The 57,027-nt window shown below is 72.3% G+C and carries 50 protein-coding genes (2 of these 50 running past the window's edge); 21 read left to right on the forward strand and 29 right to left on the reverse strand.

The genetic code is table 11. From position 1 onward, the window contains the following. On the forward strand, positions 1-724 hold the 3' portion of the coding sequence (locus tag DEI93_RS06750) for a M20/M25/M40 family metallo-hydrolase (RefSeq protein WP_111119139.1). Its footprint begins 731 nt before the window's first position; 724 of the gene's 1,455 nt are visible here — the last part of the coding sequence; the start codon falls outside the window, past its left edge; it ends in the stop codon at positions 722-724. Positions 725-733: 9 nt separating this feature from the next. Here the strand turns inward: DEI93_RS06750 and DEI93_RS06755 are convergent, their stop codons facing one another. The 4 genes from DEI93_RS06755 to DEI93_RS06770 all read right to left on the reverse strand — a co-directional run bounded on the left by DEI93_RS06755 (position 734) and on the right by DEI93_RS06770 (position 5,385). Beyond that, on the reverse strand, positions 734-2,521 hold the full coding sequence (locus DEI93_RS06755; RefSeq protein WP_111008727.1) for a DEAD/DEAH box helicase: 1,788 nt from the start codon (positions 2,519-2,521) through the stop codon (positions 734-736). Positions 2,522-2,588: 67 nt separating this feature from the next. Then, the gene (locus DEI93_RS06760) at positions 2,589-3,233 is read right to left on the reverse strand and encodes a DUF1345 domain-containing protein (RefSeq protein WP_111008948.1); all 645 of its coding nucleotides are present in this window, start codon (positions 3,231-3,233) and stop codon (positions 2,589-2,591) included. A 72-nt stretch (positions 3,234-3,305) separates the two neighbouring features. Continuing rightward, positions 3,306-3,581: a hypothetical protein gene (locus DEI93_RS06765; protein WP_111119138.1), complete on the reverse strand. Its 276-nt coding sequence runs from the start codon at positions 3,579-3,581 to the stop codon at positions 3,306-3,308. Between the two features lie 112 nt (positions 3,582-3,693). Next, positions 3,694-5,385, reverse strand: a complete 1,692-nt coding sequence (locus DEI93_RS06770; protein ID WP_111119200.1) for a cation:proton antiporter — start codon at positions 5,383-5,385, stop codon at positions 3,694-3,696. Positions 5,386-5,512: 127 nt separating this feature from the next. Between DEI93_RS06770 and DEI93_RS06775 the strand changes: the two genes are divergently transcribed. After that, complete coding sequence (locus tag DEI93_RS06775; RefSeq protein WP_258372160.1) at positions 5,513-6,481, forward strand: LysM peptidoglycan-binding domain-containing protein; 969 nt, start codon at positions 5,513-5,515, stop codon at positions 6,479-6,481. A gap of 18 nt (positions 6,482-6,499) precedes the next feature. Here DEI93_RS06775 and yczR read toward each other — a convergent pair whose 3' ends face one another. Next, entirely contained in the window at positions 6,500-7,939 is a 1,440-nt protein-coding gene (gene yczR / locus DEI93_RS06780; protein WP_258372159.1) for a MocR-like transcription factor YczR, read from the reverse strand. Positions 7,940-8,000: 61 nt separating this feature from the next. On the opposite strand from yczR, the gene yczE reads away from it, so the two are divergent. Further along, the gene (gene yczE, locus DEI93_RS06785; protein ID WP_111036349.1) at positions 8,001-8,648 is read left to right on the forward strand and encodes a membrane protein YczE; all 648 of its coding nucleotides are present in this window, start codon (positions 8,001-8,003) and stop codon (positions 8,646-8,648) included. Positions 8,649-8,699: 51 nt separating this feature from the next. Here yczE and DEI93_RS06790 read toward each other — a convergent pair whose 3' ends face one another. Next, positions 8,700-12,053: a GH92 family glycosyl hydrolase gene (locus DEI93_RS06790; RefSeq protein WP_220037844.1), complete on the reverse strand. Its 3,354-nt coding sequence runs from the start codon at positions 12,051-12,053 to the stop codon at positions 8,700-8,702. Positions 12,054-12,262: 209 nt separating this feature from the next. On the opposite strand from DEI93_RS06790, the gene DEI93_RS06795 reads away from it, so the two are divergent. From DEI93_RS06795 to DEI93_RS06805, 3 genes are read left to right on the forward strand one after another with little or no spacing between them, the layout of a single operon-like run. Then, complete coding sequence (locus DEI93_RS06795) at positions 12,263-13,570, forward strand: MFS transporter (protein ID WP_111119136.1); 1,308 nt, start codon at positions 12,263-12,265, stop codon at positions 13,568-13,570. A gap of 51 nt (positions 13,571-13,621) precedes the next feature. Continuing rightward, the gene (locus tag DEI93_RS06800; protein WP_111119135.1) at positions 13,622-14,086 is read left to right on the forward strand and encodes a dihydrofolate reductase family protein; all 465 of its coding nucleotides are present in this window, start codon (positions 13,622-13,624) and stop codon (positions 14,084-14,086) included. Then, complete coding sequence (locus tag DEI93_RS06805) at positions 14,083-14,931, forward strand: PHP domain-containing protein (protein WP_111119134.1); 849 nt, start codon at positions 14,083-14,085, stop codon at positions 14,929-14,931. The genes DEI93_RS06800 and DEI93_RS06805 overlap by 4 nt, the downstream gene beginning before the upstream one ends. A 52-nt stretch (positions 14,932-14,983) precedes the next feature. Here the strand turns inward: DEI93_RS06805 and DEI93_RS06810 are convergent, their stop codons facing one another. The 7 genes from DEI93_RS06810 to DEI93_RS06840 form a co-directional block, all read right to left on the reverse strand. Next, positions 14,984-16,006 (reverse strand): sugar phosphate isomerase/epimerase family protein, encoded by a 1,023-nt coding sequence (locus DEI93_RS06810; RefSeq protein ID WP_111072153.1) that lies wholly within the window; start codon positions 16,004-16,006, stop codon positions 14,984-14,986. Further along, positions 16,003-17,145, reverse strand: coding sequence for a Gfo/Idh/MocA family protein (locus DEI93_RS06815; RefSeq protein WP_111119133.1), 1,143 nt, complete (start codon positions 17,143-17,145; stop codon positions 16,003-16,005). The genes DEI93_RS06810 and DEI93_RS06815 overlap by 4 nt, the downstream gene beginning before the upstream one ends. Next, on the reverse strand, positions 17,142-17,918 hold the full coding sequence (locus DEI93_RS06820; protein ID WP_111036353.1) for a ThuA domain-containing protein: 777 nt from the start codon (positions 17,916-17,918) through the stop codon (positions 17,142-17,144). Before DEI93_RS06820 ends, DEI93_RS06815 begins: the two co-directional genes overlap by 4 nt. Before the next feature lie 46 nt (positions 17,919-17,964). Beyond that, entirely contained in the window at positions 17,965-18,882 is a 918-nt protein-coding gene (locus DEI93_RS06825; protein WP_111036354.1) for a carbohydrate ABC transporter permease, read from the reverse strand. Next, the gene (locus DEI93_RS06830) at positions 18,875-19,861 is read right to left on the reverse strand and encodes a carbohydrate ABC transporter permease (protein WP_111008737.1); all 987 of its coding nucleotides are present in this window, start codon (positions 19,859-19,861) and stop codon (positions 18,875-18,877) included. Before DEI93_RS06830 ends, DEI93_RS06825 begins: the two co-directional genes overlap by 8 nt. Beyond that, the gene (locus tag DEI93_RS06835) at positions 19,861-21,114 is read right to left on the reverse strand and encodes a sugar ABC transporter substrate-binding protein (protein WP_111008738.1); all 1,254 of its coding nucleotides are present in this window, start codon (positions 21,112-21,114) and stop codon (positions 19,861-19,863) included. The genes DEI93_RS06830 and DEI93_RS06835 overlap by 1 nt, the downstream gene beginning before the upstream one ends. 152 nt (positions 21,115-21,266) lie before the next feature. Further along, entirely contained in the window at positions 21,267-22,475 is a 1,209-nt protein-coding gene (locus DEI93_RS06840; protein ID WP_258372158.1) for a Gfo/Idh/MocA family protein, read from the reverse strand. 190 nt (positions 22,476-22,665) lie between these two features. On the opposite strand from DEI93_RS06840, the gene DEI93_RS06845 reads away from it, so the two are divergent. The 5 genes from DEI93_RS06845 to DEI93_RS06865 all read left to right on the forward strand — a co-directional run bounded on the left by DEI93_RS06845 (position 22,666) and on the right by DEI93_RS06865 (position 26,881). Next, on the forward strand, positions 22,666-23,676 hold the full coding sequence (locus DEI93_RS06845; RefSeq protein WP_111008739.1) for a LacI family DNA-binding transcriptional regulator: 1,011 nt from the start codon (positions 22,666-22,668) through the stop codon (positions 23,674-23,676). A 40-nt stretch (positions 23,677-23,716) separates the two neighbouring features. After that, on the forward strand, positions 23,717-24,241 hold the full coding sequence (locus DEI93_RS06850; protein WP_111048576.1) for an AAA family ATPase: 525 nt from the start codon (positions 23,717-23,719) through the stop codon (positions 24,239-24,241). A 56-nt stretch (positions 24,242-24,297) separates the two neighbouring features. After that, the gene (locus DEI93_RS06855) at positions 24,298-25,608 is read left to right on the forward strand and encodes a cytochrome P450 (RefSeq protein WP_111119132.1); all 1,311 of its coding nucleotides are present in this window, start codon (positions 24,298-24,300) and stop codon (positions 25,606-25,608) included. Between the two features lie 167 nt (positions 25,609-25,775). Next, positions 25,776-26,114 carry a hypothetical protein gene (locus DEI93_RS06860; protein ID WP_146244346.1) on the forward strand — a complete coding sequence of 113 codons (339 nt, stop codon included), beginning with the start codon at positions 25,776-25,778 and terminating at the stop codon, positions 26,112-26,114. A gap of 59 nt (positions 26,115-26,173) precedes the next feature. Next, positions 26,174-26,881, forward strand: coding sequence for an alpha/beta hydrolase (locus tag DEI93_RS06865; protein WP_111072064.1), 708 nt, complete (start codon positions 26,174-26,176; stop codon positions 26,879-26,881). Positions 26,882-26,927: 46 nt separating this feature from the next. Here the strand turns inward: DEI93_RS06865 and DEI93_RS06870 are convergent, their stop codons facing one another. The 9 genes from DEI93_RS06870 to DEI93_RS06910 all read right to left on the reverse strand — a co-directional run bounded on the left by DEI93_RS06870 (position 26,928) and on the right by DEI93_RS06910 (position 38,982). Further along, a complete protein-coding gene (locus tag DEI93_RS06870) occupies positions 26,928-28,133 on the reverse strand; it encodes an MFS transporter (RefSeq protein WP_181435969.1) in 1,206 nt (401 codons plus the stop codon). 109 nt (positions 28,134-28,242) lie between these two features. Next, entirely contained in the window at positions 28,243-29,430 is a 1,188-nt protein-coding gene (locus DEI93_RS06875) for an SGNH/GDSL hydrolase family protein (protein WP_181435968.1), read from the reverse strand. Between the two features lie 128 nt (positions 29,431-29,558). Then, a complete protein-coding gene (locus DEI93_RS06880; protein WP_111119129.1) occupies positions 29,559-31,535 on the reverse strand; it encodes a beta-galactosidase in 1,977 nt (658 codons plus the stop codon). A gap of 2 nt (positions 31,536-31,537) precedes the next feature. After that, entirely contained in the window at positions 31,538-32,473 is a 936-nt protein-coding gene (locus DEI93_RS06885; RefSeq protein WP_111008747.1) for a carbohydrate ABC transporter permease, read from the reverse strand. Then, positions 32,470-33,453, reverse strand: a complete 984-nt coding sequence (locus tag DEI93_RS06890; RefSeq protein WP_111119128.1) for a carbohydrate ABC transporter permease — start codon at positions 33,451-33,453, stop codon at positions 32,470-32,472. The genes DEI93_RS06885 and DEI93_RS06890 overlap by 4 nt, the downstream gene beginning before the upstream one ends. Before the next feature lie 52 nt (positions 33,454-33,505). Then, on the reverse strand, positions 33,506-34,852 hold the full coding sequence (locus DEI93_RS06895) for an ABC transporter substrate-binding protein (protein WP_258372157.1): 1,347 nt from the start codon (positions 34,850-34,852) through the stop codon (positions 33,506-33,508). Between the two features lie 25 nt (positions 34,853-34,877). Then, positions 34,878-36,983, reverse strand: a complete 2,106-nt coding sequence (locus DEI93_RS06900) for a beta-galactosidase (RefSeq protein ID WP_111025972.1) — start codon at positions 36,981-36,983, stop codon at positions 34,878-34,880. A 135-nt stretch (positions 36,984-37,118) separates the two neighbouring features. Continuing rightward, positions 37,119-38,114 (reverse strand): LacI family DNA-binding transcriptional regulator, encoded by a 996-nt coding sequence (locus tag DEI93_RS06905; protein ID WP_111008750.1) that lies wholly within the window; start codon positions 38,112-38,114, stop codon positions 37,119-37,121. A gap of 211 nt (positions 38,115-38,325) precedes the next feature. After that, positions 38,326-38,982 carry an FMN-dependent NADH-azoreductase gene (locus tag DEI93_RS06910; protein ID WP_111012535.1) on the reverse strand — a complete coding sequence of 219 codons (657 nt, stop codon included), beginning with the start codon at positions 38,980-38,982 and terminating at the stop codon, positions 38,326-38,328. A gap of 199 nt (positions 38,983-39,181) precedes the next feature. On the opposite strand from DEI93_RS06910, the gene DEI93_RS06915 reads away from it, so the two are divergent. Both DEI93_RS06915 and DEI93_RS06920 read left to right on the forward strand, forming a co-directional pair. Beyond that, a complete protein-coding gene (locus DEI93_RS06915) occupies positions 39,182-39,613 on the forward strand; it encodes a winged helix-turn-helix transcriptional regulator (RefSeq protein WP_309146660.1) in 432 nt (143 codons plus the stop codon). Positions 39,614-39,727: 114 nt separating this feature from the next. After that, complete coding sequence (locus DEI93_RS06920) at positions 39,728-40,183, forward strand: SRPBCC family protein (protein WP_111012534.1); 456 nt, start codon at positions 39,728-39,730, stop codon at positions 40,181-40,183. An 87-nt stretch (positions 40,184-40,270) separates the two neighbouring features. Here DEI93_RS06920 and DEI93_RS06925 read toward each other — a convergent pair whose 3' ends face one another. Continuing rightward, positions 40,271-41,131, reverse strand: a complete 861-nt coding sequence (locus DEI93_RS06925; RefSeq protein ID WP_111008753.1) for a helix-turn-helix transcriptional regulator — start codon at positions 41,129-41,131, stop codon at positions 40,271-40,273. 102 nt (positions 41,132-41,233) lie between these two features. Here DEI93_RS06925 and hxlB point away from each other — a divergent pair, with 102 nt between their 5' ends. Together hxlB and hxlA are read left to right on the forward strand one after the other, a co-directional pair. Continuing rightward, positions 41,234-41,827 (forward strand): 6-phospho-3-hexuloisomerase, encoded by a 594-nt coding sequence (hxlB, locus tag DEI93_RS06930; RefSeq protein WP_111119194.1) that lies wholly within the window; start codon positions 41,234-41,236, stop codon positions 41,825-41,827. 56 nt (positions 41,828-41,883) lie between these two features. Further along, on the forward strand, positions 41,884-42,507 hold the full coding sequence (gene hxlA, locus DEI93_RS06935) for a 3-hexulose-6-phosphate synthase (RefSeq protein ID WP_111008755.1): 624 nt from the start codon (positions 41,884-41,886) through the stop codon (positions 42,505-42,507). Between the two features lie 140 nt (positions 42,508-42,647). On the opposite strand, the gene DEI93_RS06940 is transcribed toward hxlA, so the two are convergent. Beyond that, positions 42,648-44,600 (reverse strand): potassium transporter Kup, encoded by a 1,953-nt coding sequence (locus tag DEI93_RS06940; RefSeq protein ID WP_111008756.1) that lies wholly within the window; start codon positions 44,598-44,600, stop codon positions 42,648-42,650. A gap of 250 nt (positions 44,601-44,850) precedes the next feature. Here DEI93_RS06940 and DEI93_RS06945 point away from each other — a divergent pair, with 250 nt between their 5' ends. The 3 genes from DEI93_RS06945 to DEI93_RS06955 all read left to right on the forward strand — a co-directional run bounded on the left by DEI93_RS06945 (position 44,851) and on the right by DEI93_RS06955 (position 47,714). After that, positions 44,851-45,684, forward strand: coding sequence for an undecaprenyl-diphosphate phosphatase (locus DEI93_RS06945; RefSeq protein ID WP_111012533.1), 834 nt, complete (start codon positions 44,851-44,853; stop codon positions 45,682-45,684). 86 nt (positions 45,685-45,770) lie between these two features. Continuing rightward, entirely contained in the window at positions 45,771-46,730 is a 960-nt protein-coding gene (locus DEI93_RS06950) for a helix-turn-helix domain-containing protein (RefSeq protein WP_111119127.1), read from the forward strand. A gap of 21 nt (positions 46,731-46,751) precedes the next feature. After that, positions 46,752-47,714, forward strand: a complete 963-nt coding sequence (locus DEI93_RS06955) for a helix-turn-helix domain-containing protein (protein ID WP_111012531.1) — start codon at positions 46,752-46,754, stop codon at positions 47,712-47,714. A 48-nt stretch (positions 47,715-47,762) separates the two neighbouring features. On the opposite strand, the gene DEI93_RS06960 is transcribed toward DEI93_RS06955, so the two are convergent. Continuing rightward, positions 47,763-48,629, reverse strand: coding sequence for an oxidoreductase (locus tag DEI93_RS06960; protein WP_220037843.1), 867 nt, complete (start codon positions 48,627-48,629; stop codon positions 47,763-47,765). Positions 48,630-48,794: 165 nt separating this feature from the next. On the opposite strand from DEI93_RS06960, the gene DEI93_RS06965 reads away from it, so the two are divergent. Next, positions 48,795-49,685 (forward strand): helix-turn-helix domain-containing protein, encoded by an 891-nt coding sequence (locus DEI93_RS06965; protein WP_111008761.1) that lies wholly within the window; start codon positions 48,795-48,797, stop codon positions 49,683-49,685. Here DEI93_RS06965 and DEI93_RS06970 read toward each other — a convergent pair. Further along, positions 49,672-51,144, reverse strand: coding sequence for an aminotransferase class I/II-fold pyridoxal phosphate-dependent enzyme (locus tag DEI93_RS06970; protein ID WP_111119125.1), 1,473 nt, complete (start codon positions 51,142-51,144; stop codon positions 49,672-49,674). The two genes, DEI93_RS06965 and DEI93_RS06970, sit on opposite strands and share 14 nt — an antisense overlap. Before the next feature lie 192 nt (positions 51,145-51,336). Here DEI93_RS06970 and DEI93_RS06975 point away from each other — a divergent pair, with 192 nt between their 5' ends. Next, positions 51,337-52,419, forward strand: a complete 1,083-nt coding sequence (locus DEI93_RS06975) for a glycerate kinase family protein (RefSeq protein ID WP_258372156.1) — start codon at positions 51,337-51,339, stop codon at positions 52,417-52,419. Between the two features lie 25 nt (positions 52,420-52,444). Here the strand turns inward: DEI93_RS06975 and DEI93_RS06980 are convergent, their stop codons facing one another. Together DEI93_RS06980 and DEI93_RS06985 are read right to left on the reverse strand one after the other, a co-directional pair. Continuing rightward, a complete protein-coding gene (locus DEI93_RS06980) occupies positions 52,445-52,744 on the reverse strand; it encodes a glutaredoxin family protein (protein WP_181435967.1) in 300 nt (99 codons plus the stop codon). Between the two features lie 10 nt (positions 52,745-52,754). After that, positions 52,755-54,737, reverse strand: a complete 1,983-nt coding sequence (locus DEI93_RS06985) for a sugar phosphate isomerase/epimerase and 4-hydroxyphenylpyruvate domain-containing protein (protein WP_220037842.1) — start codon at positions 54,735-54,737, stop codon at positions 52,755-52,757. A 320-nt stretch (positions 54,738-55,057) separates the two neighbouring features. Here DEI93_RS06985 and DEI93_RS06990 point away from each other — a divergent pair, with 320 nt between their 5' ends. Continuing rightward, the gene (locus DEI93_RS06990) at positions 55,058-56,314 is read left to right on the forward strand and encodes an FAD-dependent oxidoreductase (protein WP_111119124.1); all 1,257 of its coding nucleotides are present in this window, start codon (positions 55,058-55,060) and stop codon (positions 56,312-56,314) included. A gap of 19 nt (positions 56,315-56,333) precedes the next feature. On the opposite strand, the gene DEI93_RS06995 is transcribed toward DEI93_RS06990, so the two are convergent. Beyond that, positions 56,334-57,027, reverse strand: the 3' portion of a protein-coding gene (locus DEI93_RS06995) for a UbiA family prenyltransferase (RefSeq protein WP_111119123.1). 182 nt of this gene lie beyond the right edge of the window; only the last 694 of its 876 coding nucleotides appear in the window; its start codon lies off the right edge, out of view — the gene reads right to left on this strand; it ends in the stop codon at positions 56,334-56,336.

Genomic DNA, 57,027 nt, shown 5'->3' on the forward strand with positions numbered 1-57,027 from the left:
GAACCCCGTCCACGTGCTCGTCGACGTCCTCGGGCGGCTGCACGACGACGACGGCCGCATCGCCCTGCCCGGCTTCTACGACGACGTCGAGGAGCTGACCGACGAGCGGCGGCGCGAGCTCGAGGACCTGTCCTTCGACACCGACGTCTGGCTCGGGCGCACCGAGACGCGGAGCGTCACGGGCGAGCGCGGGTTCACGGTCGAGGAGCGCCTGTGGGCACGGCCGTCACTCGAGATCCTCTCGGTCCTCGCGGGCGACCCGACCGGCGTCTCGCGTGCGGTCATCCCGTCCCAGGCGACCGCCGAACTCAGCATCCGCACCGTCCCGGGGCAGCACGTGCACACCGTCGCGGAGCAGGTGCGCGCGTTCTTCGACGAGCACATCCCGGACAGCGTGGTCTACGAACTGTCCATCCCGGAGGAGTCGGGGCAGGACCCGTACGTCACACCGTCCGGGCCCGCGCTCGACGCCCTCGACCGAGCCATGGCGCGCGGACACGGGACCCCCACCGCCGGCCGCATGGGCAACGCGGGCGGCGGGCCCGCCGAGCTGCTCGGACGCGAGCTCGACGTCCCGGTGCTGTTCGTGGGCACGGGGCTCCCCGAGGACCACTGGCACTCGAGCGACGAGAGCATCGACCTCGAGATGCTCGTCGCCGGCGCGGCCTCGATCGCGCACCTGTGGACCGAACTCGGCGCGTCGATCGAGCCCGAGCGCTCCTGACGCTCCCGCTCAGCGGTACCGGGGCTTGCGCGGCGGCCGGTCGTCGCGGTCGTCGCGCCCGCCTCGGTCGTCGCGGTCGCGGCGCGGACCGCCACGACGGTCCGGGCGGATCTCGATGAGCTTGCCGCTGATCCGGGTGTCCCGCAGGCGGTCGAGGACGTCCTCGGACAGGTCCGCCGGGAGCTCGACGATCGAGAAGTCCGGACGGATCTGGATCTGACCGAAGTCGTCGCGGCCGAGGCCACCCTCGTTCGCGAGCGCGCCCACGATCTGGCGCGGCTCGACGCGCTGCCGACGACCGACCTCGATCCGGTAGGGCGCCATCGGCTGCGTCGACCGGGCCCGCCGCTCGGGCCGTTCGCCGCGTCCGCCGGTCTGGTCGTCGCGGTCGTACACGCGCGGTCCGCGGTCCTCGGTGGCGCGGCGCTGCCGCTCCTCCTGCGGGTCGAGCAGCAGCGGCTCCTCACCCTGGGCGACGACGGCGAGGGCCGCCGCGACGTCTGCTTCGGGCACGTCGTGGTGCTCGACGTAGTGCCCGATGATGTCGCGGAACGCCGAGATCCGGTCCTGCTGCTCGAGCGCCGCGGTGATCGCGTCGTCGAACCGCGCCAGACGCGTGACGTTGACGTCCTCGACCGTGGGCAGCTGCATCTGCGTGAGCGGCTGACGCGTCGCCTTCTCGATGGCGCCGAGCAGGCGGCGCTCACGGGGCGTGACGAAGCTGATGGCCGCACCACTCCGGCCGGCGCGGCCGGTGCGTCCGATGCGGTGCACGTAGGACTCGGTGTCGATCGGGATGTCGTAGTTCACGACGTGCGTGATGCGGTCGACGTCCAGGCCCCGTGCCGCGACGTCGGTGGCGACGAGGATGTCGAGCTTGCCGGACTTGAGCTGGTTGACCGTGCGCTCGCGCTGCGCCTGTGCGACGTCCCCGCTGATGGCGGCGGCGGCGTACCCCCGGGCCCGGAGCTTCTCGGCGAGCGTCTCGGTCTCGCTCTTCGTGCGGACGAACACGATCATCCCCTCGAAGTTCTCGACCTCGAGGATGCGGGTCAGGGCGTCGACCTTCTGCGGGTAGGACACGAGCAGGTAGCGCTGGGTCGTGTTCGCCGAGGTCGTCGTCTTCTGCTTGACGGTGATCTCGGCCGGGTCGTCCAGGTACTGCTTCGAGATCCGACGGATCTGCGCCGGCATGGTCGCCGAGAACAACGCGACCTGCTTGTCGTCCGGCGTCTCGGCGAGGATCGTCTCGACGTCCTCCGCGAACCCCATCTTGAGCATCTCGTCGGCCTCGTCGAGCACGAGGTACTTGAGCTCGGACAGGTCGAGGGTGCCCTTGGCGATGTGGTCCATGATGCGCCCCGGCGTGCCGACGACGACGTCGACACCGCGGCGGAGCGCCGACAGCTGGACGCCGTACGCCTGCCCGCCGTACACCGGCAGGACGTGCACACCGCGCATGTGCGCGGCGTACTGCTCGAACGCCTCGCACACCTGGAGTGCGAGTTCACGGGTGGGGGAGAGCACGAGGGCCTGCGGCAGTTTCTGCGAGGACGCGAGCCGCGACAGGATCGGCAGCGCGAACGCGGCGGTCTTGCCCGTGCCCGTCTGTGCGAGGCCGACGACGTCGCGCCCCTCGAGGAGCGTGGGGATCGTGGCGGCCTGGATCGCGGACGGCACCTCGTACCCGATGTCGCGCACGGCCTTGAGGACCGGCTCGCTCAACCCGAGGTCGGCGAACGTCGGCGAAGCCCCGTCGGTGTCGGCGGCGGTCGGCGTGTCCGTGTCGGTGCTCATACAGGAACGGTATCCGGTCGAGGGTGTCCCGCGTGGCGGATCGCGGGCCCGCGCCTCCCGTCCGGCGTCAGCCGAGTCCGGCGACGAGGTTGACGAGCGTCGCGAGGATGACCGATCCGAACACGTACGCCAGCAGGCAGTGGCGGAGCACGACGCGACGGATCGCCGTGGACGTGACGGCCGTGTCGCTGACCTGGAACGTCATCCCGAGGTTGAAGGCGAAGTACGCGAAGTCGCCGTACGCGGGGGGCGTCCGCTGGTTGAAGTCGATGCCGCCCTCGGCGTCGCCGCCGTAGTACTGCACGGCGTACCGCAGCATGAACAGCGTGTGGATGAGGATCCACGACAGGGCGACACTGAGCACGGCGAGGGCCGCCAGGAGGTCCGCTCGGAGCCCGCCGCTCTCCTTCGACCCGATGAGCGTCATGCCGACGATGAAGAGGCTCCCGACCGCTGCGAGCACGAGGAGGACGTGGCTCACGCGGCGCGTCGGGTCCTCGCGGAGCGCGTGGACGCGGGTGGCGACGCCGTCGAGGCCGTGGACGGCGGTCCAGACCCGCACGAGGTAGGTCAGGCAGGCGGCCGTCCAGCCGATCGCCCAGGCCGCGAGCCCGGCGTGCACGACGAAGGCGACGACGCCGGCGGCCACGCCGACGACGACCATCGCGATGAGGCGAGCACGGGAGCGGCCGCGGTGCGCGCCGACCTGCATGGAGTCCACCGCATGATCGTCGCCGCCGGTGACTCCGCGCGGGCTGCGACACGCGCTCGCGGCGTCGCCGACCTACTCGTCGTCCGGGTGCTTGCGGTGGTCCCGCGCCGTGCGCAGGCCGACGACGAGCGCCGCGATGCCGGCGATGAAGCCGCCGAACGTGCTGATGACATTCGAATCATCCGGGCCGGGCACGCCGCGCACCAGGTTGACCAGCGCGCTGATCCCGTCGACGACGAACACGACGCCGAGCGCGTACCAGACGAGGTCCGCGTGCCGCTGGAGCCACCCGGAGATCCGCGGCTCGTCCTCGTCGGCGTCCGTCCGCGGGGTGGTCTCGTCGTCCATGGTCGGGATGCTAGCCGCTGGGCACTCGGTGGCCGCTGGCCGTGCGACCGTCCCCTGCGGTCGGGTGCACGTCGTTCGGCACGGTCGCGTCCCGGTGATCGTGCCCGGCGTGTCAGGTGGCGGCCGTGCCGCGCAGCTCGATGGCGATCTGGGTGGCGTCGAGGTTGGCGAGCGCGTCCTCCAGGACGTCGGCGTCGAACGTGCCGTTGTCGCGGGCGTCGAGCAGCGCGGACCGTTGCGCCGCGATGACGGCGAGGCGGTGCTCCTTGGCGATGCCGAACTGCTCCTGGGTCGGGTCGCCCCCGAGCTGCGGCGGCTCGGGCACGGACTCGCCGCTCGACCGCATGAGCTCGAAGAGCCGCGTGCGTTCGGCGTCCGTCTGCTGTTCGAGCGCCGCGGTGTCCCGTGGTGGCGTGATCCGCCGCAGCAGGGGCCCGATCGTGCCGCCCTGGACGAGGAGCGACAGGGCCGCGACCGCGAACGCGATGAGCACGAGAGCCGAGCGCTGTGGCGTGTCGTGCGGGAGGCTCTGGGCGGCGGCGACCGTGACGGCACCGCGCATGCCCGCCCAGACGACCGCGGTGCCCTCGCGCCATCCGAGCGGCTCTCGCCGGAAGTACGCGATGTCGGCGAGCACCTGCGTCACGCGTCGGGCGAACCGCTCGAGGTCCCGCGCGGACCGCGGGCGGCCACCGGAGCCCGGACCGCGCTGCCGCGCGTTCACCTCGACGAACGCCTGCCGTTGGCCCTCGGGCGTGTCGAGCTTCGCCTGCACGCCCTGCAGTCGGTCCTCCAGCCGGACTCCGCGGCCCGCCCGGGCACGGAGGACCCGGAGCAGCGGCGCGACGTACGCGGCCCGGACCATCACCGTGAGCACGAACGCGCCGACGGCGACCAGGACGGCGATCCCGACACCGGCGTGGTCGTGGTGCACGGCCCCGACGATCGACGTGATCTGCAGGCCCATGGTCAGGAACACGATGCCCTCGAGCACGAGCTCCACCGTCCGCCAGTTCTGCGAGTCCGACAACCGGTGCTGCGGCGACAGGTCCCGCGGCGCGAAGACGCCCGTGATGAGGCCCGCGACGACGGCGGCCACGAGTCCGGACGCGCCGAGGGACTCCGCCGGGACCGCCGCCGCGAACGGCACCGCGAACGAGATCACCGTGTTCACCGTGGGGTCGGTCACGCGCTTGCGCACCACGAGGTCCAGCCAGCCCACGAGCCACCCGATCAGCAGCGCCACGACGACCGAGTACGCGAACGTCCCGACCGCGCCCCAGAACGAGAAGGACGCGGCCGTCGCGACGATCGCGGTGCGGAGGAGCACGAGCGCCGTCGCGTCGTTGAGCAGGCTCTCGCCGTCGAGCATCGCCACGACGCGCTTGGACACCGACGTCCGCTTGATGATCGACGTGGCCACGGCGTCGGTCGGACTCACGATCGCGCCGAGCGCGACGCCCCAGGCGAACCCGAGGCCGGGCAGGACGAGCATGAAGAACAGGCCGAGCACGAGTGCGCTGCCGACGACGAGCAGGACGGACAGCCCGCTGATCGCCCCGAACTCGCGCCGGAAGTTCATGGCCGGCATCGACACCGCGGACGCGTACAGCAGTGGGGGGAGGAGGCCCTCGAGCACCCACGCCGGCTCGATGTGGACGGAGGCGAACCACGGCAGGAAGCTCGCACCGACGCCGATCGCGACGAGCACGAGCGGCGCGGCGATCCCGATGCGCGGGCCGACCACCGCGGCCGCGGCGATGAGCACGAGCGCGGACACGATGAGCACCAGGAGTTCCGTCACGGATCCAGACTGGCAGGCTCCGAGCACGCCGGGGGGGACCCGTCGTGTTCCGCCGATCCCGGCCCGTGCTCGGTCCACGCGGTCGGTCGCCACCCGAGCGGCGGCTAGGATTCCTTGAGGAGGCATCATGTCCAGGTGGGGGGACCGCGACGGAGTCGGCGCGGAGCAGAGCGGGACGCCGACGGTGCGCGTGATCGGTGTCGTGGTCGCGGTGGCGACGGCGGGCCTGTTGACCGGGTGTTCGATGCTCGGCGGGACGACCGACCCGGGCCCGTCCGTCACGACGTCGCACCGTCCGACGCACCACCGCACGGCGACCGTCTCCGCCACGCCCACACCCACGCCGACCGCCCCGAGCGCCGGCGTCATCCCCGGGTCCGCGACGCCGCGCCCCGCGACCGCCGGACCCGAGGCAGCGCCGAGCCCGAGTCCGACGCTCACGTCCGTCCCGCAGGGCACCGTCGTCGCCCAGGGGGACGTCGCGTCCCCGAAGGGCAGCATCCACTTCCACTACCGGATGGTCGCGAACGGCGACGACACGTACTCCGCCGAGTACGCCGGGTTCACCTCGACCGTGCCGGTGCCGATCTCCGTCACGCTGCTCGACGTCCCGCCGGAGGTGGGGGACGGCCTGACCTACCACGGGGTCGCGGACCACCAGCTCGGGGGTCCGACGACCACACCGGCACCCGCGTCGTCCGCGTCCCTCGGCGACATCGGGCAGCCGGCGTACCTCGGGACGCTCGTGACGTACTCGTCGGCGGCGGCCGAGGCCGACGTGCCGCAGGAACTCGGCCCCGACAAGGTCCTCGCCGTGGACACCGTGCACTGGTCGATCCCCGTACGGCAGTCGAACGTCCACCCGGTCGACGGCGGGGCACGCCCCTACGCCTCCGGCACCGTCACCGCGACGACGGCCAGCGGTGCCCCGAAGCGGTACCGGGTGGCCCACGGCGACACGACGGCCATGGTGGCGTCGCGGTTCGGGATCTCGGTGCAGGACCTCATCTGGCTCAACGCGGGCCTGCAGGTGTTCGGCGACCAGCAGTACCTCTACGAGGACACGACGATCAACCTCGACCCCGACAGCAAGTAGCCCCCGGCCGGGACCCGGTCACACGACGGCCGCGATCGGCCGACCCGGGGCCCGGACCGCGGAGTCGAGCCGCGTCCACGCGCGGCCCAGGGCCTCGACGAGCCGCACCTGCGCGTCCGCCGGCACCGCGTAGGGGACGCGGAGGAACCCCTCGAAGCCCCCGTGCGGCCCGAACGCACCACCCGAGGTGAGGACGAGGCCCTCGGCGCGGGCGGCGAGGACGAGCGCGCTCGAGACCGGACGGCCGAGGCGCACCCAGGTGGACAACCCGCCGGCCGGTGCCGGGACCTCCCACTCCGGCACCCGGTCCCGCAACCCGGCCACGACGGTGTCGCGGGCGGCGCGGAGGAAGGTGCGCCGGGCCTCCAGGGCGGCCGCCGTGTCCGGGACGAGCTCGCGGACGATGAGCTGTTCGATCGCGGGCGTGCCGAGGTCGCCCGTCGGCCGGGCGAGCACGAGGCGCTGCAGGAGCGCGGGGTCCGCCCGGATCCAGCCGACCCGCAGACCACCCCAGAAGACCTTGCCGGCCGATCCGATGAGGACCGCTGGACCGGCCGTCGCGAACGGCGGCACCACGTCGCCGTCGATCCGGAGCTCCGCCATGGTCTCGTCGGCGATGACGACGGTGCCGGCGTCCGCGGCCGCCGCGAGCACGGCCTCCCGGAGTGCGGACGGCATGGTCGCCGCGGTCGGGTTGTGCAGGTCGGGCATGAGGTACGCGACCGCTGGCGCGCTCCGCCGCAGCGCGCTGACGAGCGCGTCACCGTCCCAGCCGTCGTGCGCGTCCACGGGCACGGCCACCAACCGTGCCCCGGCCGCGCGGAACGCCTCGTGGGCGTGCGGGTACGTGGGGGACTCGATGAGGACCTCCGTGCCGCGGCGCACGAGCACGCGCGCCAGGAGCGCGATCGCGTGCTGCGCGCCGAGGGTGACGAGCACCTGGTCCGCCGTCGTCGGCAGGCCCCGCGTCGTGTAGCGGTCGGCGATCGCCGCCCGGAGCCCCGGGTCGCCGACGGTGTCGTACCCGGTGCCCACGAGTGCGGCCGGGAGGCCCTGCACCGCCCGCACCGCCGCCTCGGCGACACCCGGGGCTGCGTGGAGCGCTGCCTTCCGCAGGTCGAGCAGGTCGCCGTCCACCGGCGCGGCGAGGTGGTCCGGGTCGGGCCGCCCGGCGACCGCGGACGGGAGCCGCAGCACACTCCCCGACCCGCGGGTGCTGCGGAGGAACCCGTCGTCCCGGAGCAGGGCGTAGGCGCTGGCGACCGTCGTCCGGCTGACGCCGAGCGCGTCGGCGAGCTGCCGTTCGGCGGGGAGGCGCGTCCCGACCGCGACCCGCCCGTCGATCGCGAGCACGCGGACGGCGTCGGCGAGTGCGCTGTAGGCGGGCCCGGACGAGCCGTCGCGCCAGTGCGTGAGCAGGCCGGCGGCGGCCCGGGCCGAGAGCACGAGGGGGATCACGGTGGCCAGCGTAGGAGGATTGGCTCTCGACGACCAGTCCAATCCGCGGTTGGGTGCTCGTGTGTCCCGCCGCCCCGCGCTCGTGCTCCGTGTCGTCCAGCTCCTCGTCGGTCTGTTCCTCTACGGGGCCGCGACGGCGCTCATGGTCCGCGCGGTCATCGGCGTCGCGTCGTGGAGCGTGCTCACCGAGGGGCTCGAGCGGATCGTGCCGTGGTCGTTCGGCACCGTGACCCTGGTGTCGAGCGGCGTCATCCTGCTGTTCTGGATCCCGCTGCGCCAGCGGCCCGGCATCGGCACGGTCCTCAACGCGCTCACCATCGGCCCGGCCGCCGACCTCGTCCTCGCCGTCGTCCACACCCCCGCCGGGCTGCCGGGACGCATCGGGCTGTTCGCGCTCGGGCTCGTCCTGCTCGCCGTCGCCACGGCCTGCTACATCGGGGCCCGGTTCGGAGCGGGCGCGCGGGACGGCCTCATGGTCGGACTCCACGAGCGGCTCGGCTGGCCGGTCTGGCTGGCACGGACCGCGATCGAGTTGACCGTCGTCGTGGTCGGGTGGCTCCTCGGCGGCGACGTCGGTGTCGGGACCGTCGTCGCGGCGTTCGCCATCGGACCGATCGTCGGCCCGCTCATGCCCGTGTTCGCCCGTCTGCCATGGTGTGCGGCCACAGCCGGTCCGTCGGACCGAGCACACCGACCACGGACGGGGTGAGGCCCGACACCGTTCCGGTGCCGGGCCTCCCAAGCGGGCGTCGCTGACTGCTCAGTGCTGCAGCGTCATGGCGTAGATCTCCAGATCGCTGTCGCGCTGCCAGTCGAGTCCTCCGGACCCCGGTGCGACCCACGCCGGCACCGACGGGTCCGTGAGGGAGAGCGACCGGACCTGCTTCCCGGCCTGCAGCGGCACGGTCGTCTCGTACAGCGACGCCCCGGTGGCGGTCTTCCCGGTCCCCGCCTTGAGCTGGTACGGGGTCTTCAGCACCGTGCTGTTGCCGAAGTCCGGGGACTGGTTCGCCCAGCCGGTGAGCTCGAGCGGCACGGTCGCGGTGCTGCCGTCGGTGTACGTGACGACGGCGGTGGCCGACGCGGCGCCGGTGCTGCCGTTGTCGGACGCGCCCACGATGTGGAGACTGCTGTACTCGCCCGACGGCAGAGCGATCGCCTGCCCGGTGGACTTGACGAAGTTCTCACTGGTGCCCGAGGTCGGCGGTGCCTCGTAGGTGACGCCGCCGAGGGTGACCGGTCCGGGTGCCGGTAGCTGGTCGGCCGCGTAGCTGAGACCGGTTCCGTCGAAGTCGCCCTGGCCGGGGGAGGCGAGGGTCGCGACGCCGTCGTTGTCGTAGACGCCGTTGAGATCCACGGCGCACGAGGTGCTCGTCCGGATCGCGCAACTCGTGCCGTCCTCGACGAGGACGCTGACGCTCTTCCGCACAGCTGGCGCTCCGGCCAGCTTCGCAGTGAGAGCGACGGTGTACGTGCCGGGTCCGGTGCCGGCCGGAGCGACGACTCGCAGGCGGTCGTCGAGCTGGGTGGGCAGTCCGTTCGAGGTCGCGGTGAGCGTCGTGCGGGACGGGGACACCGTCCAGCCCTTCGGCGCCGACGCGGTGACGGCGACCTCGGCGTTGCGCGGAGCCGTGGCCAGGAGCGTCAGGTCGACGTGCTGCTGTGACGGGCGACCCGCGGTGGGCTCCACGATCGCCTGGTCCGGCGAGACGTCGGCGCTGAGCTGGCGCACGGGGTTCGAGACGGTGTCGATCGACGGGGGCGCGTCCTCCGCGGCCGTGGCCCAGGTGGTGGGATCGGTGCTCAACGCGTACGCGATGTGACCACCGTGGGCGATGTCGGTCTGGTCGACCCAGGCATTGTCCCACGACGTGCCGTTCACCGTCGCGGAGGCGATGTACCGGTTCGCCATGCTCGTGCCGGGTGCGGAGATCGTCAGCATCCCACCCTGTGTCTTGCCGTATCCACCGATCTGCACCTGGGCGTTCGGGAACTGCGGCGTCGTGATCACGTCGAAGTCCCCACCACTGGTCGTGGGGTAGAGCCCCAGCGACGACATGACGTACCACGACGACATCTCACCCATGTCGTCGTTCCCGGGGATGCCGCCGGGAGTGTTCGTGAACAGGGTCTCCTGCGCCTTCACCACGGTCGCGGTGTTCCCCGGCTTCCCCGTCCACGCGTACAGGTAGGGCGCGATGAGGTTCGGCTCGTTGTTCGGGTTGTACGCCGTGGAGTCGTAGTAGTCGTAGGGGTCGCTCACCCAAGCGGTGCGGGCGGTCCCGGTGGGATCGGTGAGGAGCGCGTCGTAGTCGAAGAACTCGTCCAGTCGACCTGTCGTCGCCGCACTGCCCCCCAGCATGCCGACGAGCCCCGCGGGATCCTGCGGCACGAGCCACTGGTACTGGCTCGCGTTCTGCTCGTGGAACGCGTGGTCGCTCGTGACCGGGTCGTAGGGGGACAGCCACGTGCCATCGGCTGCGGTCCGTGGCCGGAACTGACTCGTCTGGGTGTCGAACACGTTCCGGTACGACTGCCCGCGCTTGGCGAACATCGCGGCGTCCCCCGCGTGGCCGAGCCCCTTCGCCATGAGGGCCAGTGATGCGTCCGCTGCCGCGTACTCGAGTGTGGCCGACGTGCCGTAGTAGCAGTCGTTGTCGTTGCTCTTCGTCGGGCAGCAGTTGCCGCTCGTCCCGCCGTGGCAGTCGGCCGCCGGCTCGATGTTCAGCCCGTACGGGATGTACCCACGTTCCGCGTAGTAGGCGACCCCGGCGCGTCCGTTCTCTCGGACACCGGCGGGTGGCACCTCGGTGGCGTTCGCCCGGAGGTACTCGTACGCCTCCGCGGCGTCAGCCCCGGTGAGCAGGCCCTTGGACCAGCCCTCGACCAGGAACGGGGTGACCGGGTCGCCGGTCATGATGTTGCCCTCCTGGTCCTCGAGATACCAGCGGGGCAGCGCCCCGCCCTCGCGGGCGATCGCGATGATCGACATGTCGATGTCGTGCGCCACCTTCGGCACGAGCATCTCGAGCAGCTGGTTCTGCGTCCGGTACGTGTCCCAGAGCGAGAAGTTGCTGTACGGGGTGTAGTCGCTGGCGGTGTGGATCTTCTCGTCGGCCCCGACGTACCGACCGTCGACGTCGCCGATCAGGTTCGGGTCGAGCATCGAGTGGTAGAGCGCTGTGTAGTACGCGACCTGCTGATCGTGCGAGCCCCCACCGATCGCCGCCTTGTGCAGCATCGTGTTCCAGTCGGCGGTGAGCGCTCGGTGCGCGGCGTTGAAGTCGAAGCCCAGCTTCCCCGTCTCCGCCGACAGGTTCTTCCGCGCTCCGGCGAGCCCGGTGAAGGAGAGTCCCACCTTCGCGACGACGGGATCGTCGTTCTTCGTGGTGTCGAACGTGGCCCATGCACCGTTCGAGCCCTTCGCGGCCGAGGTGCGCGAACCCGACGTCCGCTCGGTGCCCTTCCACGTGCCGTACGACGCGAACGGTCGGCTGAGCTCGACGTGGAAGTAGGTCTTCTTCGAGTCGTCGACCCAGCCCTCGACCGTCCGGTTCCCGACGACGTGGATCTCCGAGCTCGTCACGCCCGCGCCGGCGTTGAACAGCACGTTCGCCTGGCTCGTCCGCGGGAAGGTGTACTGCTGCCATCCGGTCCGTGCCGTCGCGGTCAACGCGACCTTGACGCCGTACTTGTCGAGTTCCGTCTGGTAGTAGGCGGGACCCGTGGTCTCGTCGTCGTGGCTGAACGTCGACGCGTACTGTGCCGGATCGGTGGAGCTGACCACGCCGGTCGTGGGCATCATCGGCAGGTAGTTGAACCGACACCCGTTGATCGTCGTCTGGCTGAACCCGGTGACCGTGTCGGCGGCCTCCGTGTCGCACCCCGCGCCACCCGCCGTCTTCATCAACGGACTCTCCTGGACCAGTCCGAACGGAGCGCCGGCGGCCGGGAAGTCGAGGCCCTCGTTCTCGGTGCCGATGAACGGATTGACCAACTTCGTCAGATCCGTCCCGGAGCCCGGTACGGCAGCGGGCTCCGCGGCAGCGCTCGCGCTCACTGCCGTCCCCACGGTGGAACCGGCCACGGCGAGGCCGACGCACAACGCGATCACCCCCAACCGTCCGACGCGACGGTGTCCCCGCTGTGCGTGTCGATCGGAAGCGAGCGTCGTCGAGCGCATGTGATCCCCGTCGTGTCCACGCCCGTCGACACCGTCGTCGCGAGCCGGTGGCGACGTTAGACCGGATCTTCTACCCCCGCAAGAGGGGCCTCCGATGTCACACGGGAATGGACGACGGCACCAGCGCTCTTGAGCACTCCATGACATCGTCGACGGAACGCCGCGGCTGGCTCAGTGTGCTCTCGGTGGCACTCGGCTCGTTCGTGCTCGTGCTCTCGGAGTTCCTGCCCATCGGACTCCTGCCCGCCATCGCCCGCGGGCTGCACGTCGACATCGGCACCGCAGGACTCATGGTCGTCGCCACCGGACTCACCGGCGCCGTCGCCGCACCGGTGGTCACCGTCGCCACCTCCCGCGTGGACCGTCGCGTCGTCCTCGTCGCCCTCACGGCCCTCCTGGTCGTGGCCGACGCGCTCGCCGCGGTCGCGCCGTCGTTCTGGGTGCTGCTCGTGGCGCGGATGCTCCTGGGCGTCGGGATCGGCGGGTTCTGGTCGATCGGCGCCGGGATCGCCGGGAGGCTCGTGGCGCCGTCCGCCGTGATCCGCGCGACCTCGTTCATCACGGCCGGCATCTCGGTCGCGACGGTCGTGAGCCTGCCGCTCGGTGCGTTCGTCTCGTCGCTCGCCAGCTGGCGGCTGGCGTTCGTCATCGGCGGCGGCCTCGGTGTGGTGGCGCTGGGCCTCCAGGTCGCGATGTTGCCGCGGATCCCGGCGACCCAGGCCGTCCGGTTCGCGACGCTCGGCGGGCTGCTCCGGATCCCGCGCGCTCGCGTCGGTCTCATCGCCGCGGTGTTCCTGTTCGTCGCGCAGTTCGCCGCCTACACGTACGTGTCGCCGTACCTGGAACAGATGGTCCGCGTCGACGCGGACACCGTCACGATCGCCCTGCTCGTGTTCGGCATCGCGGGGATCATCGGGAACTTCGCCGCGGGGTGGACCCTGAGCCGCAGCGTGATCGGCACCATCGGCGTGGCGAAGGCCGTGCTCGCCGCCTCGGTCGTCCTGCTGCCGCTCGCGGCACAATCGGTCGTCGCGGTGTTCGTCCTGCTCGCGGTCTGGGGCTTCGTGTGGGGTGCGCTGCCGCTCGGGACGCAGACCTGGATGTCGAACGCGTCGCCCGGCTCGTCCGAGAGCGGTCTGGCGCTGTTCGTCACGACCATCCAGCTCGCCATCGCCGGCGGGTCCGTGCTCGGCGGCGCGGCCGTCACGTCGTTCGGGCTCGCGACCGACTTCTGGTTCTCGGGCGCCGTCGCGGTGGTCGGCGCCGTCGTGCTCGTCTGGCTCGGGCAGCGCCGACCGTCGAGTCCGGCCATGACCGGGGGAACGGCGACGACCGCGGGGTCGGCGACGACCGCGGGACCCGCGACGACCGCGGAACCGGCGACGACCGCCGCGATCCGCCTCCCGGGTGCCGGCGACCCGGACCCGGTGTGCACGCCGGCTCCCTGACGAGCGGACGATGCTGGCCGAGCGGTGCCCGCGTGCACTAGCTTCTGCCGCATGCGCACGGTCACGAGTGGTCTCTTCACGTCCGTGGACGGCGTCGTCCAGGACCCGTTCCGGTTCCAGTACGACTCGTTCGACGACGAACTCGGTGCCGGGATGGGCCGGTTCATCAACCCGATCGAGAAGCTCGTCGTCTCGCGCACCCTCGGACCGGATCTGGCGTGGGAGCACAGCACCCTCGTCGAGGGCGACCTGCTCGACGTCGTCCGCGAGCTCCGCGCGGGGGACGGCGGGGACGTCGCGGTCTGCGGCAGCATCTCGGTCGTCCGTCAGCTCGTGTTCGCGGGCCTGCTCGACGAACTCCAACTCATGATCCACCCCGCCGTCGCGGGCGCCGGACGCCGCCTGTTCGAACCCACCGACCCCCCGCTCCGCCTGCGGCTGCTCCGGAGCGAGGTCACGAGCAAGGGCAACGTGCTGAACACGTACGGTCCGTTCGAGGCGGTGGTGGCGCCGTGAGGCTCCCCGGGGACGGGCACGTCCACAGCGAGTGGTCCTGGGACAGCGGATCGGACCCGGCGTCGCCGGGGCGGATGGTGCGCACCTGCGAGCAGGCGGTCCGGGTCGGGCTCCCGGCCATCGTGTTCACCGAACACCTCGACCTCGAGGACACGTGGCGCGTCGACGACGGCGACATGGGACCGTACGCCGGGGCGCTCGTCGGCGACGACGGCATCGTCCACCTGCCGTCGTTCGACCTCGACGGGTACCTCGAGTCGATCGACCGGTGCCGATCCGCGTTCCCCGGACTGCGGATCCTCACCGGCGTCGAGTTCGGCCAGCCGCACCTCTGGGGGGAGGCGGCTGCCACGGTCCTCGACACCGGCGCGATCGATCGCGTGAACGGGTCGCTGCACATGCTCCCCTTCGGCGACGACCGCACCGAACCGACGACGCTGTACCACCACCGACCCGCGGACGAGGTCATATGGGCGTACCTCGAGGAGGTCCCCCGCATGGTCGCGGGGTCCGACGCCTTCGCCGTGTTCACGCACATCGACTACGCGGTGCGCGCCTGGCCGACCGCGACGGCGGGACCGTTCGACCCCCGACGCTTCGAGGAGGGCTTCCGCGCCGCGATGCGCGCCATCGCCGAGTCGGGTCGGGCCCTCGAGATGAACACCCGACGGCTCTGGTCGTGGGTGCCGCAGTGGTGGAGCGAGGAGGGCGGCCGTGCGGTGACGTTCGGCAGCGACGCACACGTCCCCGAGGCGGTCGCCGCGCACTTCCCCGAGGCCGTGCTCATGGTGGAGTCGTTCGGTTTCCGTGCCGGATCGCGGCCCGAGGACCCCTGGACGCGCTGACGCGTCGCGCCAGCATGCACCGGCAGCGCCCCATGGCGTCCGCTGACCCCGGTCACCGCGAACGCGAGAACGCCGCGTCGAACGCGGCGTCCGGCGGCGCGATCCGCCCGAGTGCCCGGACGAACGCGAGCGCCTCGGGCCCCCCGACGAGCCGGTCCATGCCCGCGTCCTCCCACTCGACGCTCGTCGGGCCGTCGTACCCGATCGCGTTGAGCACCCGGAAGACCCGCTCCCACGGCACGTCCCCGTGCCCGGCGGTCACGAAGTCCCAACCGCGACGTGGATCGCCCCACGGCAGGTGCGACGCCAACCGACCGTTGCGTCCGTCGAGTTGCTTGACCGACTCCTTGCAGTGCACGTGGTACACCCGGTCGGCGAAGTCGAGCAGGAACGCGGCCGGGTCCAGGTCCTGCCACACGAAGTGCGACGGGTCGAAGTTGAAGCCGAACGCGGGCCGGTCGGCGAACACCTCGAGCGTCCGCTTCGCGGTCCAGTAGTCGTACGCGATCTCCGACGGGTGGACCTCGAGCGCGAACCGCACCCCGACCTCCTCGAACACGTCGAGGATGGGCGCGAACCGGTCGTGGAAGTCCTGGTACCCGGCGTCGACCATCCCCGGGGGCACCGGCGGGAACCCCGCCACGGTCTTCCAGATCGCCGACCCGGAGAACCCGGTCACGGTGTGGGCACCGAGTGCCGCGGCCGCCCGTGCGGTGTCCTGCATCTCGCGAGCAGCCCGCTGGCGGACGCCCTCGGGGTCACCGTCGCCCCAGACGTGCGGCGGCAGGATGTCCTCGTGCCGCGCGTCGATCGGGTCGTCGCACACGGCCTGCCCGACCAGGTGGTTGGCGATCGCCCGGACCTCGAGCCCGTTCCGCTCGAGCACGGCCTTCCGCTCGGCGACGTACTCCGGGTCGGACGCGGCGCGGCGGACGTCGAGGTGGTCCCCCCAGCAGGCGATCTCCAGACCGTCGAACCCCCACTCGCCGGCCAGGCGCGCCACCTCCTCGAACGGCAGGTCGGCCCACTGACCGGTGAACAGCGTGACCGGGCGGGTGCCGGCTGCGGCGCTCACGAGGCGACCTCCGCCGCGGGCGCGGCCAGGGCCTCCCGGACGGACGGCCACGACCGGAGCCGTTCGCGCACGTCGTCCCGCTGTTCGTCGGCGATCGCGGTGGTGAGCGCGCGGCCGAGCACGTCGTCGATGCGGACCGGGAGGCCCGTGGCGGCCGACTCGACGGCCGCCTCGACCATGGCGAGGCTGACGACGTTCTCGTGCACCTCGCCCTGCGGACGGCGTCGGGTCCGCAGCGCGGTGACGAACTCCGCGAGCGACCCGGCGATCTCCGGTGGGGTGCTCGTCGGCGGGTCGACGACGAGTGGCGACCCGTCGGCCCGCTCGGCCGAGGGCGCCGCGTCGCCGTCCCAGAGCGCGGTGCCCCCGGCGGCACTCACCCGCCAGTCGCCGTTCCAGGACGTCTCGGCGCCGGCGGCACACCAGCTGCCCGAGTAGACGAACCGCACGCCGTCCTCGAACGAGAACACGGCGCTCGCCGCGGCATCGCCCCGGTACCAGCTCCACGAGGGGTTGAACGCCTCGCAGTACACCGACACGGGATCGCGTCCGAGCAGGGCGCGGACCGCGTCGAAGGGGTGGATCGCCATGTCGAGGAGCAGCGGGTGGTCCATCACGTCGCGGAACCCCCCGAAGTGCGGGGCCTTCGCGAAGGTGTGGGTCACGACGCCGACGTCGCCGAGCTCGGCGGTGAGGGCACGGAGGTGCGTCAGGTGGTCGTTGTACCGGCGGGACTGACTCACCATGAACAGCTCGCCCGTGCACTCGGCGGCCGCGGCGAGCGACAGGCCCTCGGCGACCGAGGCGGCCACGGGCTTCTCACCGAGCACCGGCAGACCGAGGAACAGCGCCTCGGTGGTGACCGGATGGTGGGCGCGGGGGATCGTGACGTCGAGGACCGCGTCGGGACGGACCTCCCGGACCATGTCGGCGAGCACGGCACCCGTCGGCACCGTCCCGCCGCCGGCGGCGGCGACGAGCTCGGCACCGGCGCGCGCGGTCTCCGGGACGAGGTCGACGATGCCGACGAGCTCGACGTCGGCACTGGCCACGACGTTCCGGAGCCACGCCTGCCCCATGCCGCCCGCGCCGACCTGCAGGATGCGGACCGGGCGGTCCGCGTCGATGGTCTCGGTCATGCCTCGATCGCTCCCTGGTAGCTCTTGCCGTTGAAGAAGTCGTCCGTGTCGTACCGGAGCAGGGTCGGCGTCGCGCGCTCGCGCTCCGGACGGGCCCACTCGACCGCGTTCGCGATCACGTGGGTCACGTCGGGCTGGTGGTAGACGGGGAAGTCCTGGTCCCCGGGGCTGAAGTAGAACACCTTGCCGAAGCCCCGGCGGTACGTCATGCCGCTCCGGAACACCTCACCGCCGCTGAACCCGCTGATGAACACGAGCTCGTCCGGCGTGGGGACGTCGAAGTACTCGCCGTACATCTCCTGCTCGGGGATGACGATCGGGTTCGGGATGCCGCGGGTGATCGGGTGCTGCGGATTCACCGTCCAGACGAGCTCGCGGTCGTGCTCGCTGCGCCACCGGAGCGTGCAGGTGGTGCCCATGAGCTTGCCGAAGATCTTGGACCAGTGGCCGGAGTGCAGCACGATGAGGCCCATCCCGGCGAGGACGTGCCGGTGCACGCGGTCCACCACCTCGTCGTCGACCTCGGCGTGTGCGGCGTGGCCCCACCAGGTGAGCACGTCGGTCTGCTCGAGGACCTCCTCGGTCAGGCCGTGCTCGGGCTCGTCGAACACGTGCGTCGTCACCGACGCGGCGTCGCCGAGCCAGTTCGTGATGCCGGCGGCGATCGCGCCGTGCATGCCGTCCGGGTAGCGGTCGGCGACGTGCTGCTCGACCTGTTCGTGGCGGTTCTCGCCCCAGACGACGACGCGGATGGGGGTGGTGGTGTCGGTCACGGTTGCTCCGTTGCTCGTGGTGGTGTGGTGTCGTGGTGCGTTGCGGTCACTTGACCGCACCGCCGGTGGCGCCCGCCGCGATGAACCGCTGCGCGATGACGAGCAGGATGATCGCGGGCAGGGAGGCCAGGACCGCGGTCGCCATGACCGTGCTCCAGTCGGCGGTGTACGTGCCGATGTACTGGTAGATGCCGAGGGTGATCGGCCGGATCTTCTGGGTGGTCGTCAGCGTCAGGGCGAACAGGAAGTCGCTCCACGTGAACAGGAAGGTGAACAGCGCCGCGGTGACGAGCGCGTTCACGCTGATGGGCAGCACGACCGCGGTGAACGCCCGGACGTTGCCGGCGCCGTCGATCTTCGCCGCCTCGATGATCGACGTCGGGATCCCGGCCATGAACGCGCGCATGACGATGATCGCGAACGGGATCCCCGCGGTCGAGTCCGCGAGCACCAGGCCGAGCACCGAGTTGAGGAGCCCGAGCTGGTTGTAGGCGGTGTAGAGGGCGTTCGCGACGACGATCCCGGGGATCATCTGCGCGATGAGGATCCCGAAGAGGATCGTGTCCGCGCCCCGGATCCGGAGCTGCGCCAGCGCGTACGAGGCCGGGGCGGCGATGAGCAGGCTGAGGACGACGCTCCCCGCCGCGATGAGCAGGCTCGTCACGAGGTTCCCGCCCTGGTCGGCGAGCGCGTGCGCGTACCCGGAGAACTGAGCGTGGAACGGGAACCACGCGGCGTCGATCGCGGGTCCGGCGGGCTGGAGCGAGATGTTGAGCATCCAGTAGACCGGGAACAACATGACGCACAGGATCAGGATCCCGATGACGGTCAGGATCCACTTCCGGGAGGCCCGGCGCGGCCGCCCCGCCTCGGCGGCGGTCCGGCGGGTGGTCGCCCCTCTGACGGCCCGCGAGCGGGTCGGGGCGGTGAGCACCTGGTCCGGTGCCACGACGTGGTCACTCATCGATCGCCCTCCTCGTGGCGCGCAGGTAGACGACCGCGAACACCGCCGAGATGACGATGAGGATGTCGCTGAGCGCTGCGCCCTTGCCGAAGCTGAACTGCTGGAACGACAGCTGGTACGACTGGGTGGCGATCGTCTGGGTGGAGTTGGCCGGGCCGCCGTTCGTGAGCCCGAGGATGATGTCGAGCACCTTGATCGTGTACACGACGCCGAGCACGAGCACGACGCTGACGACCGGACGGAGCATCGGCCAGGTGATGTGCCGGAACGCCTTCCAGCCCGTGGCACCGTCGAGGGAGCCGGCTTCGTACAGCTCCTCGGGGATGTCCTGGAGACCGCTGTACAGGATCGTCGTGTTGAACGGGATCCCGATCCAGATGTTCACGCCGATCACCGTGAGCAGCGCGATGGACGTGCTCGTCAACCAGGGGACCGGCCCCGCGACGACGTGCAGGCCCTGCAACACCTGGTTGAGCACGCCGCTGTCCTGGTCGAGGATCCACTTCCACACCGCGCTCGAGACGATGAGGGGCAGGAGCCACGGCAGGAGCAGGAGCGACCGGAGCAGACCGTTCAGCGGGAACGACCGCTTGAAGAACAGCGCGATGAGGAGCCCGAGCACGAACTGACCGACGATGGAGATCACCGTGAACAGGGCGGTGTTGAGCAGCGCGGTGCCGAAGTAGTGCGCGCTGATGACGCTCACGTAGTTGCGGAGCCCGATGAACGGGGCGCTCCCGGTGAAGAACGTCGTCGTCGTGTAGTCCTGGAAGCTCATGACGATGTTCTTGACCACGGGGTAGCCGAAGAACAACAGCATGTAGACCACGGCGGGTGCGAGGAACAGCAGCCGGAACACCCGTTCGCGGCGGAGGCTCCCGGCGCCGCGCCGGGGCCCCGGGGCGGGGCGACGGTCCCGCTCGGAGCCGCCCCCCGTCCCCGTCGCCCGGCTCCGCACGCCGGCGGTGTCGACCGTCATCAGCTGTTCGCCGCGTCCTTGAGCGCGTCCGCGGGCGACGACTGCCCGGTGAGCGCCGACTGGATCGCGGTGTAGATCTTCGTCGCGGCGGCCGGCCACTTCGCGCCGAGCTCACCCGTGCGGGCCCGGGCCGTCGCGACCATGTCGACGAACACCTGCTCCGACGGCACCTGCTGGCCGAACCGCTTCGCCACCGCGGTGCGCGACGGGATCGTGTACCGCTGCTTCGCCATGGACAGCTGGTTCTTCGCGCTGTTGAGGCACTTGACGACCTTCGCCGCGACCTTCTGCTTGGCGCTGTCACCGGTCTGCGGCACGGTCCAGACCTCGCCGCCGAGCGGAGCGACCGAGTCGTCGCCGGCCTTCGGCACCGGGATCTTCGCGATGCCGTAGTCGATGCCGCTCGCCTTGAGGGCCGGGATCTGCCACGGGCCGTTGATCATCATCGCGGTCTTACCCGCGATGAACTGGTCGTTCACGTCGGCCTGGGTCCAGTTGAGCGCGCCCTTCGACACCGAGCCGCTCTTGACCATGTCGGTCCAGAGCTGCAACGCGCCCTGGGTGCCCTTGGTGTCGAGGTGCTTCTCGTCACCGCCGTTCGACCACATGAACGGCAGGAACTGCCACGAGCCCTCGTACGTGGCGTTGGCGTCGAACGCCAGACCGTACTGCGACCCCGACGTCAGCTTGGCGGCGGCGGTCTTCAGCTCGGCCCACGTGGTGGGGACCTGGACGCCCGCGTCGCTGAGGTCCTTCTTGTTGTACATGAGCGCGATCGTGTTCACGGTGGGGGCGAGCCCGTAGAGCTTCCCCTTGTACGTGCCGGCCGACACGACGCCCTTGGCGTACCCCTTGGACGAGATCCCGTAGTCCTTGAGCGGGGCGAGGGCACCGCTCGCCGCGATCTGCTGCAGGTCGGGGTTGTCGAGCATGAGCACGTCCGGCAGCGTCCTCGACGACGCCTGCTGCAGGACCTTCTGGACGAGGTTCGCACCCGGCACGACGTTGCGGTTGATCGTGACGCCGATCTGCTTGCCGCACTGCTTGAGCGTCTTGCCGATGACGACCTTGTCGTTGCCTTGGTTGTAGTAGTCGAGCACGCTGATGCTCTTCACACTGCTCGCGGCGGGGCTCGAGCCGGTGGCACAGCCGCCGAGGACGAGCGGGATGGTGGTGGCGATGGCGGCCGCTCCGACGAGGGTGGCTCGTCGTCGCGCCCGGGTGGGGACGGATGTGCTGCTGCTGCGCTTCATTGCGGTGCTCGCTTCCTGGATGGGACCTCGCGGCTGCGCGAGGGTCGTGCTGCGCCCGGTCGCGGGTGCGCGGGCGTGGTCGAGCGCCCGGCCCGGCGCTCGTCGCCGGGCGGGTCGTGCTGTGTCGGTCTGGGCCGGTCGGGAGGGACGGGTCAGGTGAGGACGTCGGCCGCGGAGTCCGCGGGGACGTCGGCCCAGCTGCCGTCGGCGTCGGCACTGCGTGCGACGGCGTCGAGGACGCGCTGAACGTGGAGGCCGTCCGCGAAGGACGGCTCGGGACGGGTGCCGTCGGCGATGGCGGTGACGAGGTCGACGACCTGATGGGTGAACGCGTGCTCCCACCCGAGGACGTGCCCCGCCGGCCACCACATGTCGACCCAGGGGTGGCCGGGGTCGGTGACGAGGACCTGACGGAAGCCCTGTTCGGTCTCCGGCAGGGTGGCGTCGTGGAAGGCGAGCTCGTTGAGCCGCTCGAGGTCGAACGCCACCGCACCGGTCGTGCCGCTGATCTCGATGCGGAGCGCGTTCTTCTGACCACTCGCGACGCGCGAGGCGCCGAACTGGCCGATCGAGCCGTCGGACAGCCGCGCCGTGATGAGGGCGAGGTCGTCCACGGTCACCGGGCGCCGCGGGGCGTCGGCGGCGGAGCGGCCTCCGAGACCGACGGCCTCCGTCATCACCGGTCGTTCGGTCGTGAAGGTGTGCAGGAGACCGGACACCCGCTCCACCGCCGCTCCGGTCACGTACTCGACGGCGTCGATCGCGTGGGCTCCGATGTCGCCGAGGGCGCCGCTGCCGGCCTGCTCCTGGTCGAGGCGCCAGGTCATCGGTCCGTCGGGGTCGGCGAGCCAGTCCTGGTCGTAGGTGGCGCGCACCTGGCGGACGTCCCCGATCCTCCCGGCCCGGACGAGGTCGTGGGCCAACCGGAGCGCGGGGACGCGACGGTAGCTGAAGCCGACCATCGCGACGACCCCGTGGTCCGCGGCCGTGGCGGCGGCCGCGGCCATGCGCTCCGCCTCCGCGACGCTGTTGGCCAGGGGCTTCTCGCACAGCACGTGCTTGCCCGCCTCGAGCGCGGCGACCGCGATCTCGGCGTGGGAGGACCCCGGCGTGCAGATGTCGACGAGGTCGATGTCGTCGCGGGCGATGACGTCGCGCCAGTCGGTGGCGCTCGACTCCCACCCGAGGCGGTCCGCGGCGGCCGCGGCACGGGCGGCGTCGCGGCCGACGACGACGGATCGACGCACCGAACGCGGCAGGTCCGCGACCACCGGCGCCGTGCGCCATGCCTGGGAATGGGCGGCGCCCATGAACCCGTGTCCGATCATCGCGACCCGGATCGTGCCGTCGACACTGCTCATCTCGTAACTCCTTCGTCACTCAACGGCGGTCACGCTATTGCACGTCCGGAGCGAGCACAAGAGAATCGTCGAAACAATTCGACGATGACACGCGCGCGTTCCAGGGCATCGCGTGGGGCTCGTCCGCGCTATCGTCGAATGGGTTCGACCGCGTCGCGGTCCGGGTCCGGGCGGAGAGAGAGGGCCCACCGTGCCAGTGCAGCGCATCGCCGACGTCGCCCGGCACGCGGGCGTGTCGACGAGCACCGTGTCGTACGTGCTCAGCGGGAACCGACCGATCTCCGCGGAGACCCGGCGGCGGGTCGAGGCGAGCATCGACGCACTCGGGTTCATCCCACACGCCGGCGCGCGGTCGATCCGACGGCGGCGCACCAACGTGGTCGCGCTCGCGCTCCCGCTCCGCCCGGAGTCGCAGGTGCGTGTGCAGATGGAGTTCGTCCTGAGCATCCTCAGCGCCGCCCGGCAGGAGGGCAAGCACGTGCTGCTCCTCAGCACCGAGGACGGGGTCCAGGCGATCCGCGAGGTGACCGCGGGCTCGCTCGTCGACGGCGTGATCCTCATGGAGGTCGAGACGGAGGACGCCCGCGTCGCCCTGCTCGAGCAGCTCGGGTTCCCGACCGTCGTGCTCGGCACCCCGGGGCCGCCGGTCACCCTGCCGTCGATCGACTTCGACTTCGCCGCTGCCGGGGCGCTCGAGGCGACGAACCTCATGGACCAGGGCCACCGCCACATCGGCTACGTCGGACACGCGGTCGAGACCTTCGACCGCGGCCTCGGGTTCGCGGTCACCGCGCGGGACGCCGTGCTGCGGACCGTGCGCGACGCGGGCGGCACCGCCACGTGGGTGTCGACCGGGGGCTCCCGGGCGGACGTCGCGGAGTCGCTCGAACGGCTCTTCGCGCTCGACCCGGACATCACCGGGCTCGTCGTCCACAACGAGACGGCGCTCCCGACCGTGCTCGACCGGCTCCGCGAGCTCGGGCGCCACGTGCCGCGGGACGTCTCCGTGACCGCTCTCGCGCCCGACGCCGATGCCGAGCACTGCGTGCCGCCCGTGTCGAACGTGGACCTGCCGTCGGGCGAGATGGCCCGGACGTCCTTCGCGATGTTGCTCGAGATCCTCGACGGGGGGACACCGGAGGCGTCGCGCATCCCGCCGACCCTGCAGCACCGGGGATCGGTGACGACGCCCCGTCGGTAGTGCTCGGCCGCAGCGTGTCGGAACGCCGTAGCGTGGGAGCATGCCGGACCTCCTGGTCGTCACCGGTCCACTCGCGGTTGGGAAGGACACGACCGCCGACGCCCTCGCTCGCCTGCTCCGCGCCCGGGGGCGGACCGTCGTGGTCGTCGACGTCGACGACGTGGCCGCGATGGTCGCCGGGGGAGCGGCCGACTCTGGACTCTGGGCCGCGGCGCACGAGGCCCACGGTGCCCTCGTCGCCTCCTGGATGCGCTCGGCGGTCGACGTCGTGATCGCCGTCGGCCCCGTGTTCTCGGCCGAGGAACGGGACGCCCTCACCCGACCGTTGCCACCAGGGGTCACGCCGACCTGGGTGGTCCTCGACGCGCCGGTGGAGGTCACGTTCGGTCGTGCCGCCGCCGATGCCACCCGAGGACGGTCCCGCGTGGCCGCGTTCCACCACGAGGCCCACCGGCGCTTCCGGGGACTCCTGCCGTCGATCCCCGCGGACGTGCTGATCGACACCTCCGTGCGGCGACCAGACGACATCGCGGTCACGGTCCTCGCGCTGCTCGATCAACGCTGAACAGCTCCGGCGTCGCCCCTGGGAGCCGAGCAGACCCGGCCCGGCACGATGGACCGATGGCATCCACCACGGCGTCGCGCAACGTCCTCCGTGACGACACGATCGGCCTCCTGACCCGCGGCTACGGCTTCGGCGCGCACATCTGGCGGCGCGCGGACGCCGGCGCACGGTCGGTCCCCATGCGCCTGCTCGGGGACCGGGCACTGCTCGTCCGCGGGGCGGAGGGCGTCGCGGCGTTCTACGACGAACGCCTGGTCCGTCGCCACGGAGCGATGCCCGCCGTCGTCCGGCTGACCCTGTTCGGCCCGGGATCCGTGCACGGTCTCGACGGCGACGACCACCGGCACCGCAAGGCGACCTTCGTCGACGTCGCGTACGAGGACGCCCAGGTCGAGCGGCTCTCACCCCTGTTCGACCGGGAGTGGCGGGCGGAACTCGCGGCGTGGATCGCCGGTGGTGAGCGGTCGGCGTACCGGGCCGCGGTCGGCGCGTACGGACGGGCGAGCATGCGGTGGGCGGGCCTCCCGGGCACGGACGAGGCGAGGACCCGGTGGGCCGCACGGCTCGCGCAGATCGTCGACGGCTTCGGCGTGCCGTACTCGCCCGAGTACCTGCTCGCGGTCCGGAACCGGCTGTGGTCGGACCGACACGCGCGGCGCCTCGTCGAGGCCGTCCGGAGCGGCCGACTCGACCCGGCTGCCGGCACGGCCCTGTACGAGTGGGCGTGGCACCGCGACCGCCAGGGGGCGCTGCTCCCGTCGCGCACCGCCGGCGTGGAGCTGCAGAACAGCTTCCGTCCGATGATCGCGGTCGCGCGGTTCGCCGCATTCGCCGCGGCGGCGCTGCACGACCGCCCGGACTGGCGGACGCGGATCGCCGACGAGACCGCGGCGCGTGGCTCGCTGGTCGGCGGTCCGCTCGCGACCGCGTTCGCGCAGGAGATCCGTCGGACGGCGCCGTTCGTGCCGATGCTCCCGGCGCGCGCCGTGCAGGACGTCGAGATCGACGGCGCGCGGGTGCCGGCGGGCGGTCGACTGGTGCTCGACATCCTCGGCACGGACACCGACGACCGCTCGTGGGAGCGGCCCGACGTGTTCGACCCGGAGCGGTTCGTCGGCGTCGACGACTACGAAGCGCTCCCCGCGTTCGTCCCGCACGGTGGCGCATCGGTGACCGGTGGCCATCGCTGCCCCGGGGAGAAGCTCGCCATCGCCGGGCTCGCGGCGGCCGTCGCGGCGCTGAGCGATCCCCGCGTGACGGTCCTCGCCGCCGGACTCGACGTCGACCGCCGTCGCATGCCGACGAAGCCCCGGTCGGGCGTCCGGGTGCGGCCGAGCGGGATCGGTGCGCGCTGTCCCTTCCACTGATCCGGGCGGTGACCGTCCCGCGCACCGTTCCCAGTCGGTTCCCCGTATCCTGACGGTGGAAGCAATGGCGATTCCGGTAGAAGAGCCTGGTCGCCGTGGCGCGTCCCCGCGGTCAGGCGTGGCATCGAACCCCTGAGCGCATCGTGACCCACCATCGCATCGAATTCGTGACCCGTGACCGCACGGGCATCACCGCCGTCGTGACGTCGACCGGCGTCGTGGACGCCGACGCGGTCATCCGCAACATCCAGGCGGGACACTCCGGCTACTACGTCGAAGCGACCGATTGGCGGCGCGCACCGGTCCGGACCCTCTCGGTCCTCGGTGGGGCGTACCTGTTCGCGAACTGGGACGGCAGCAAGCGCAACAACCTCCACGACATCGCGGCGCGTGCACCCGTACGCGCCGTGGAGCCGGCGAAGCCCACCGAGTCGCGGTTCATGGTCGCGCTCGGCGCCGCTGTGTCGGCGCTCCTCGGACGACGCCGGACGGCGTACCGCCGCTGACGCCGGATCCGCCGTACGGTCGACGTGCGCAGGTCGCGCACGGCAAGGAGGGACCCCCGATGGAACTCGTCTTCGTCCACGGCGCGCTCGTGCGCGACGGCTCGTGGTGGTGGGGCCCCACGGCTGAGCTGCTCCGCGAGCGCACCGGCGTCCGCAGCACGGCGGTCGCCCTGCCCTCGTGCGGTGAGACCGCGCCTGACGACGTGGCCGGGGGACTCGTCGCCGACGCCGCCGCGCTCCGCGGCGTGCTCGACGGCCTCGACGCGGCGATCGTCGTCGGCCACTCCTACGGTGGGACCGTCATCGCCGAGGCCGGGACCCACCCCGCCGTCGCCCACCTGGTGCTCGTGTCGTCGTACCTGCCCGACGTCGGCCAGACGCAGGGCGGCGTCATGAGCGGCGAACCGGACCCCGTCACGATCGCCGACGGCGGTGACGGGACCGTCCACCTGTCCGGCTACGACGCGGCGTCGTTCGGCGCCCGGTTCCTCCAGGACGCCGACGAGACGGTGCAACGCGAGGCGTGGGAGCGGCGGACGGCCCAGGCGGCCGCGGCCTTCGTCACACCGACGAGCACCGCCGGGTGGCAGGGCGTCGACTCGACGTACCTCGTCTGCCAGGAGGACCGGAGCACGACCGTCGCGTTGCAGCGGTCCCACGCCGCTCGCGCCACCCGCGCCGTGGATCTCCCGACCGGTCACCACCCGTTCCTGACCCGGCCCGACCTCGTCGTCGAGCAGCTGGAGGCCGTGCTGCACCGCGGCTGATCCGCGTCCGGTGGCGCGCAGGGAGGACCGCGGCCACGGCGAGCGCCTACCCCGGCTGACGCCGTGGCGGCAGCACGGTGGCGACGGCGATGACCACCAACACGGCCGGCGCCGAGATCGCGACGACGCGGAATCCGTCCCCGTCGGCCTGACCGACGACGCCGCCCACGAACGACCCCAGTGCCATCGCGCCGGCGACGCACGCGCTCACCCAGGCCACCGCCTCGGTGAACACCGCGCCGTGGACCTCCTGGTGGAGCACCCGGTTGGTGGAGATCGTGAACGGTGTGATCGTCGCGCCCGCGAACAGTCCGAGGGGGAACAGCCAGCCGAGCCCGGGGGACAGTGCGAGCGCGCTCCAGAACACCGCGACGGCCGCGGAAGCCGCGAGCAGCAGGCGGAAGGGCGGGACCCGCGACGGCACGGCGCTCATGAGGACACCACCGGTCACGCTGCCGATCGAGTACGCGGTGAGCACGAGACCGGCGATCTGCGGGAGGCCCGCTTCCGTCGCCCACGCGACGACCGTGACGTCGTTGACCCCGAAGGTCAGACCCAGTGCCACGCTCGAGACCAACAACGCCATCACGCGCCGGGAGCGCCACGGGACGAACGCGCGCCGTGTCACGCTGACGCCCCCGGTCGGTCCGCGCCCGACCCCGCGCCGGAGCCACAGGCACCCCGCGGCGCCGAACACGCCCGACGCCACCAGCCCTGCGGCCGGGTCCACCGCCGCCGAGACGAGGGCCGCGAGGGCCGGCCCGAAGACCCAGACGAGCTCGTCCGCGATCGCCTCGAGCGAGAACGCCAGGTGGATCCCGCTGCCGGCATCGACCATCGCCGTCCATCGCGCGCGGGTGAACGCCCCGGCCGGCACGATCGTCGCGCCGACGAGGAGCACCGCCACGGTGAGGACCACCAGGGACTGGCGCGTGGTGCCGGCGGCGACGAGGAGCACGACCGCGACCGGGTGCCCCACGGCGGCGACCAGGAGTGCTCCGCGCTGCCCACGACGGTCGGCGACGCGGCCGAACACCGGCCCGGTGAGTGCACTGGCGGCGATCGCCACCCCCGAGGCGAACCCGGCGTCGGCGAACGACCCGGTCACCGAGCGGACGAAGAACAGGACGCTGAAGCCGACGACGGCGAGCGGGATCCGCGCGACGAGTCCGGCGGCCGCGAGGTGCCGGCGATCCGTCGGCGCGAGGAGCGCGGACCAGCCCCGCAGCCCGGTCGTCGTCGACGCGTTCACGGTTCCCCTCGCTGTGCTCGGCACGCACGGCGTCGTGCGGACGCTCCTGAGCGTAGGGCACGCCGACGACCCGCCGCTCAGGCTCCGGCGTCGGCGAGCACGGCAACCGTCACTGTGCTCCGTCACGGAGCGCGCGGAGCACGGCACGGCTGATCGTCCGCTGACCCCGGTCGTCCGGGTGCAGGTCGTCGGTCGGCGAGATGCCGGGGCGCGACGCGAGGTCGCCGGGGAACGCGTCCGCGATGCTGACGTACGCCGAGCCGGTCGCCGCCGCGACCCGCTTCGCGACGTCCCGGTAGGCGGACCACGGCTCCCGCAGCTGCGCCTGCATGGAGGGACCGGGCGCGAACTCGCCGATCACCAGGACGGACGGCCTGGACGGCAACCGCCGCAGCGCCCGAACGAAGCGTTCGTAGTCCGGCAGCAACTGGTCCGCGGTCAGGCTCTTGGCGTCGTTGCCGCCCAGAGTGATCGTGACGAGGTCGGGAGCAGCACGCCGCATCGCCCCGAGGAACCCGGCCTCGTCCTTCGTGAACAGGCCGACGGTCGCGCCGGAGTGCGTCGCGTCGAGCAGGGTGACGCCCCGGTCGCGATCGCCGTCGTAGACGGTGAAGCCCTCGAGGTCGACCGTCCCGAGCGCCGAGACGGTCACGGTGTGCTTCCCGGCGGCCAGCCCGTCCACCTTCGTCATCGTGCCGGTGCTCGCGGCGCCGTCGGTGTCGACCTGCACGGGGGACGAGGAGTCCACCCGGTAGGTGAAGGACCCGGATCCGGGGTAGCGGGTCCACCAGATGTCGACGCCGGTCCCGGTGAACGTGTACGTGCGCGACGATCCGGGGAGCATGCGCACCGCGCGGTACCCGAGGTCGGGAACGCTGTCGTCGAAGCTGGTCGACCCCGTGGTGGCGCTGGCCCAGTCGCCCCACGTCGAGTCCGGGCCGTACACGGCGAACTCGGCGGGCAGGTATCCCGCTCCTCCGGCGGCGCCCTCCGTCGGGTGCGCCTCGCGCAGGGCGGCGAGGGTCAGGTCGAGCCACCGGTCGGAGCGGGTGGAGGCGCCCTGCCCCTCGCTCAGGGAGTCCCCGACCGCCACCCACCGGGCCGGCGCGTGCGCCCGGTCCTCGACGGCGGCGTTCCACGTCGCCAACGGGTCGCGCGCGACGGCGGACGGAGTCGTGGGCTCGCCTCCGGATGCCCGGGTGGTCGCGGCGGTGCATCCCGTGAGCGTCAGCAGGATCGCGAGCACCAGGGCGGCGACGGGCGCGCCGGGTCGTCGCTCGAGCACAGGACCGGTCATGGGGTCATTGAATGCGGACCCGGGGTGATCGGTCAAGGAGCGTGTCGCGGGACCGGCAGGCGGTGAGCGGTCGTCCAACGGGCGGAGGTGGTGGCGCCGACCGGACGGCCGGCACCACCACGCGCGCATCAGGCCGAGGCGGAGGCGACCCGCTCCGGTCGGCCGGGCACCGCCTCCCGGCCGACCACAGCGGCACCGTGCGGCTCGAGGTGCGTGCCGTGGACGTCGACCGACCGGTCGCCGTGGTTGAGCAGGAACAGGTGGGCGCCCCGCGCGACGGCCTCGACGCCCGCGGGCAGGTCGGCCACGACCGGCGCGACGCCCGTGTCCGCGAGCACCGCGTCGAGCACGGCCCGCAGGTCGTCCGGAGCGGTCGCGACGTACCAGGCCGTGCCGTCGCCGTGCGCGTTCCGCGTGATCGCCGGGAGGCCGTCGAGCGCCCCGCCGACGAACGTCGCCTCGATCTCAGCACCCGTCGGCCGGACGACCTCACCCCACTCGCGGGCGGTGCCCGCCCCGAGACCGGCGATCTGGAGGGCCGGCACCGGGCCGCCGGTCGCCCACGGCTCGGCGGGTGGCACGAACTCCTCGATCCACAGGCCGAGGACGTCGCGGAGCGCACCGAGGTACCCGCCGAGGTGGACGTGGAGGTCCTGGTCGAGGATGCCGGACTGGTAGCCGACGACGAGGGTCCCACCGCCGTCGACGAACGCCGACAGGGTCCGCTGTGCCGCGTCGGGCAGCACGTGCAGCCCCGGGGCGATGACGACCCGGTAGGCGTCGAGGTCGCCGTCGGGTCGCACGAAGTCGACGAGCACGCCGCGATCCCAGAGCGAGCGGTACCACCGCGCGATGATCGGCAGGTACCGGAGCGACGCCGGCGTGGCCTCCTGCTCGATCGCCCACCAGCTGTCCCAGTCGAGCACGATCGCGACGTCGGCGTCGAGGCGCGTGCCGACCACGTCGGCCAGGTCGGCGAGGTCGGCTCCGAGCTCGACGGTCTCGCGGAACACCCGCGTGTCCTCGCCGCCGTGGGGGACCATCGCCGAGTGGAACTTCTCGGCGCCCGCGCGCGACTGCCGCCACTGGAACTGCATGACGCCGTCCGCGCCACGGGCGACGGCCTGGAGCGACAGGGTGCGGTGCCAGCCGGGCGGGATCGCCGCGTTGCGCGTCCGCCAGTTCACCGCGCTCGTCGCCTGTTCCATGAGGATCCACGGGGCGCCGCCGCCGAGCGAGCGCATGAGGTCCCGGGTCATCGCCGCGGTCACGGGCGCGGCGGGGTCCGCGGGGTCGACGTAGTGGTCGTCCGAGACGAAGTCGACCTCGCGAGCCCAGGCCCAGTAGTCCGAGGGCTTGTAGAAGCCCATGAAGTTCGTCGTGATCGGGACGCCGGGCGTGACCTCGCGGAGGATCGCCGCCTCGGCCCGGTACACGCCGAGCCAGGCGTCGGACGAGAACCGGTCCCAGTCGAGCAGCTGCGTGGGATTGCGGAAGGTCGGAGCCGCGCGCGGCGGCATCACCTCGTCCCACGCGCCGTAGGCCTGTGACCAGAACGCGGTGCCCCACGCCTCGTTGAGCGCCGGGACGGAGCCGTAGCGTGCCGTCAACCAGGTGCGGAAGGCGGCAGCCGACGCGTCCGAGTAGTCGGCCGGCACGTGGCAGGCGAGCTCGTTGTTGACGTGCCACGCCTCGAGTGCCGGGTGGTCCCGGTACCGCTCGGCCAGCGCGCGCACGAGTCGGTCGGCGTACCGGCGGTAGACGGCGGAGCTGGGGGAGTACTGCTGGCGGCTCCCCACCGACAGTCGGACACCGTCCTCGGTGACCGGCAGGACCTCGGGGTACGCCAGCGTCAGCCACGGGGGCGGGGAGGCCGTCGCGGTGGCCAGGTCGACGCGGATGCCGCCGGCGTGCAGTCGGTCGAGCACGTCGTCGAGCCAGTCGAACGTGAACCGCCCGTCGGACGGTTCGAGCTTCGCCCACGAGAACACGCCGACCGTCGCGACGGTGACGCCCGCACGCTGCATGAGCCGCACGTCGTCGTCCCAGACCTCGCTCGGCCACTGTTCCGGGTTGTAGTCCCCGCCGTACCAGACCCTGTCCATCGTCATCCCTTCACACCGCCGGTCGAGAGGCCGGACTGCCAGTACCGCTGCAGGAACAGGAACGCGATCACGAGCGGGATGATCGAGACGAACGCCCCGGTGATCACCGTCGAGAACAGCACCTGCGCGCCGCCACCGCCGGAGGCGGTCGCCTGCCACTGCGCGAGACCCACCGTCACCGGGAACAGCTTCGGCGTGCTGAGCATGATGAGCGGCAGGAAGTAGTTGTTCCACGTCGCGACGAGCTGGAACAGCAGCACCGTCACGATGCCCGGGCCCATGAGCCGGGTCGCGATCGTGAACAGGATCCGGAACTCGCCGGCGCCGTCGATCCGCGCGGCCTCGAGCAGGCTCTCGTCGACCGCGTCCGCGGCGTACACCCGCATCAGGTAGACGCCGAACGGGCTGACGAGCGAGGGCAGGATGACCGCCCACGGGGTGTCGGTGAGGTTCGCGGCGGCGAAGAGCAGGTAGGTCGGGATCGCCAGGGCGGTGAGCGGGACCATGATCGAGCCGAGGATGATCGAGAACACCGCCGTCGAGCCGCGGAACCGGTACTTCGCCAGGGCGTAGCCGGCCATCGTGGCCAGGGCGGCGGCACCGACCGAGCTGACCACCGCGTAGACGACCGTGTTGATCAGCCACCGCGTGAAGACGCCGTCCTGGAACTGGAACAGCTGCACGATGTTGTGGAAGAACTGGAACGAGTGCCCGAGTCCCAGCCCGAAGGTGGTGAACAGGTCGCTGTTGTCCTTGGTGGTCGACACCAGGAGCCACAGCAGCGGTACGAGGAAGTAGACGAGCGTGATCCACACGATCACGGTCAGGACGGTGCTCCGACGCTTGTCGCGCTCGACGGCCCGTCGGCCGGCGGACCGCCGCACGCGCGTGCCGTCCGAGACCACCTGGGCCTCGGTGGCGAGTGGGGTGGCGGTCATCCGAGCCGCTCCTTCCGGTTGATGCTCGTCTGCACGACGAACGAGACGATCATGATGATGATCCCGAGCAGGAACGCGATCGCCGCCGCGTAGTTGATCTCCTGGTTGCGGAACGCGATGTTGTAGGCGTACAGGTTCGGCGTGAAGTCCGTGCCGATCGCGTTCGGGGCGATGTTGAACAGCAGGTTCGGCTCGTTGAACAGCTGGAACGAGCCGATGATCGAGAAGATCACGGTGAGCAGCAGGGCCTGCCGGATGGCGGGCAGCTTGATGCTCCACGCCACCCGCCACTGGCCGGCCCCGTCGATCTCGGCCGCCTCGTAGATCTCGTTCGGCACGGAGCGCAGGGCCGCGTACAGGACGATCATGTTGTAGCCGATGAACTCCCAGCACACGATGTTCATCGTCGAGCCGAGCACGTTGTGCGCGCTGAGCAGGCTCGGTGCGGTGAGGTGCAGGGCGTGGAACAACTGCGTGATGAGCCCGAAGTCGTTGCCGTACAGGTAGCCCCACATCAGGGTCGCGACGACGCTCGGCACGGCGTACGGCACGAAGATGAGCAGGCGGACGATCTTGCCGCCGCGGATCCGGCCGCTGTCGAGTGCGAGCGCGAAGAAGATCGAGGCCGCGAGCATGATCGGGACCTGCACGAACAGGAACAGGGCCACGCGGCCGAGGCCGCCCCAGAAGCTCGGGTCCTGCAGGGCGCGGACGTAGTTCGCCAGCCCGCTGAAGACCTCGCCGCCGACCAGCTGCGACGTGAACAGGCTGAGGTACGCCGAGTACACGAGCGGGACGATGAAGAACGCCGCGAACACGACGAGGAACGGGATCACGAGGATCCAGGCCGCGCGGGTCTGCGCGGAACGGATGTTGGTGGGGCCGCGGCGGGGAGCCGCGGTGCGCGCTCCCGTCCGGGCCCGGGCCGGACGGGCGGCGCCGGTGGTCGCCGCGTCGCTGCGGCTGGGGATGGCGGTCATGTTGCTCCGATGAGAAGTGGGGGCGGAGCCTGGTGGCCCCGCCCCCGTCCGGTCACTTGACGGTGAAGCCCTGCTGCTTGGCGTAGCTCGTCACCTGGGACTGCCAGGTCGCGAGGGCCGCCGTGAGGTCACCGTGGTTGCTGATGGCCTTGCCGAGCGTGTTCGCGTAGCTCGAGTTCACGTAGTCCATGAACGGCAGCCACTCGAACTTCTTGTCGACGGTGTCGGAGACACCGGCGAAGAACTGGTTGACCTGCTGGCCGCCGTAGAACGCCGACTTCTGGCTGGTGAACGAGTCGTCGGTGAGCGTCGACTTCTTCGTCGGGAACAGGTACTGCTCGTTCGCGAGCTTGAGCGTCGACTGCTGGTCGTTGTTGATGAACTTCGCCAGCTCGTACGCCTGGATCGGGTGCTTCGTCGCCGCCATCACGGCGTCCGACGACCCACCCCAGTTCCCGGACACGTTCTGACCTGCCTGCCACTGCGGGATGTCCGCCGCCGCCCACTTGCCGCTCGTGTTCTTCGCGGTGCCCTGCAGGAACACCGGGCCCCACGCGGCGACGAGCCAGGACGCGTACTTGTCCCGCGACAGCCCCTGGTAGTAGTCGTCGGTGAAGTCCGGGTCGGTGGCGACCAGGTCCTTGTCGATGAGGTCCTGCCAGTACGACACGACCTGCTGGTCGGCCTTGGAGTCCAGGTCGATCCCGACCGTCTTCTTCCCGTCGTAGGAGAACGGCTTCGCGCCCTTCTGCCAGAAGAAGCTGATCATCTGGAACATGTCGTTGCCGGGCAGGTCCGTGATGTACGACCCGGTCTTCGACTTGACCTGCTGCGCGGCGGACGCGAAGGCGGACCACGTCTTCGGCGCGGCGACGCCCGCCTTGTCGAAGATGTCCTTGCGGTAGAGCGTGCCGAGGGGCCCGGAGTCCTGCGGGATGCCCCACACGCCGCCGTTCTGGTCGACCTGGTTCCAGACCCAGTCCGTGTACTCGTCCTCGAGCTTCGCCCCGCCGTACGGCGTCAGGTCGAGCAGGCTCTTCGTCTGGGTGAAGGACGGGATGTAGTCGTACTCCATCTGGGCGACGTCGGGGACGCCCTTGCCCGCCTTCAGGGCGGCGCGCACCTTGGGGTAGTGCTGCGAGCCCCCGGTCGTGTTGACGACGTTGACCTTGATCTTCGGGTACTTCTTCTCGAACAGGTTGACCTCGTTCTGGATGTCGGGGACCCAGGTCCAGAAGGTGAGGGTGGTCGGCGTGTTCATCGCCTTGTCGATGTCGGACTGGCTCACCGCCTTGGTGGACCCGCCGCTGGTGCTCGACGGGCTGCAACCGGTGAGTGCGAGCGTGATCGTGACGGCGATCGCTCCGAGTGCCAGCGCGGCGCTGCGTGGACGTCTCATGGTCTTCTTTCGGTGGAGGGAGGGACTACTCGATCGAGGAGCCCCGGACCTCGAGCACGACTGCTGCGCGTCGGTCGAGGGGTACGGGGTCGCCGGCGGCGTACTCGGCGCCGGAGACGAGGTCGACGGCGGCCGCCGGCGCGACGACCTGCGTCGGCTCGGCGGACCAGTTCGACACGAAGGCGAGGCGCCGGTCGCCGGCGGTGCCGGTCGACACGGTGACGGGGTCCGGGGCGGACCACGCCTGCTTCGCCGTGGTGGGCACGAGCCAGCGGGCGATGCTCCGCCCGAGGGCGGGGTCCGGAACCGTGCCCAGGTAGGACACCCGGCCGCGACCGGTCGTGCGGGTGGTGAGCGCGGCCTCCAGACCGAACTCGGTCGGGGCGTACGACACGACCACCTCGGCGTCGTCGACCTGCAGGAAGTCGACCCACTCGGTGGCGGCGGCACCCGGCTCGAGCGTCAGGGCGTCGGACGCGGCCGTGACCGCGAGCGGCGCGCCGAGGTTGCTGTACTCGTCGTAGTGCACGCCCGCCGGCCCCGCGAGCACGTCGGGGGCGACCGCCAGCCGGGCCCGCGCGAGCTCGTCACCGTAGCCGGTGCGGATGCCGACGACCAGGTGCCCGCCGGCCTCGGCGTAGTCCCGCATGTGCTCGAGCACGGCCGTCTCGGCGACGTACACCGCGGGTGCGACGAGCACCGGGAACCGCGCGACGAGTTCCTCGACGGGGGTGTCGAGGAACCGGCGGACGTGCTGGACCCGCACCTGCGCGCCGGCCTCGAACAGTCCGCGGTAGTGGGCGTCGAAGATGCGGGAGTACGCGTGCTCGTCGGGGCTGCCGTCCGCCTTCGCGAGCGGCCCGTAGAACGAGAACGCCCACTTCGTGTCCGTGCTGTAGAGCAGCAGGACGTCGGCGTCGGGCACGTGCTCGTCGAGCGCGGACCCGATCGCCCCGAGCGCGGCACCGAGCTCGGAGACCTCGCGGTAGATGCGGCCGCCGACCTGGCTGTGCGGGATGACGCCGCCCCAGTAGGTCTCGACGCCGAAGTGCAGGGTGTGCCAGTGCCAGTACTCGATCATCCGGCCACCGCGGGCGAGCAGGGCGAACGCGGCCTGCTTGATCTGCCCGGGGTACGGCGGGTGGTTCTGCCACGACCCGCCGATGGACTGCGCGTTCGTCTCGGTGACCAGGTACTGCGTGTCCGCCGAGGACCAGGCGCGGTCGCCCCACTCGAACAGCGCCCACACGCCGGTGTGCCACCACTCGGCCTCGCGCTGGACCTCCGCGTGCCAGTCGAGGCCGTCCTGCATCTTGTAGTACGGGTTGCCCGCGACGACGTCGAGGGACGCGACGAGCTCGTCGTCGGACACCTGCGGGCGGGAGTACGAGATGCACGTCGTGACGAACTGGTCGTCGCGGGCGTACTCGCGCACCAGGTCGGCCTGCCAGGCGATGAGGTCCGTGGCGAGTGTCGACTGGAACCGGCGCCACTCGAGCTGGTATTGCGGCATCGCGTTGCCGTCGGGCCGCCAGAGGTCGGCCCAGTCGCTGAGTCGGTGTGACCAGTAGACGAGACCCCACTCGCGGTTGAGGTCCTCGACGGTGCCGTAGCGGTCCTCGAGCCAGCCGACGAACCGCTGGAAGGTGTGCTCGTTGTGGGGGAGCTGCATGCCCGGCTCGTTGTCGACCTGGTAGCCGATGACCGCGGGGTGGTCGGCGTACCGGGCGACGACCTTGCGGGCGATGCGCTCGGCGTAGAACCGGTAGGCGGGGTGGGACTGGTCCATCTCCTGCCGGGCGCCCCAGCCGTTGCGGTGGCCCGTCGACGGCTCGGCGGCGATCTCCGGGTGCAGGCGCTGGAGCCACGGTGGCACGGCGTACGTCGGCGTGCCGAGGACGACGCCGATGCCGCGCTCGTGGGCCCCGTCGAGGACCGGCTGCAGCCAGTCCAGGTCGAACACGCCCTCGCGGGGCTCCCAGGTCGACCACACGGACTCGCCGACGCGGATGACCGTGAAACCGGCGTCGCGCATGCGGTCGAGATCGGCGTCGAGGGTGCCAGCGGGCTGGTACTCGGCGTAGTAGGCGGCGCCGAAGAGCACGCCACTGAACCGGGGGGAAGTCGTCATCGTTGACCTTCGCTCTGCGGATGTTGTCGATAACATCCGTCGGTGGCGATGACAGTAACCGCATCCGGGCGGATCGCGCAAGCACCCGTTCCGCTCGCGTCGCCGCGCGTGGCCGGGAGGCGGTGCTCCGCTCCGTCAGATCCGGCGCGTCGACGCGCGGACCGCGGCCCGCACGGGGTTCGGCGGGGTCACGGGCGCGTCCGGCGCGGCCCCGGGCAGCCCCGCCAGGAGCTTCTCGATGAGGTACCGGCCCTCACCGGCGAAGTCGACCGTGACGGTGGTCAGTGCGGGGACGAGGTACCGTGCCTCGTCGAGGTCGTCGCCGCCCATGACGCTGAGGTCGGCGGGCACCACGACCCCGTCGGCGGCGGCCGCCGAGAGGAGCCCGATCGCCATGCTGTCGTTGCCCGTCGCGATCGCCGTGACGGACCGTTCCTCGGCGGTCAACCGTCGCCACGCCGCGTGCCCGGAGCCGGCGGACCAGTCGCCGGCGTGCTGCCAGACGAGTTCGCCGCCGCCCTGCCGGAAGCACCGGGCGAAGCCCTCCGACCGCTCGACCGCGGCGATCCAGTCGACCGGGCCGCTGAGGTAGCCGACGCGCCGGTGCCCGAGCTCGAGCAGGTGCTCGGCGGCGAGGCGGCCGGCTTCCTCGCTGACGGTCGGGCCACCCGGGAACGACTCGATGCGCGAGTCGATGACCACCGGGACGCTCGCGGCGTGGCTCTGGATGCGTTCGAGCATCAGCTCGGTCTGTGCCGTCGCCAGGATCCCCACCACCTGGTGCCCAGTCGCCACGGCCAGGGCCTCGTCGATCGCGTCGCGGTCGAGGTCCGCCGTGATCACCACGTCGAGCACGTACCCGCGCTCCTGCGCCGTCTGCGTCGCCCCGGCGAGCATGCGGGCCGGCCCCGTGTAGTCGATGTGGTGGGCGAGCACCGCGATCCGGTTCGAGCGGCGGGCGCGGAGCAACCGAGCGGCGGAGTTCGGCCGGTACTGCAGCTCGTCGAGCGCCGTCTTGACCTTCGTGCGCGTCTCCGGCCGGATGCCCTCGAAGCCCGACAGGTAGCGGCTCACGGTCTGGTGCGACACGCCCGCGAGCCGTGCGACGTCGTAGATCGTCGGGGCCTTCATCGGGGTGCCGTCTGCCGCATGGGGACAGGGTAATGGCCCGCGTCCGATCCCCGGCGCGCGTCCGAGCGGGCGGGTCACCCGGTCGAGACCGTCGACGACCGTTGCCGTCGAGCTCGCGGGACCCCTCAGTTGATCACGCGGCCAGCGTGACGGACGGGAGGCGGACCTCCCGTCCGTCACGTCGTCGCCGGTGACGGCGGGTGCTGGGGCGTCAGGCCGCCGCGGCCCGCCGCGTCGCCAGGGTGCGGCCGTGCTCCCGGGCGCGCTCCTCGGCGGCCGCGCGGAGCTGGTCGGCGAGCTCGGTGAACTGGTCGAGCGCGGGGTTGACGCCGACGAGCGTGAACTCGCGCGTGACGACCTCGAGGTCGAGCTGCCAGACGTCCTCCAGGATGCGGCGCATCCACGCCGTCGCGTGGTCCCAGCCCTCGCGTGGCGTGCCGGCGGCGTAGTTCCCGCCCTGCACGGTCACGAGCACAGCGGGTTTGCCGGCGGTGACCGGGGTCTGGCCGGGCGCCATCCGCGGGTCCGTGATGACGAGGTCCACGTAGGTCTTGAAGTGCTGCGAGACGCCGAAGTTGTACAGCGGGACGGCGAACAACAGGGCGTCCGCGTCGGCGAGCTCGTCGGTCAGGGTCGCGGCGAGTTCGACCGCGGTGCGCTGCTCGGGGGTGCGTGCGTCCTCCGGTGTCATGGACGCGGCGACGGCACTCGCCCAGCTGTCGGCAGGGATCGGGTCGACGCCCAGGTGACGGCGGACGACCTCGGCTGCCGGGTCACCGGCCGTCCACTCCTGCTCGACGATGTCGGCGAGGGCACGACTGGTGGATCCTTCGACTCGGATGCTGGCGTCGAGACGGAACAGGGACATGGGACTCCTCCTGGTCGGCAGCGGGGCACGTCGCCCTCGGTTACTGCACGTAACGGGTGTACCCTGCTGAGGTCGGTCACTGCAAACGACCCTCTGTTACCGCGGAGTGACCGACCCCGTCGCTTCGGCCCCCACGTGCCCGTGCAGCCCGCTGGGATGCAGGCGCCGAGGCCGCCCGACCACCAGCAGGAGGACCACCGTGACCGACACCCGGGACGCCGCACTCGAGCAGGACCGGATCATGCGGTCGCTGCCCACGATGAGCCGGCTCTGCACCGAGCACGACCCGGAGGTGTTCCGGTCCCTCCTCGCCCGGATCGGCGACAAGTGGACGCTCCTCGTCATCGGCGTGCTCGGCGAACGTCCGCACCGGTTCACGGAACTGGCCGACGTCATCCCGAGCATCTCACGGCGCATGCTCACGGTCACGCTCCGGGCGCTCGAGCGCGACGGTCTCGTCCAGCGCGAGGTGTTCGCCGAGGTGCCGCCACGCGTCGTGTACGACCTCACCGCGCTCGGCCGGTCGCTGCAGACGGTCGTGCTGACGCTCGGGGAATGGGTGCGCGAACACCAGGACGTCATCGTCGCGCAGCGCCGGACGTTCGACGAGCGCACCGCCGCCACCGACTGACACCGCGGCGGCAATCTCCGAGGTCACTGGGATGTTCGTCCCGGCCCGTGCCCCCGCCTCGGGGTCGGCCTACCGTCTGGCCTGCACAGCAACCGTGGAACGCAAGGAGCAGGCATGAGCCAGATCATCGAGACCATCGACGTCGACGTCCCCGTCTCCGTCGCCTACAACCAGTGGACCCAGTTCGAGGAGTTCCCGAAGTTCCTCGACGAGGTCGAGTCGATCACGCAGGCGACCCCGACCCTCACCGAGTGGAAGATCAAGGTCGGTCCGGTCGAGCGCACCTTCGAGGCGAACATCACGGAGCAGCACCCCGACGAGCGTGTCGCCTGGAACAGCACCGGCGGCGAGATGGACCACGCGGGCGTCGTGACGTTCCACAAGCTCTCGGACACGACCACGCGCGTCACCGTGCAGCTCGACTGGGAGCCCACCGGTCTCCTCGAGAAGGTCGGCGGCGCGGTCGGCGCCGGCAGCCACGCGGTCAAGAAGGACCTGAAGAACTTCAAGGAGTACATCGAGTCGAAGGGCGCCCCGGACGGCGCCTGGCGCGGCGACGTGCAGGCCTGACGATCCTCCCGCCCGACGCCCGGCCGCAGCAGCGGTCGGGCGTCGCGCGCGTCCGGGTGCCGCTCGCCAGGGAGCTCGTGGCCCGGGTCACCGCCCGAGTGCGGCCAGCTCAGCCCGATTCGCCGCGCCGGCCTTGCGGAGCAGGTTCGACACGTGGAACTTCACCGTGTTCTCACTGATGCCGAGCTCGCGCGCGATCGACCGGTTGCGAGCGCCGGATGCCACGAGTCGCAGGACCTCGCGCTCCCGTCGGCTCAGGGCCACGACCGCGTCGAGCGGCTCCGGCTCCGCGGGCGGGTCGAGGGGGAGCACCACGGACAGCTCCGAGCCCCAGCCCGCCGTCGAGGACACCGCGAAGCGACCGTCGAGTGCCGTCACCCGCTCTGCGATGGGGCGGAGTACGTCGTCGTGCTCCGTCAGCGTCCCGGCACCGTCGTCGCGGATGTCGACGAGCAGGTTCCGCCCGTCGCAGTCCCACTGGATCCGCACGCGGTGGGACTCGCCCGCGTCGACGAGCGCGAGCACGGCACTGCGGACGATGGCCCGCGCCGCGTGCGCGACCTCACCCGGGAGCGCCCGACCGGTCGCGGGCGGTTCGACGAACTGCACGGACAGGTCACCGAACCGCACCAGCGGCCGCAGGTCGGTCTGGAGGCGCGCGAAGGCCCCGACGACCGGCTCCAGCACGCGGTTCCGCTGATCGTCCGTCGCCGTGCGGATCGCCACCAGGGCGTTCGCGGCGATCTCGGTCGCGACGGTCCTGGCCGCGCGGTCGTCGAGCCGCTCGGAGCGGAGCACCGCCAGCAAGGACTCGAGCGTCACGCCGTGCTGGTCCACGAGCTCGGAGAGGTCGCGGCCGGCGCGGGTCGCGGCGGCGCGAGTGGCGACCACGAGCGTGTCGGCACCGGTCTCGGCGTCGGGGTCGGCGTCCTGGTCGGTGACGGGCATGGGCCGACCCTACCCGGACCTGCCGGACCCACTCGTTCGGGTAGGCGTACCCGTGCGCCGGGGGAGTGACCCATCCGGCCCCGGGCGAGGAGCATCGTGGTGATGACGGACACCACCACGCCGGCGCGCGCCCTCCGCGCCATCTCCGACGAACTCCGCGCCGCCGCGGACGCCGTCGTCACGACCGCCGACGCGGACGCCGCTGCCGGCACCGGGCTCGACGCCGTCGCGGCGCTCCTCGACGACGCCGACCGCGTGTTCGTCCACGGCGCGGGCCGGTCGGGGCTCGCCCTCCGCATGACGGCGATGCGACTCATGCACCTCGGTCGGACGGTCCACGTCGTGGGCGACGTCACGACGCCCGCGATCCGGTCCGGTGACGTCCTGCTCACCGCCAGTGGCTCGGGCACCACCACGGGCATCGTCCGCGCCGCCACCACCGCTCGCGAGGGCGGGGCCCGGGTCGCGGTGATCACCACGGTCGCGGCGTCCCCGCTCGCCGACCTCGCCGACGCCGTCGTCCTGGTGCCGGCTCCCGAGAAGCAGGCGCACGGCAACGGCGCCTCGATCCAGTACGCGGGCGGCCTCTTCGAGCAGGTCGTCGTGCTCGTCGGGGACGCCCTCTTCCACGCGGCGTGGCAGCGCTCCGGGATCCCCGCCGCGGATCTCTGGCCCCGGCACGCCAACCTCGAATGACCCTCCCGCCGACCACCCGCACCCACCCCACGGACCACCAGAGAAGAGGAACCACCATGCAGCTCCAGGTCGCCATGGACGTGCTGACCACCGAGGACGCGCTCGCGCTCGCCGGCAAGGTCGCCCCGCACGTCGACATCATCGAACTCGGGACGCCGCTCATCAAGAGCGCCGGGCTCGCGGCCATCACCGCGGTGAAGGAGGCGCATCCCGACAAGACGGTGTTCGCCGACCTCAAGACGATGGACGCCGGCGAACTCGAGGCGGACATCGCCTTCCAGGCCGGCGCCGACCTCGTCACCGTCCTCGGTGTCGCGGGTGACAGCACCATCACCGGCGCCGTCGCCGCCGCGACGAAGCACGGCAAGGGGGTCGTCGCCGACCTCATCGGCGTGCCCGACAAGGCCGCACGAGCCAAGGAGGTCGTCGCGCTCGGCGTGACGTTCGTCGAGATGCACGCCGGCCTCGACGAGCAGGCCGAGCCGGGCTTCACGTTCGACACCCTGCTCGACGACGGCAAGGCCGGAGGTGTGCCGTTCTCGGTCGCGGGCGGCGTCTCCACGGACACGATCGGTGCCGTGCAGGACGCGGGCGCCACCGTCGCGGTCGCCGGCGGGGCGATCTACTCGGCCGACGACCCTGCCGCGGCTGCTGCCGCCCTGCGCGCCGCCATCCACTGAGCGACGCGCGGACCGCGCTCGGAACGGACACGAGGACCCGCCGCCCCATCGGGCGGCGGGTCCTCGTGTCGGTTCCCCGGTCGGCAGGCCCGGCCAGCGCGCCGCGCGGGGGCCGTGAACCGCTGGACGGTCAGCCTCGATCAGACGTCGACGTCGCTGCCCATCGTCACGGTGCTGTTCGAGGGGAGGCCGAAGCGTGCGCTCGGGTTGGCGGCGTTCTGCGCGAGCGCCACGAACAGCTTCTTGCGCCAGCGCATCATGCCCCGGCCGTGGCCGGTCCGGAGTGCGCCGCGCGAGACGAAGTACGAGGCGCGTTCCACGGCGTCCGGGTCGAGCGAGAGCACGTCGGCGACGCACGCTCGACGGAGTGCGACCGGGAGGTTCGGCTCGTCGGAGAACCCGAACTTGATCGTCAGGTGCTCGATGCCGTCGTCGGAGTAGCCGAGGTCGTCGAACGTGTAGGCCTTCGACGCGGGCACGTGCGGGACGTTCGCGGTCTGCACCGAGACGATGAGCACGTGGTGGTGGAGCACGTGGTTGTGCTCGAAGTTCGCGCGGAGCGCCAACGGCGTCGTGTCCTTGTTCGGGTGCGGGAACACGGCGATCCCGTCGACCCGCGGGGGGTCCTCGGACCGGACGCGGTCGATGAAGTCGGCGAGTGAGCCCTCCTTCTGGTTCCGCTCGTCGGTCACGAGCTGCCGCCCGCGACGCCAGGTCGTCATGACGGTGATGACGGCGGCGGCGATGAGGAGCGGCACCCAACCGCCGTGGAGGACCTTCGACAGGTTCGCGGCGAGGAACGTCAGCTCGAGACCGCCGAAGACGACCGCGGCCAGGACGATCTGCCAGCGATGCCAGTTGAACAGCGGCCGGGCGACGATGAGCAGGAGCACCGAGTCGACGACGAGCGCGCCGGTCACCGACACCCCGTACGCCGTGGCCAGGCGCTCCGACGACCGGAACGCGAGCATCACGGCGATGACGCCGACGAACAGCAGCGCGTTCACGGCGGGCAGGTAGATCTGGCCGCCCTCGCGCTCGGAGGTCTGCCGGACGGTCAGCGGCGGGAGCAGACCGAGCTGCATCGCCTGACGCGAGAGTGAGAACGCACCGGAGATGACCGCCTGGCTCGCGATGACGGTCGCTGCGGTCGCGAGCACGACCACGGGGATCCGCGCCCAGTCCGGGAACAGCAGGAAGAACGGGTTCTGGCGTGCGGTCGGGTCGCGCAGGATGAGCGAGGCCTGGCCGAGGTAGTTCAGCGTCAGCGCCGGGAACACGACGAAGAACCACGCGCGGCGGATCGGCGGCGCCCCGAAGTGCCCCATGTCCGCGTAGAGCGCCTCGGCACCGGTGATGACGAGGACCACCGCACCCATCGCGACGAAGGTGATGGTCGGGTGGGCGAACACGAAGGCGAACGCGTACGTGGGGGACAGGCCGATGAGCACCGAGGGGTCACGCACGATCATGCCGACGCCCGCGACCGCGAGGACGAGGAACCAGAGGAGCATGATCGGCCCGAACAACGTGCCGACACGGCCGGTGCCGAAGCGCTGCACGGCGAACAGCCCGGCGAGGATCACCCCGGCGATCGGGACGACGAGGTGTGCGACGCCCGGGGCGGCGACCTCGAGTCCCTCGACCGCGGACAGCACGCTCACCGCCGGGGTGATGATGGAATCGCCGTAGAACAGGGCGACGCCGATGATCCCGATGAGGATGAAGACCCCCACCCGGCCGGAGCGCTTGGCGAACAGCCGACGAGCGAGCGCGGCGAGGGCCATGACGCCGCCTTCGCCGTTGTTGTCGGCACGCATGAGGATCGTCACGTACTTGATCGAGACGACGACCGTCACGCTCCAGAACATGACCGAGATGACGCCGTAGACGTCGTCCGGGGTGGGGCGGACCGCCCCGTTGTCGATCGTGAACACCGTGCGGAGTGCGTAGAGCGGGCTCGTGCCGATGTCGCCGAAGACGACGCCGAGTGCCGTCAGGGCCAACGCGGCGAGACCGCGTCCGCCGTGTCCGCCCGATGTCGTCTCGGTGCTCTCGGTGCTCTCGGGTGCGGACGTGCGGGTGTCTGTCACCGACCGTCGCTCCTGTTCCTGGGTCGTGGGGGATCCGTCGTGGCGACGGACCGCCGCTCATCCTCTCACCGGTCGGGGTGCGCGTCCGCCGCGTACGACGATCGCCCAGCCCGTGTCCGCTGACGGCGGACCGTCGAGCGGTCGTCCCGGGAACGGCGGACGCTCCCGGGGCCGGGAGGCATCGTCGGCTCCGACGCCGAGCCGAGCACGGTGGGCGGTTTCTGGGGAGATCCGTGATGGAGTGTCCGGCGTGAATCTGCTCCAGGCCCTCTTGCTCGGCATCGTCGAGGGCGTGACCGAGTTCCTGCCCGTCTCCAGTACCGGCCACCTGACGATCGTCGAGAAGCTGCTCGGCCTCCGGGTCGCCAGCCAGGGCGTGACCGCCTTCACCGCGGTGATCCAGGTCGGCGCCATCATCGCCGTGATCGTCTACTTCTGGCGGGACATCCTGCGCCTGGTCCGCGCGTGGTTCCGCGGCTTGGCGCACCGCGAGGACCGCGACCACGACTACCGGCTGGCCTGGTACGTCATCATCGCGACGATCCCCATCGGCCTCATCGGGTTCCTCGCGAAGGACCTCATCTCGGGCGGTCTCCGGAACCTCTGGGTCGTCGTCGCCGCGCTCGTGCTGTGGAGCATCGTCATGTGGGTCGCGGAGCGCGTCGGTCGTCAGGACCGCGGCGAGCAGCGCACCACCGTGACCGACGCGGTCGTGATCGGTCTCGTGCAGGTGCTCGCGCTCGTGCCGGGCGTGTCGCGGTCCGGGGCCACGATCAGCGCCGGTCTGTTCCGGGGTCTCGACCGCGTCACCGCCACCCGCCTGTCGTTCTTCCTGTCGATCCCCGCGCTCGTCGCTGCCGGCGGCTACGAGGCCGCGACCGAGGCGAGCGCGATCGGCGCCACGGTCGGCTGGGGCGCCACCCTCGTCGCGACCGCCGTCAGCTTCGTCGTCGCCCTCGCCGCGATCGCCTGGCTGCTCCGCCTCGTCGCGCGGCACAGCATCGCGGTGTTCATCTGGTACCGGGTGGCGCTCGCGATCGTCGTCGCGGTGCTGCTGGCGACCGGCGTCATCGCCGCGACCTGATCGCCGCCGGGACCACGGTCCTCCACGGGTTCCGGACGCGACGGCGACGGTGGCCTACCCTGGCGACAACGGCTGGGGGAGGCACCATGCAGGAGCCGCAGTCCGGATGGCGCCCGGCCCTCGACGTGGACGACCCGGAAGTGGCCACCGCCGCGATCCGCCGCTCCATGCCCGCGGCGAGCGTGGAGTCCGACCGGCCGGACTTCCGGTTCCACGCCGAGCAGTACCGGGACGAGCGGCTCGACCTCACGCGGTGGGGGTTCCGCGCGCGCGTCGACGGTGGCCGCAGCACCGAGACGAGCGGGGTGACGCTCGTGGTCCCCGGTGGCGGGGTCTACGAGTGGACCGCGGGTGACGAGCGGGGCGATCAGGACGCACCGTTCGTCATGCGTCACGGCGTCGGCTACCACGGTCGGTCCGAGGACATGCACCTGACGATCGTGCGGCTCGAGCAGACACGGTTCGACGACCTCGCTGCGGCGGTCCGTGGGGACGACCCGCGCCCCGTCCGGTTCGCCCAGTCGCTCCCACCCACCCGCGAGGGCGCCGAGCACCTCGCCCGGACCGTCGCGCTGCAGGCCGCGGTCCTCGAGGGCCGGGCGGCGGGGAGCAGCGCGCTGGTGGCGGCCTCGGTCTACCGCCTGCTCGTCGTCGGGCTGCTCGAGTCCGTGCCGACCGAGGGCGCGGACGACCGCGAGCGGACGTGCCGTCGCCGGATGCTCGCCACCGTCGACCGTGCCTGCCGGTACATCGACGACCACGCCGCACTCCCGATCACGGTGGCGGACATCGCCCGGCACGTCGGCACGAGCGAGGCCGGCCTCCGCCGTGCCTTCGGGTTCTGGCGCTCGCGAGCGCCCGAGGCCGAACTCGAGCGCGCGCGACTCGCCGGGGCGCACCGGGACCTCCTCGCCGCCGAGCCGGGTGACGACGGGCTCATCGACACGATCGCGGCGCGCTGGGGATACGCGTCACCGCGACGGTTCGCGACGCGGTACCGTGCCGTGTACACCGTCGGTCCCGAGGACACCCTCAGGGCCGAGTGAGCAGGACACCCTCCTTCCGCGATGCGCAACGTCTTCTTCAGCTCCGGGCGGTCCGTCCGTGTCGACACCGACTCGGCGGACCGTGCCCTCGTCGCGCTCCGGGACGCCTTCGACGTCGAGCGCGTCGAGGTCGCCGACGGGCCGTTCCGGTTCCGGCAGGAGGTCACCGGGCAGGGGCGGTTCGCGGTCGCCCGGGTCCGCGTGCAGGGTCGGCTGGTCATGGAGTCCCAGCCGCTGCCGTTCTGGTCCGTCATCGCGCTCGACGCCGGACGGGTCGAGGTGAGCACCGCCGCCGGCACCCTCGTCCGGTCCGACGCCACGCCGCTCCTGTTCCCGCGCGACGGACGCAAGCGCGTGGTCTGGGAGGACGCCGAGTTCCGCCAGATCGTGCTCCGCGAGGAGGACGCGCGCCGGGAGTTCGACACGATGGGGTTGCCGCCCGGTGCCCTGCGCGTGCACGACGCACCGGACGGCGAGGTCGCCCGACTGCACTGGCAGGCCGTCGCCGACCACGTGCGGCAGGTCACCGCGAGCGGGATGCTCGTCGACAGCCCGATCGTGCGCGCGGCCACGTTCCACGTCCTGGTCGCCGCGTTCGTCGAGGCCTTCGTCGACCGGCAGGCCACTCCCGTGCCGGTCGACCCGGGAGCGGGTTCGCCCATCGGCGTGCGCCGGGCCCTGCAGTTCATCCAGGCCCACGCCGCCGAAGAGCTGTCCGTCGACGAGATCGCGGCCTCAGCCGGGATGAGTCCCCGGGGTCTGCAGGCGGCGTTCCTCCGGCAGCTCGGCCACAGCCCGATGACCGCGCTCCGTCGTGAGCGACTCCGGCGAGCCCACGAGGCACTCCTGCTCGCGCGGGACGGCTCCGGCACGACGGTCGCCGCGGTGGCCGCGCACTGGCGGTTCAGCAACCCCGGCCGGTTCGCCACGCAGTACCTCCGCGAGTACGGGCGGTCGCCCCGCGAGACCCTGCGCGCCGACTGACGACGGCGTGCCCCGGGCGCCCGGGAGACCCGCCGCCGGCCCGTTCGGTCAGCCCGCGATCGCGTCGAGTTCGCGGACGGCGTCCTCCGGCAGGTCGAGCGCCGCGCCCGCCACGTTCTCGCGCAGGTGGGCGACCGAGGACGTACCGGGGATGAGCAGCACGTTCGGTGACCGCTGCAGTAGCCAGGCGAGCGACACGGCCATCGGGGTCGCGTCGAGGCGGTCAGCGACCGAGGCGAGCACGTCGGACTGCAGGGGCGTGAACCCGCCGAGCGGGAAGTAGGGGACGTAGGCCACACGGTGCTCCGCGAGCAGGTCCACGAAGGCGTCGTCCTGTCGATTCGCGATGTTGTAGAAGTTCTGCACCGTGACGACCGGGGCGATCGCTCGGGCCTCGTCGTACTGCTCGCGGCTCACCGTGCTCAGCCCGAGGTGGCGGATGAGCCCCTGCTGCTGCAGGTCGGCCAACGCGGCGAAGCGCTCCCCGATCGATCCCGGCTCGGGGGAGTCGAACCCCCCGACGCGCAGGTTGACGACGTCGAGGGTGTCGACGCCGAGCCGCTCGAGGTTGTCGTGGACCTGGGTGCGGAGCTGGTCCGGTTCGTTCGCGTGAATCCAGGCACCGTCGTCGCCACGGACGGAGCCGACCTTCGTGACGATGGTCAGCTGCTCCGGGTAGGGATGCAGGGCCTCCCGGATCAGCTCGTTGGTCACGAACGGTCCGTAGAAGTCCGCGGTGTCGATGTGCGTGACGCCGAGCTCGACGACGGTGCGGAGCACCGCGATCGCCTCGTCGTGGTCGCGGGCCGGGCCGAACACGTTCGGACCGGCGAGCTGCATCGCGCCGTACCCGGAGCGGGTGAGTTCGAGGTCGTCGGCCAGGCGGTAGGTGCCGCCGGGGAGTGTGGTGGTCATCATGGGTCCTCTCCGGACGAGGACGTGCCGGCCGGGGCTGGCGCGGTCGTCCCCTCGTCCGTGGACCATGCTGGCCGTGTCGCCCGTCCGGCGGGATCGTCCCTGCGTTCCTGGGGACGGCAGGACCAGGAACGCGGTCCGGGAGGACGACTAGCGTTGCCGGACATGGACGACGGCAACCCGCTCGGCGAGTACCTCCGCGCGCGACGGGAGCAGGTCCGACCCGAGGACGTCGGTCTCACCGTCCGCGGCCTCCGCCGCGTCCCCGGGCTCCGGCGTGAGGAGGTCGCGATGCTCGCCGGTGTCAGCGCCGACTACTACCTGCGGCTCGAACAGGGTCGCGACCGCAACCCGTCGGCCCAGGTGCTCGCGGCGCTGGCCGACGCGCTCCGCCTGGACGCGCCCGCGACCGATCACCTCATGTCGCTCGCGGCGCAGCGCGCACACCGTGCTCCGACCCGTCGCACCGGACCGGACCGGGTCCCCTCCGGGGTCGCGATGCTCCTCGAGTCCCTCGGTATCCCCGCGTTCGTCGAGACCCGGACGTTCGACGTGCTCGCCGCGAACCGGCACGCGTCAGCCCTCGCCCCCGGCTTCCGGCCCGGGCGGAACCGCCTGCTCGACGTGTTCCTCGACCCGGCCGAGCGGGAGCTCTGGCGCGACTGGGACCGCGCGGTCGCCCGCCTCGTCGCCGGGTTCCGCGCCTCCGTGGGAGCGGCGACGGACGATCCCCGGTGCGTCGAGGTCGTCGGGGAGCTGTCGCTCCGCAGTCCGCTGTTCCGCACCCTGTGGGCGCGCCACGACGTCCGCCCGGTCGAGGGTGCCCCCACCGAACTCGTCCACCCCGAGGTCGGACCGATGACGCTGCTGCGCGAGAAGCTCGCGGTCACCGGCACGGACGGTCAGGTGCTCGTCCTGTACCACGCGGAGCCGGGGTCGACATCGGAGGCCGCGCTCGCGCTGCTCGGATCGCTCGCCGCGACGACGGCGCCCGCGACGACGACGACCGCCGCTGCGGCCGGGCCCGCCGCAGCGGAGGACCTCACTCGACCATGACCCGGATCGTGCCGAGGCTGCCGTCGGTCGGATCGGGGAGCACCATGCCCGCCTCGAGCCCGCTCCTGAGGTAGTCGATCACCTCGGCGGTCAGGCGTTCCCCGGGCACGTACGCGGGGACGCCGGGCGGGTACGGGGTCGCCTGCTCGGCGGCGATCCGCCCCGCGGCCTCTTCGGCGGGGACGTTCTCGCACTCGCCGAAGAACGCCCGGCGCGGGGTGACGACGGACTCGAGCAGCAGCTTCGACGGGTCGGGGATCCGCACCTCGGGCGACCGTGGCAGCTCCGACGCCGACGCGGCCAGGGACTCGAGCCCGTGCACGAGCCGGTCGGTCGTGAACGCGTCGTCGGCGACCGAGATGTCGATGCCGAGGTGCCGGTGGTCCGACAGGCCGAGGTCGATGCGGTGGTGCTCGCGGAGCCAGTCGAGTCCCTGGTACCCGCTGATCCCGAGCTCGTGGACGTCGAGGAGCATCCGCATGGGGTCGAGCTGGTGCGACGCCTCGGCGCCGAGGAGCTCGTCACGGAGCACGTGGATCCCGTCGATCGCCTCGATGCGGTCCCGCGTGCGGTCGGCCAGGTCGACGGCGCTCCGGATGAGGCCCGCCCCGTCCCGCACCATGTGCCGACGCCAGCCGTCCATCGCCGCGTAGATGAGCACGTTCGGGCTGGTCGTCATGAGCATGTCCGCGCACGCCCACAGGTGGTCGTGGTCGACGAGATCGCCCTTGAGGTGGAGCACGGACCCCTGCTCGAACCCGAGACCCATCTTGTGCACGCTCGTCACGCACACGTCCGCGCCGGCGTTCATCGCCCACGTCGGCAGGAGTTCCGAGAACGGCAGGTGCGCACCCCAGGCCTCGTCGACGATGAGCGGCTTGCCGAACTCGTGGCACACGGCGGCGATGCCCTCGATGTCCGCGCAGGTGCCGTACGGCGTCGGGCTCACCACGAGCGCGCCCGCGGCGTCGGGGTGCTCCTGCCACACGGCGCGGTAGTCCTCGGGGGAGGCCGGGTGCGAGATGTGCTGGTCCGCGTCGAACCGCGGCGTCACCCAGTACGGCTGGAGTCCGGAGAACACCAGGCCCGCGGTCACGGACTTGTGCGCGTCCCGCGGCATGATGATCCCGCCGTCGACACCCGCCACGGCGAGCATCGCGGCCTTGACCGACAAGGAGCTGCCGCAGGTCGAGAAGAACACGGTGTCGGCGTGCACCGCCTGGGCCATGAGGGCCTCGGCCGTGGGCAGGTAGCCGTTCGACGAGGTCCGGTCGTCGAGGCCGCCGCTCTCGAGCACGTCGTCGCGGAACGGGTCCTTGCCGAGCACGGCGAGGGTGTCCGCGTCGATCCCGCGGCCCTGCCGGTGCCCGGGCGGCGAGAACCCGTAGCGGTCGCGGCCGTGGTAGTCCCGGAGGGCGTCGAGGAACGGTGCGTCGGCCTGGTCGAGTTCGTCGCTCATGCACCCCGTCTACCGTCCGCCCGGCGACCACGATCCAGGAACCGTCCCGGGCCCTCGCCCGAGGGACGCACCAGCGCGCGTGAGGAACGCACCAGCGCGCGCCCGAGGGACGCACCAGCGCGCCGGCAGTAGCGTGTGCCACGTGAGCGACGGCGCGAGCGGCGGCAGCGGACCCGACCGGGGTCGGCCCTGATGCGCGTGCTCGTCGCTCCCGACGCGTTCAAGGGCACGGCGTCGGCGGCGTCCATCGCCCGTGCGCTCGCCCACGGATGGCGCGCCGAGCGGCCCGGTGACGTCCTCGACCTCGCACCGATGGCCGACGGCGGCGAGGGCACGATCGACGCCTTCGCCACCGCGTTCCCCGACGCCGAGCGCGTCCCGGTCGTCGTGCGCGACCCCGACGACCGGCCGGTGCACGCCGAGTGGCTCCGGCTCCCGGACGGCCGAGGCCTGGTCGAACTGGCATCGACGAGCGGCATCACCCTGCTCGACCACCCCCGGCCGGACAGCGCCCACACCCATGGCTTCGGTGCCGCGATCGCCGCCGCGCTCGGGGCGGGAGCACGCGGAGTCGTCCTCGCCATCGGGGGGAGCGCCTCGACGGACGGCGGTCTCGGCGTGCTGCGGGAACTCGGACTCCGCCTGCGCCCACCGCTGGGGCCGGACGACACCGGCGGTGCCGCGCTCGACCGGATCGAGGCCGTGGACCGCGCCACGCTCCGTCCGACCCCGGAGGGCGTCCGGATCCTGACCGACGTCACCGCCCCGCTGCTCGGGCCCCGGGGCGCCGCCGCCGTGTTCGGACCGCAGAAGGGCATCACACCGGATCGCGTCCCCGTGCACGAGGCACGGTTGCGCCGATGGGCCTCGATGTTCCCCGACGTCGACCCGGACACCCCGGGAGCGGGAGCCGCGGGCGGCACCGGGTTCGGCCTCCTGGCCTGGGGCGGGACCATCGCACTCGGCGGCGAGGCGGTGGCCGAGGTCCTCGACCTGGCCGACCGCGTGCTCCACGCGGACCTCGTCGTCACCGGCGAGGGACGGTTCGACGGTCAGACCGCGGGCGGCAAGGTCGTGGCCGTCGTGCAGGCGCTCGCCGCGGCCGCACGGCGCCCGGTCGCCCTGGTGGCGGGGGAGATCGCCGTGGACCCGCGTGGGTTCGCGCACGCCGTGGCGCTCACCGACCTGACGGACCGGGCGTCGGCGATGCGGGGCGCGCTCGCGTGGTCTCGCACGGCCGGGGCGCGGCTGGCGGTGGCAGCGAGCGCCGCATGAGCGGCGCGCGCGCCACGTCCGTGGGTCAGGCCACCGGCTCCACGACGCCGGCCGTCGCGAGCTCCTCGGTCAGCTCGGCGTCCGACGGCTCGACCACGTGCCGGCCGTTCGGGAACACGATGACGGGGATGCTCTTCCGGCCGCTGATCGCCTCGGCCCGGGTGGCGCCGTCCGCCACCGCCTCGAGGTCGACGTACTCGTAGTCCACCGCGAGCCGGTCGAGCAACGCCTTGGAACGACGGCAGTCCGAGCACCAGGCAGCGCCGTACATGGTGACGCGGTCGGGAGTGGTCAGGCGGGCGTCGAGTGCTGCGGCATCGGTCATGCACCCGACGTTACGCGCGACGTGTCCGCCGCGCGACCCCGCGGCGGTCGACCCCGCGGCGCTGTCCGTGGTGCTCGACCATCGCCGCGACGACCGCCGCGTCGCCGACCCCGGAGCCGTCGTACCCGCCCCGCCGCTCGACGACCTCGAACACGACGCCACCGAGCGGTTCGACCACGGCGTGCAGGTACGTCCCGGATGCGTCCACGTCCACGAGCACGGCGGCGTCCCGGAGCCGCGTCACCGTGACCTCGTCCAGGCCGGTCCGCGCGGCGAGGTCGTCGTGGTAGTTCGGCGGCGTCGGCAGGAACCGCACCCCGGAGTCCCGCATCCGGGTCACCGTGCCCACCACGTCCGCGCTCGCGAGTGCGACGAGTGTCGGTGACGGCGCATCGGACGAGGGCGCTGGCGTCGTCACCGCGATCCGGACGGTCGGACCTGAGGTCGTCGTCGCCCCGGTCGTGAAGAGCCGCCGTCGCGCCAACCCGTCCGTCCTCGGTGCGTCCGCCGCCACGGGACCGTCCACCCCGAGTACGGCCCGCAGGAAGCCGGTCGTCTCGTCCGTGCGGTCCCACGGCACGGTGATCCCGACCAGGTCCACACCGAGCAGGTCCGACGCCGCCGCGGACGCTCGTTCGCCGGTCGGTCCGAAGTCCCGGGACCAGGACGGTGTCCCGTCCGCGCTGCGGCCACCGAACGCCACGCCGGTGCCCTCCGGGGTGGGCACCACGTACTCGTCGGTCCCCTCCGGCACGGACCCGTGGGGCAGCACCGGCGCCCCGAGCGCCCGGGCCCGCGTCGCTGCCGCCGCCGCGTCCGCCACCCCGAGGCCGACCGCCGCGACCCGCGCGGCCAGCCCGGCCTGCGCGGCGTCGACGACGACCCGGAGGCCGCCCGCCTCGAACAACTCCGTCCGACCGGTCCGGTGCCGCCCCACGCATGCGAGACCGGCGCGGCGGAGCAGCGCGACGAGCGCTCCCTCCGCGTCCGGCGCGAGCACGACGTGGGTCGTGACCGGCTCCGGGACGGCGGGCAGGGCCTCCAGACCGTGCGCTGACCATCCGACCGCCGCCGGCCGGGAGGACCGACCCGGCTCCTCGGCGCCGCACCCGGTGTCGCCCCGTTCGTCCAAGTCGTGCTGCGGGTCCGCGTCCACGCGGTCCCGGTCGGGCGCCGACCGCAGGACCCGCGTCGCGTCCTCGAGTGCCCGCAGCGACCGGCGCGCCGCCCGTGCCGTCACCGTCGGGTCGGTCTGCCGGTACACGTCGTTGAACACCTCGAGCGACAGCGTCCCCGCGAACCCGGTGTCGAGCACGTGCGACAGGAACCCGGCCAGGTCCCAGTCGCCCTCGCCCGGGAACCGCCGATGGTGCCGGCTCCAGCGCAACACGTCCATGTCGAGCACCGGCGCGTCCGCCACCTGGCACGACATGATCCGCTCACCGGGGATCTCCGCGATCGTGCCGAGGTCCGTGCCGCGGGCCAGGATGTGGAAGCTGTCGAGACAGATGCCGAGCGCCGGGTGGTCGACCTCGCGGACGATCCGCCAGGCGTGGTCGTAGGTCGACACGTTCCGGCCCCAGGCGAGCGCCTCGTACGCGACCGTCACCCCGTTCCGCTCCGCGAGCTCCGCCAACGCCCCGAGCTGGTCCACCGCCAGGGCGTCGTCGTCCGACACGGCCGTCGCGACGTTGGAACACAGCAGCATCGTGGAGATCCCGAGCCGGTGCATGAGGGCGAACCGCTGCTCCGCGCGCCGCAGGTTCGCACGGAACACGTCGTCCGGCACCTGCTCGAGGTCCCGGAACGGCTGGTAGACGTCGAGCTCGAGACCGAGGTCACGCGCGCGTGCGGCGACCTGCTCCGGACGCAGCCACCCCGTCACGAGGTCCTGCTCGAACAACTCGACGCCTCGGAACCCGGCGGCGCTCACTGCCTCGAGCTTCTCCTCGAGCCCGCCACCGAGGCTCACCGTCGCGATCGCGGCCCTCACGACCGGACCTCCGCGGGGACGTGCACGGACCGGGGCGGCACCGCGGCGCCCGCACGCACGCACGCCGAGGGAGGCGGCACGGCCGTGGGCAGCACGGAAGGGGCGTGCGTCGTCATCTGGTGCTCCCGTTCGGGTTCGGGGCGTGTGGGGACGGGTCGAGCGACGCTGCTCGTGTCCGGACCGGACCCGCTGCCGGATTCGGGCTCCGGACGGGTCGAAGGCGAGCATGGTCTGCCCGTGTGGCCGAAGATAGCCCGTCCGGACCACCGAGGTAAAGCGGCCCGGCACGGCCGTGCGGTCCCGTCGCTAGGCTCGGCGACATGTCGCAGGAGCGCACGGACGTCCTCGTCGTCGGCGGCGGTCCGGTCGGCCTCTTCCTCGCCGCGCTCCTGGCGCAGGCCGGCGTCGACGTCGCCGTCTGGGAACGGCGCGCCGGAGCGCCGTCCGGCTCCCGCGCGATCGGGATCCACCCGCCGTCGCTCGACGCGCTCGCCGCGGTCGGCGCGACGGCACCGGTGCTCGCGGAGGCGGCGCGGGTGGACCGCGGGACGGCGCGGAACGGGGGACGTCCGATCGGCTCGCTGTCGTTCGCCCGAGCGTCGTCGACCCATCCGTTCGTCGCGACCCTCGACCAGCACCGCACGGAGGCGATCCTCCGGGAGCGTCTCGCGGCCCTCGCCCCGGGATCGCTCCGCACGGGCACGACACTCACCGCACTCGAACGACGGCGGGACCGCGTCACCGCGCAGGGGAACGGCCCGGAGGGGCCCGTCACGCTGACCGCACGGTTCGTCGTCGGAGCGGACGGCGCCCGGAGCGTCGTCCGCGACCGCATCGGGGTCCGCAGCCACGGGCGGGACTACCGCGACCGGTACGTCATGGGCGACTTCGCGGACGCGGAACCCCCGTGCTCCGGTCGCGGCGGCTCGGGCCCGTCGCCCGCGACCACCGCACTCGTCGACGTCGGTCGGCACGGGGTCGTCGAGTCGTTCCCGCTGCCCGGCGGTCGCCGCCGGTACGTCGTGCTCCGCTCGGACCCCGCCGACCGGCACGGGCGGGACGGCGCGTCACTGGATCGGGACGCGCGCGCGCCGGGCCGGCCGCTCGACCCGGACGACCCCGACCCCCGCGCCGCCGCACACCTGGCGCGGACGATCCGGGAGCGCACCGGCACCGAGGCAGACCCGGAGACCTGCACCATGCTCAGTCCGTTCCGGGTGCGTCGCCGCACCGCCGAGCGGGTCGGGGTGGGCCGGGTCGTGCTCGTCGGCGACGCCGCCCACGAGATCAGTCCGATCGGCGGACAGGGCATGAACCTGGGATGGCTCGACGCGGCCGCGCTCGCACCGATCCTCGCCCAGGCCGTGGCCACCGGCAGCGCCGGCCCATGGCCGGAGTACGCGCGGCACCGACAGGCCGCGGCGCGTCGGGCCGCGCGGCAGGCCGAGCTGAACATGGCGCTCGGGCGACCGGCTGCCGGCCCCGCGCTCGCGGTCCGGGAGGCCCTGCTGCGGACGCTCCTGGCCCTGCCGACCGCGGACGCCCTGGCCCGCGTCTACGCCATGCGGTGGGCCTGAGGGCGAGGTCCCAGGCGGGTCACGCCGCGAGTCGTGCGCCGGAGAGCGCCAGCTGCACCACGACCACGAGCGACGCGATGATGACGAGGCGGAACAGCGTGCGCGTCGGGGGACCGGTGAGCACGAGGCGGATGCCCACCGCGGCGAGGACGACCACCGCGACCGCGCCCGCGACCGCCAGGGCGAGCGCCGGACCCCGCGCGGGGTCGTCGCCGGTCGTCTGTCCGACGAGCACGAGCCCGTCCGCCACGACGAGCGCGGCGAACGCCAGGACGCCCGACGCGTGCAGCCCCAGACGATGCGGGAATCCCCGGACCCCGGTGGCGGCGTCGTCGACGAGGTCCGGCAACACGTTCGTGCAGTGGATCGCGACGCCGAACACCGCGCCGATGGCGATCGCCCAGGGCGCCGGCCACACCGCTGGCATCCCGCCGGGCCCGAGGCCGCTGTCGGCGGACACCGCCACGACCGGCAGCAGCCCGAACGCGACGACGAACGGGGCGACGGACCACACGCGGCGCTTGAGTCCGGCGTCGTACGCCCACCCCGCGGCGACGAGGACGAGGTGCGCGGCACCCGCGACCAGTCCGAGCGGTACGGACAGTAGCACCGCGGCGACGGCGGTGCCGATCGCCGCGCGGCGGACCGTCGCGACGGGCACGAGCCCGCGCGCGACGGGCTTGTCGCTGCGGCCGACGGCACGGTCGCGGTCG

It is taken from the genome of Curtobacterium sp. MCBD17_035, from assembly GCF_003234815.2.
Classification (GTDB): Bacteria; Actinomycetota; Actinomycetes; order Actinomycetales; family Microbacteriaceae; genus Curtobacterium.

Bases quoted from the DNA above. Each gene is read 5' to 3' on its own strand.
- DEI93_RS06755 (WP_111008727.1), bottom strand. From the start codon at position 2,521: ATGAGCACCGACACGGACACGCCGACCGCCGCCGACACCGACGGGGCT.
- DEI93_RS06760 (WP_111008948.1), bottom strand. From the start codon at position 3,233: ATGCAGGTCGGCGCGCACCGCGGCCGCTCCCGTGCTCGCCTCATCGCG.
- DEI93_RS06765 (WP_111119138.1), bottom strand. From the start codon at position 3,581: ATGGACGACGAGACCACCCCGCGGACGGACGCCGACGAGGACGAGCCG.
- DEI93_RS06775 (WP_258372160.1), top strand. From the start codon at position 5,513: ATGTCCAGGTGGGGGGACCGCGACGGAGTCGGCGCGGAGCAGAGCGGG.
- DEI93_RS06795 (WP_111119136.1), top strand. From the start codon at position 12,263: ATGACATCGTCGACGGAACGCCGCGGCTGGCTCAGTGTGCTCTCGGTG.
- DEI93_RS06800 (WP_111119135.1), top strand. From the start codon at position 13,622: ATGCGCACGGTCACGAGTGGTCTCTTCACGTCCGTGGACGGCGTCGTC.
- DEI93_RS06815 (WP_111119133.1), bottom strand. From the start codon at position 17,145: ATGACCGAGACCATCGACGCGGACCGCCCGGTCCGCATCCTGCAGGTC.
- DEI93_RS06825 (WP_111036354.1), bottom strand. From the start codon at position 18,882: ATGAGTGACCACGTCGTGGCACCGGACCAGGTGCTCACCGCCCCGACC.
- DEI93_RS06830 (WP_111008737.1), bottom strand. From the start codon at position 19,861: ATGACGGTCGACACCGCCGGCGTGCGGAGCCGGGCGACGGGGACGGGG.
- DEI93_RS06835 (WP_111008738.1), bottom strand. From the start codon at position 21,114: ATGAAGCGCAGCAGCAGCACATCCGTCCCCACCCGGGCGCGACGACGA.
- DEI93_RS06840 (WP_258372158.1), bottom strand. From the start codon at position 22,475: ATGAGCAGTGTCGACGGCACGATCCGGGTCGCGATGATCGGACACGGG.
- DEI93_RS06850 (WP_111048576.1), top strand. From the start codon at position 23,717: ATGCCGGACCTCCTGGTCGTCACCGGTCCACTCGCGGTTGGGAAGGAC.
- DEI93_RS06855 (WP_111119132.1), top strand. From the start codon at position 24,298: ATGGCATCCACCACGGCGTCGCGCAACGTCCTCCGTGACGACACGATC.
- DEI93_RS06865 (WP_111072064.1), top strand. From the start codon at position 26,174: ATGGAACTCGTCTTCGTCCACGGCGCGCTCGTGCGCGACGGCTCGTGG.
- DEI93_RS06875 (WP_181435968.1), bottom strand. From the start codon at position 29,430: ATGACCGGTCCTGTGCTCGAGCGACGACCCGGCGCGCCCGTCGCCGCC.
- DEI93_RS06880 (WP_111119129.1), bottom strand. From the start codon at position 31,535: ATGGACAGGGTCTGGTACGGCGGGGACTACAACCCGGAACAGTGGCCG.
- DEI93_RS06885 (WP_111008747.1), bottom strand. From the start codon at position 32,473: ATGACCGCCACCCCACTCGCCACCGAGGCCCAGGTGGTCTCGGACGGC.
- DEI93_RS06890 (WP_111119128.1), bottom strand. From the start codon at position 33,453: ATGACCGCCATCCCCAGCCGCAGCGACGCGGCGACCACCGGCGCCGCC.
- DEI93_RS06895 (WP_258372157.1), bottom strand. From the start codon at position 34,852: ATGAGACGTCCACGCAGCGCCGCGCTGGCACTCGGAGCGATCGCCGTC.
- DEI93_RS06900 (WP_111025972.1), bottom strand. From the start codon at position 36,983: ATGACGACTTCCCCCCGGTTCAGTGGCGTGCTCTTCGGCGCCGCCTAC.
- DEI93_RS06905 (WP_111008750.1), bottom strand. From the start codon at position 38,114: ATGAAGGCCCCGACGATCTACGACGTCGCACGGCTCGCGGGCGTGTCG.
- DEI93_RS06910 (WP_111012535.1), bottom strand. From the start codon at position 38,982: ATGTCCCTGTTCCGTCTCGACGCCAGCATCCGAGTCGAAGGATCCACC.
- DEI93_RS06920 (WP_111012534.1), top strand. From the start codon at position 39,728: ATGAGCCAGATCATCGAGACCATCGACGTCGACGTCCCCGTCTCCGTC.
- DEI93_RS06925 (WP_111008753.1), bottom strand. From the start codon at position 41,131: ATGCCCGTCACCGACCAGGACGCCGACCCCGACGCCGAGACCGGTGCC.
- hxlB (WP_111119194.1), top strand. From the start codon at position 41,234: ATGACGGACACCACCACGCCGGCGCGCGCCCTCCGCGCCATCTCCGAC.
- hxlA (WP_111008755.1), top strand. From the start codon at position 41,884: ATGCAGCTCCAGGTCGCCATGGACGTGCTGACCACCGAGGACGCGCTC.
- DEI93_RS06950 (WP_111119127.1), top strand. From the start codon at position 45,771: ATGCAGGAGCCGCAGTCCGGATGGCGCCCGGCCCTCGACGTGGACGAC.
- DEI93_RS06955 (WP_111012531.1), top strand. From the start codon at position 46,752: ATGCGCAACGTCTTCTTCAGCTCCGGGCGGTCCGTCCGTGTCGACACC.
- DEI93_RS06960 (WP_220037843.1), bottom strand. From the start codon at position 48,629: ATGACCACCACACTCCCCGGCGGCACCTACCGCCTGGCCGACGACCTC.
- DEI93_RS06965 (WP_111008761.1), top strand. From the start codon at position 48,795: ATGGACGACGGCAACCCGCTCGGCGAGTACCTCCGCGCGCGACGGGAG.
- DEI93_RS06970 (WP_111119125.1), bottom strand. From the start codon at position 51,144: ATGAGCGACGAACTCGACCAGGCCGACGCACCGTTCCTCGACGCCCTC.
- DEI93_RS06975 (WP_258372156.1), top strand. From the start codon at position 51,337: ATGCGCGTGCTCGTCGCTCCCGACGCGTTCAAGGGCACGGCGTCGGCG.
- DEI93_RS06980 (WP_181435967.1), bottom strand. From the start codon at position 52,744: ATGACCGATGCCGCAGCACTCGACGCCCGCCTGACCACTCCCGACCGC.
- DEI93_RS06990 (WP_111119124.1), top strand. From the start codon at position 55,058: ATGTCGCAGGAGCGCACGGACGTCCTCGTCGTCGGCGGCGGTCCGGTC.